Below are 55474 nucleotides of genomic sequence, written 5' to 3'. Positions count from 1 at the left end.
GGAACAGCTCACAGAGATAACAGGGCTGAACCTAAGCTACATATATTCTTTGAACAAGATGCTTTATATCCGGGCGCACTATCCGGAGATACACAGAAAAGTATGGAAATATATGTGCTTTACTGACTATATAGGCTTTGTCCTGACAGGGGAGGCCGTCATAGACTATTCCATGGCGTCAAGGACGATGGCTTTTGACATTAGAAAAAAACGGTGGTCAGATGAAATCCTTAATGCGGTACAGATGAGTAAGGATCTTCTGTCCCATCCGGTTCCGGGCGGTACGGTGGCTGGATCTCTCAGGAAGGAGATAAAAGAGGAGCTTGGCATCTTTTATGATATACCGGTTCTGGTGGGAAGCCACGACCACATATTTAATGCTATCGGTGCAGGTGCGATAAAGCCGGGAATCTGCTCGAATACAGTCGGAACGACAGAAGGGATAACAACGGTGCTCGGCGGCAGAATAGACAGCAGAAGTATCCGTGAGAATCTCATCTCCTGTGAACCTTTTGTCCGGCCGCATCTATATAATACCGTCGCGTGGCATAATGCAGCCGGGGCAGGTGTAAACTGGTTTCTTGACAATTTTTTCGGAGGGTCTGAGGAACCAAAGGAGCAAACCCTTGCCGGCCTGAACGGGCAGCAGGGCCATCATCCGTCTAATCTGCTTGTAGTGCCACATTTTGCCGGAGCAACGGCGGGGCACATGGATGAAAAGGCAAAGGCGGCAGTAATCGGGATTACGATGGCCACAGGCAGGGAAGAAATCTACAAGGCGATACTTGAAGGGACCGCATTCGAGTGCAGGGTCATTCTTGACAGCATCCGTCATGCCGGGATTCCCGTCAATAAGGTTGTTGTAAGCGGCGGCGGAAGCAGATCATCTCTTTGGATGCAAATCAGATCCAGTATCCTGGGAAGAGAGCTGTATTGTTCGGCGTGTGCAGATACCGGCGCTTTAGGTGGCGCTGTTCTTGGAGCGGTGGTGCTCGGCCTTTATCGTTCTCTTAAGGATGCGGCAGGCCAGATGGTACGGCCAGGAACTGTGGTGGAGCCGGAAGCAGAGGCAGTAAGAATATATGAGGAGCGTTATGAGCTGTACCGGCAGATGTATGGAAGGTTAAGAGATATTAATGAACGACTGTCTTAGAACGGGGGTATTCATAATGAAAAAGCAGAGGAAAATTCATAACTAGGACTAGCCGAAGCGCCGTCAGCTTGGTACAATAGTATAAACTGGCTGACGCAGTAAGATGAGAAGAAGATAGATTTCATTGGGTGCGCCTAATCTTGAATTGAGGGGAGAATGAGATGAACACACCGGTATTAGAGACTGACAGACTGCTGCTAAGGCCGTTTTGTAAAGAGGATGCCCGCGACGTCTATGAATGTTGGGAAAGTGATCCCGATGTTGCGCGTTATATGTTCTGGAGCAGCCATAATGATATCGAAAAGACAAAGGAATGGAGGGTCAGATGAGTGATAGACCTGCTTTGAATCAAAGCTTAGACAGTAAAACATTTAAGAGCTATTATTATCTAAAAGAAGAACTCGTTGACTTCTGCAGAAGGAACGGCCTGCCGGTATCGGGCGGGAAGATGGAGATAGCAGAAAGAATCTCTTGTTTTCTTGATACGGGTAAAGTGCAGGCGGCGAGGACGACGAGAAAGGCTGCGGCGAATACGAAAGTTATGACCGAAGATTCGATAATAGAACCTGATTTTGTATGTACGGAGAGGCACCGGGCATTTTTTAAAGAAAGAATCGGCAAAGGGTTCTCGTTCAATGTTGCATTTCAGAAATGGCTGAAGAGCAATGCGGGCAAATCGTATGGAGATGCCATAGATGCCTATCATAGGATTGTAAAAGAGAAGAAGCAGGGGAAGACGGTCATTGACAGACAGTTCGAGTACAATACCTATATACGGGATTTTTTTGAAGACAATAAAGGAAAATCGCTGGAGGAAGCCATCGCATGCTGGAATTATAAGAAAGGGATAAAGGGGCATAACCGATATGAAAAGTCGGATCTTACGGCACTGAACTGATTTTATGTAACATCCTTGAATAGACAAGGCAGTATGAATGAAAATCACGTCATACTGCCTTGTCTATTGTTAAATACCAGAGGTTCCCAACTGCCTTGTCCCTGCATATCCTATTATAGAATGTTGTGAAAGGGGATTTTTTATGCCATATTCAGTCATGGTGGATGCGGGCCACGGCGGCCGTGATCCAGGCGCTGTCTACAACGGCAGACAGGAAAAGGACGATACGTTACGTCTTGCCCTGGCAGTGGGTGAGATATTGCAGGACAATGGAATAGATGTGTCCTACACGAGGACGACAGATGTATATGAGACACCATTTGAGAAAGCGACGAAAGCAAATAATGCGGGGGTAGATTTCTTCTTGTCCATCCACAGGAATTCTTTCCCGACGGATAATCAGGTATCAGGGGTGGAAAGTCTTGTATATGACTTGTCAGGGCTCAAATACCAGGTGGCCCAGGACATCAATGACCAGCTGGAGGCGGTGGGATTTGTAAATCTAGGCGTGAAGGCAAGGCCGAACTTGGTCGTGCTGAGAAGAACAAAGATGCCGGCGGTACTGGTGGAGGCCGGATTTATCAATTCCGATACAGATAATATGCTCTTTGACAATAATTTTGATGCCATCGCACAGGCGATCGCCTCAGGCTTTCTTGACGCCCTCAACTCAGCGGGGGTCATCCAGGAGAACTATTACAGAGTACAAGTCGGCCTGTTCAGGAACTGGAACTATGCGGAACGACTGCGCAATGAGCTGCTGGAGCAGGATTACCCCGCATTTATCGATGATTCGGGTCCGTACTTAAGCGTCCAGGTAGGAGGATATGACAATTTAAGCGATGCGGTCGATATGGAAAGAAGACTGAAGATGGACGGCTATCAGACCTTGATCATCAGCTGACATTTAACGTAGATTTATCACCAGTCCACGGGTTCCCTTAACAATACTAAATTATAATAAAGACAGCAAAGAGATGAGAACGAATTTAGTGAGGAGGTATTGTGATGAAAAGATTGTGGGAACTGATAAATAGAGTATTTCAAAACGACTCCGCGACAGGTGTATTTCTTGCGGTCAATATTATATGCTGGTCCGCCGCGGCCCTTATAACAGGCATGGTCTTCTGTATAGCGTCAGGCGCATCAGTGTGGGTGTATGCGACAAGCATCATGTGCGCCGCCATTTATGTCGGAATAATCTTCGGGCTGTTCGGCGGCATAATATTTCTGATGAGAAACCGGGTATAGGGACAGGGTAAAATGAATTGGGGACGGAGGTTTTTTAAAAAACCTCCGTCCCCAATTCATTTTACCCTGTCCCTATTCGTCAGAACATTCTTAAGTCCAGATTTTTAGGGAGCTTGCTGGAATCGATGTGATGTGCTCTGGCGTATGCGAACCAGATATCGGTTATCTTCGTCTCTCCTTCCCGGATGGAAGCGTATTCTTTTTGGAAAGCTTCTTCGAGGAAGGCCCAATTTTCCAAATGGAGGGCGGCTTCGCATTCGAGCAGGTATATACGCTCCTCCTCCTTCAGATGTACGGGCAGCCTGCGGTACAGGCTGTCTATCGTGTCCCACTGTCTGTCTTTGGAGAGGAGCTGGAAGTATTCCTGAAGGTAGGCGTGGTCCGCATCCAGATATGTATCGAAGGGAATCTGCTCCATGTGCCGGACCGCCTTCCTGAGGTTCCCTTCCTGATTCGCCGCGTAGGCAAGATTGCGGTGCAGGATCGGGAGAGGCTTCTGGAGCAGGCATTCTTCCCATAAGGAGACGGCATCATCGTAGCTGCCATTCTCATACAGGCATACGCCGAGGAGGAGCCGCCCGGTAATGCTGTCCGGGTGGCTGGCCAGGTAACGTTCGAGATACGGTATATAATTGACGTCTGTCATCCACGAAGCAGGAAGATGAACCTCGTCTGTTTCAGGCAGCGTGCGGCCTTCCATCAGTCTGAGCCATAGCTCCTGCTCTGCACCCAGGCTTTCTTCCGGGAAGGACAGGCAGGACGGCAGAGGAGACTTATGCTCCAGGCGCCGCCGTCTGTCCTCCAGCGCGCCCCACCCGTGTCCGCAGTGCAGCACCGTCTTGCAGGGAAGGGCAGCAAGGCTTCGGCAGCGGGCGTCCATCCGGGCGACTTCCGAAGCGGGGATAGACCGCTCCACAGCCTGATGCACGAGTGAACGCGCTTGGCTGTAGGAGTCCAGGTTCCCCTCTCCCGGCTGTACGGCCGCGGTACCGAATATCTGGGTGAACTCCATGCGGCTCCTGGCATCCATATCCATGCCGTGCAGCTGTGTCGGCGCAAGCCCGGCCTGGATCTCGATATAGTCGCCCTGTCCCGGAACAGACAGGTAACCGCACCAGTTGCGTCCGCCGCTATGGCTGCCCCAGCAGAACATCTTGCGGATGCGAAGCGGCTGTGTGGAGCGTTCACAGAATACCGAACCGTCCGTGTAAGAGACAGCCTCCCATGGAGCCGGGTCGGACATGGGATTCTGGAAAAAGTATTCGCTGGAGTAGTCAAAGCACAGGGAATAGGAGGCATCCTTTCCGGGCAGTACGGGAAGATGGGGAAGCCGTCCGCGTCCGAAGCAGTGTTCTGAACCTTCCGCCTGAGACTGGGGTTCTATGTACAGGACGTCTTCCGTGCCGGAAAACACACGGCTGCCCGCCTTCTCAGGAACGGCAATGTTCGTCCACCAGTACATGGGCACGCTGTGATCCTGGTCATTTAGAATGGTGACATGGGCGGTGAGGCTGCGAGCCCCCTGTGGCAGATGGAAATCAATCTGCCAGGCAAGTCCTCTCGTCCTCTCATAGTCGTACATGCGGAGAAATTCTTCCTCTTTGCCGTCACGGATGCTGCCCGTTCCGACACTGGCAAAAAACACGTCGTCACAGGTAGTAAACGTGTGCCCCAGCTGCGCAATATTCCATTCGATCCCTCCAGAAAACCAGGCATCCCGGATGGCGAGATTGGCCGGCTGCATGACGGGATTGCGATAGAGCAGCTCCCGGCCGGACGGTTTCTCCTGCAGGGAATAGAGGCGGCCTCCAAATTCAGGAAGAAACTCAGCGCGCAGATGTTCGTTCTCCAATACGACAGTAGAAAGCGACAGCTCATCCTTCACTCTCGTATACCGGTCCTGCATCTTGTAGGGAAGAACGCGGAACGCTGATTCATACCCGAAATGTGCCAGCTCCTCCGGAAGCATCGTCCCATTGCTTTTAGGGGATTTATGTTTCCGGCGGTCTCTGAAGAGAGGAAGGGGGTTGCAGCCTTCCGGTCTTGCTCCATTTATCTTAAGAATACCTTTCGTTATTGACATGACCATATTCTCCTTCTTAACGGCAGAAGCCGATTCCATTCATTTTATCCACGTAATCGTATCACTTTCCATCATGATTTACAATGGAATTTTTATTCGGAGTGTGATAATATATGTTGTAAAACGGCGCGTCCCCCTGATGCCTCGGGGGGCTTGAGGACATAAGCCGGAAGGTGGAGGACATACTATATGGCAGACAGATTGGAATTCAGGAGCAAACTGAGCAGCATCCAGGAGCTTGCCGCCGGGCAGGGGAACCGGCTTACGATGGAAGAGATAGAGCAGTTCTTTGAAGAGGACAGCCTTTCCCGGGAACAGACAGAGCTCGTCTGTGACTATCTGCTTTCACAGAAAGTATCTGTAATCGGGTATAAGAAGCAGCCGGGCAAAATCATCGAGGCAGAGGAAGAGGCGGCAGACCTGGACAGTGAAGAGCAGGACTATCTTGCGGAATACATGAAGGACATAGAGGGCATGAAGAGCGGGAATGCGGAGGAAGCGCGCATCGCCTATTATCTGCCTCTTGTCGTAGATACGGCGCTTAAGATGCACCAGAAAGAGGTATTTATCGGCGATATGGTCCAGGAAGGGAATATCAGCCTTATGGCGGCGCTTGGCCGCTGTGAAGCGGGAGCCGACGACGAGGATACGGTGTTGGAAGAAGTACGTGCTGGCATACGTGCGTTCATAGAATCCCAGACAGAGACGAAGCGGCAGGACAAAAAGATGGTGGATCAGGTTGCCGAGCTGGATGAGACGATCCGACACATGAGCGAGGATATGGGAAGGAAAGTATCTGTTGACGAAGTGGCGCAGCAGCTTGACATGACAGAGGCACAGATTGAAGCGATACTCCATCTGGCGGGAGAAGAAGTGGAAGAGGCGCAGGAGGACAAATAAATGGACGCTGGAATGCAGATTCCAGCGTCCTTATTATCCTCGTCAATCATCTGTATCATCATCTGCTTCTGCTTCCGGCAGATATAGATGCACGGTCTCGATCCGGTTCTTATCCAGCGTCTCTACTACCATACGTATCCCTTGTTCTGTCGTAATCGTATCACCTGCTTCAGGGAGCCGGTCCAGCCGCTCGATGATGAAGCCGCCGACAGAGTCGTAATCTTCTGATTCAAAGTTCAGGTCGAGGCGGTCGTTCAGATCGTCCAGGTTGGTGGAACCTTCCACGATAAATTCCCGTTCCCCGATTTCCTGGATAAAATCCTCTTCATTTTCATCATATTCGTCATGGATTTCTCCGACAATCTCTTCTAATATATCTTCTAAAGTAATAAGTCCGGCTGTTTCGCCATATTCATCTAATACGATGGCAATGTTGAAAGATGCCTGCCGCATCTCTACCAGCAGCTCCGAGATATTTTTATATTCATAGGTAAAGTACGCTTCGCGCAGTATATCGCGTATATGGAACTCCTTCGTGTTGTCATAGAGAAGAAGGTCTTTCATGTTGATGGTACCGATGACGTTGTCTGTAGTCTCCTCGAAGACCGGCAGTCTGGTGAACTTGTCCTCCCGAAATATCTCAAGCAGCTCCACGTAGGTGCTTTCCACATCAGCAAACGTTACGTGGACGCGAGGGACCATGACGTCCTTGGCTTTGGCATCACCCAGGTCGAATACGTTATATATCATCTCGCGTTCGTCGGATTCAATGACACCGTCCTCGTGGCTGACATCTACGATGGTACGGAGCTCTGTCTCGGTCATGATATCGTTTTTCGCATTGGGGTCTACGCGCAGAAGAAGGAGCACGCCCATAGACAAACCATTGATAAGGAAGATGACAGGTGTCATGATCTTCATGAACAGGCTGATGACAGGCGCATAGATAAGTGCCATTTTCTCAGCGTGTATAGTTGCCATCGTCTTCGGCGTTATCTCCCCGAAGAGAAGTATCAATACGGTCAGGATACCACTGGCAATCGCCACCATAGAGCCCCCGAAGCTGTATGCAAGGCTTGTGGTAAGGGAGGCGGCTGATAAGTTGACGATATTGTTGCCGATAAGTATGGCGCTCAGCATCTTTCCTGAATCATCTGTTATTTTTAATAATGTTTTAGCCCGTTTATTGCCGTCTTCGGCCAGGCTGCGGATTCGAATCTTGTTGGCCGTCGTAAGAGATGTCTCCGCGGATGAGAAAAATGCAGACAATCCCAGTAGAACAACCAGTATGATAAGCTGTATGACGTCACTCGAGTCCAATGATAAGTTCACTCCTTTTTCAAAATAGATTATATGGGACTAATATAACGCATTTTCCCTGTTTTTGCAAGTCTGCGTTGAATTTGGCAGGTAGATAGTGTATGATGTACTGAGAAAATTAATGTGATGCTGTCAGGGCCCGATACCTTTTGCCCCGGCATCTGATCGAATGAAATATAATAAGATGGAGATAGATATGAATCAAGATTTTTATAACGCATTGACAGATATTCTGGCAGAGGAAAGAGTGCTCACGGATGAGCCGATGAAGAACCACACGACCTTCCGTGTTGGCGGGACGGCAGACTATTATACCATCCCCAGGACAAAGGAAGAGATAAAGGAAACTGTCCGGATATGCAGGGAATGGGCCGTTCCTTTTTATATTATCGGCAATGGGAGCAACCTTCTGGTGTCTGATAAAGGATACCGGGGAGTCATGATACAGATATGTAAGGGCATGAATGAGATAAGGATTGAGGGGCACACGCTTACGGTGCAGGCCGGTGCACTTCTGTCTGCGATTGCAGGCCGGGCGCTGGAGGCCGCTCTTGCTGGATTTGAGTTCGCGGCTGGTATCCCGGGCACGCTCGGCGGTGCCTGTGTGATGAACGCTGGCGCATACGGAGGAGAGATGAAGGATGTGCTGAGATACGTCACTGTCCTTACAGAAGATGGGGAGTTCCTTACGCTTGGCAAAGACGAGCTGGAATTAGGGTACCGGACGAGCATTATAGCCAGGGAAGGCTACATTGCTCTGGAAGCCGTGATTGAGCTGGAAGAAGGCTGTAAAGATGAGATTAGGGCCAGGATGGATGAGCTGAAGGAGAGGAGAGTCTCCAAACAGCCATTGGAATATCCAAGTGCCGGAAGTACATTCAAGAGGCCGGAAGGATATTTTGCCGGCAAGCTGATTGAAGAAGCAGGGCTTCGCGGGTACAGCGTAGGAGGTGCCCAGGTGTCAGAAAAGCATTGTGGGTTTGTCATCAACAAGGGCGGCGCTACGGCATCGGACATCATGGCACTGATTACAGAAGTGGCCGACCGGGTAGAAAGCCGGTTTGGAGTGCGGTTGGAACCGGAAGTGAAGAGATTAGGAGAGTTCTAAGATGAGATTCGTTATAGTTACAGGAATGTCGGGTGCCGGAAAGAGTACGGCGCTTAAGATGCTGGAAGATGTGGGCTATTTCTGCGTAGATAACCTGCCGGTGCCGCTGATTCCGAAGATGGCAGATCTGCTCCGTGTACCGGGGACTGAGATAAACAAGGCGGCGCTGGGGGTGGATATCCGGAGCGGGCAGAACTTCAGGGAGCTGGAGAAAGTGCTGGATGAACTGGATATTACAGGATTGAGATATGAAATCCTGTTTCTGGAATCGAGCGATAATGTACTTGTAAAGCGGTATAAGGAGACAAGAAGGTTCCACCCTCTGTCCGGCAGCGACAGCAGAGTGGACCAGGGGATACAGCGGGAGCGGGAACAGCTGAAGTTCCTGAAGAAAAGGGCGGACTATCTTATCGATACGAGCCATATGCTGACAAGAGAACTGAAAGCGGAACTGAATAAAATATTTGTCCAGAACAAAGAATATAAGAACCTGTATATCTCGGTCCTTTCTTTTGGATTCAAATATGGCATCCCCAATGACGCGGACCTTGTCTTTGACGTACGCTTTCTGCCAAATCCATATTATATAGAAGAACTCCGGTCGAAAAGCGGCAATGACAGGGAGGTAAGAGAGTACGTCATGAACAATGACAAGGCAGAGGAATTTCTTAAAAAGCTGGTAGATATGGTTGAATTCCTCATACCGAACTATATCGTGGAAGGCAAGACACAGCTCGTCATAGGCATCGGCTGCACCGGAGGCAAGCACCGGTCCGTGACATTGGCGAATGAACTGTTTGAACAGCTTAAGGATACGGATGTATATGGGATACGGATTGAACACCGCGATATAGAAAAAGACGCTATCACTAAGGCCAGATAGCACCTTGTACTGGAAAAGGTTGAGGAGAGGCAGATGTCATTTTCAGGAAATATAAAGGAAGAATTATCCGCGCATTACGCCAAGGCCAGGCACTGCAGACTGGCAGAACTGTCGGCGGTCGTGCACATGTGCGGCGGATTTTTAAAAAGCGCAGACGGTACGTGCATTCTCGGAGTACACACGGAAAATATTGCTGTTGCAAGAAAGTGCTTTACATTAATTGAAAAAACATTTAATATAAGAACTGATATCGCTGTCCGGAGAAATACGGGCAGAGACAGCAGCAGTTATTTTATCCGTGCGGTAGGAAATGAACTGCTGGCAGTCAAACATGCATCCGTCCAGGCTGTATGCTGCAAACGCTCCTACATACGCGGGGCTTTTCTTGCAGCCGGATCTATGAGCGACCCGAGCAAATCTTATCATTTTGAGATTGTATGCAGCGAAGAGGAAGAGGCCATTCATCTGAGGGATGTCATCAACAGCTTTGACATGGATGCAAAGATTGTGCCGAGAAAGAAGACTTTTGTAGTGTATCTGAAGGAAGGCTCGCAGATTGTCGATATATTGAACGTCATGGAGGCTCATATCGGGCTGATGGAGCTTGAGAATGTCAGGATACTGAAGGAGATGCGCAATTCGGTCAACCGGAAGGTAAACTGTGAGACTGCAAATATTAATAAAACCGTATCTGCTGCCGTGAGGCAGATGGAGGATATTTCTTATATAAAAGAAACCGTCGGTTTTGACAAGCTGCCGGAGGGATTAAAAGACGTTGCCCTTACACGTCTTGAATATCCGGAGGCAACTTTGAAAGAGCTTGGTAGTCTGCTCCGGGAGCCGCTTGGCAAATCAGGAGTGAACCACCGGCTGCGCAAGTTAAGTGAGATAGCTGATAAGTTAAGGGAACAGTAAGGAGGAACATTATGATTAAGAAACCTGTAACTATTCAAACGGACATGAGTACGGAAGACAGATCGGTTGCGCTGCTGGTGCAGGAAGCAAGCCAGTATCAAAGCCAGGTATTCTTCGAGGTGGAAGAAAAGAAGATCAATGCCAAGAGCATCATGGGTATGATGACACTCAGACTATGTCAGGGAGAGGAACTTACAGTAGTTGCAGAGGGCAGGGATGAAGAGGAAGCCGCAAAAGGGCTGGAGCTGTTCCTTTCTGACAAAAAATAAAATATACATACCTGTTAAACGAAGGTGTTTGATAAGGCATACATGAGAAGGGCATGAAAATGCCCTTTTTATACGCCAGGAAAAAGGAGGGGCTTATGAAAAGGCTGTTATTTATCTATAATCCGCATGCAGGAAAGGGATTGCTCAAGCCTAAGCTGTCAGATGTAATCGATATATTTGTAAAGGCCGGCTATGAGGTGGTGGCATACCCTACGCAGGCGTACCGGGACGCATATAAAAAGGTGCTGCGGTATGAGGTGGATGCTTACGATCTGGTCGTGTGCAGCGGGGGAGACGGAACGATTGATGAAGTTGTGACGGGAATGATGCAGCGCGGCGACCGGTCTCCAATCGGGTATATCCCCACCGGAACTACAAATGACTTTGCCAACAGCCTCCATATACCAAAAGGGCTGCTGAGTGCAGCGGACAATGCGGTCAACGGCAGCGTGTTTCCATGTGACGTGGGAAAATTTAATGAAGATATCTTCGTATATATAGCAGCCTTCGGACTCTTTACCGATGTATCTTACCAGACGAAGCAGGAAGTGAAGAATGTGCTCGGACATCTCGCCTATGTGCTGGAGGGAACAAAGAGGCTGTTCAATGTTCCGTCATACAGAATCAAAGTTACACACGACGGAGAGTCGATAGAAGATGAATTCATATTCGGAATGGTTACGAACTCCAGGTCGGTCGGTGGTTTCCGCAATATGGTCGGCAAGCAGGTCGTCTTTGACGACGGCGTGTTCGAAGTGACATTGATCAAGATGCCGAAGAATCCGCTTGAGCTTCAGGAAATCGTGGCGGCACTTCTGATAGAGCAGGTAGATACGAAGCATATGTTTTCATTTAAGACAGGCAATATCGTGTTTGAATCTCTGGAGGAGATACCGTGGACGCTGGATGGGGAATTCGGAGGTGTCCATGACCGGGTGGAAGTGCAGAATCTGAACAGGCAGCTTGAGATTATGGTGCCGGGGGAGCATATCAGGGAACTGATGCAGAATCCGGAGTCATATCTGCTGGAAGAGAAACGATAGAGGATCATAGTGATGGAAAAGAGAGAAAAGTTTTCTTCAAGACTGGGTTTTATACTCATCTCGGCGGGCTGTGCCATAGGTCTTGGCAATGTATGGCGCTTCCCTTATATAACAGGTAAATATGGAGGAGGGGCATTTGTGCTCATGTACCTCTTCTTCCTTGTAATATTAGGCCTTCCAATCGTAGTCATGGAGCTGTCGGTGGGCAGAGGGAGCCAGAAGAGCTCCGCCATGTCTTTCAACGCGCTGGAACCGTCCGGAAGCAAGTGGCATATATTCCGCTACTTTTCTATGGCCGGCAATTATCTGCTCATGATGTTCTATACGACAATCGGAGGGTGGATGCTGGCGTACTTTGTCAAGATGACGAAGGGGGACTTTGCCGGGGCAGATACGGCCGAAGTAGAGGCCGTCTTCAGCGCTCTTACGTCCAATCGGAATGCGATGCTTTTCTGGATGGTGCTTATCTCTGTGGCAGCGCTTCTTATCTGCTCGATGGGGCTTCAGAAAGGAGTAGAGCTCATTACGAAGGTGATGATGTCGAGCCTTCTTGTCATCATGATCGTGCTTGTCATACGTGCCATGACGCTTCCTGACGCGATGGAGGGGCTTAAGTTCTATCTGCTGCCTGATTTTGGGAAGATGGGAGAGGCCGGAATAAAGGAAGCGGTATTTGCGGCGATGGGACAGGCATTCTTCACGCTGAGTGTCGGTGTCGGATCGCTTGCCATATTCGGCAGCTATATCGGCAGAGAGCGAAGTCTTGCGGGCGAAGCGGTGAGCATCACGGCGCTGGACACCTTCGTGGCGGTCGTGGCGGGCCTTATCATCTTTCCGGCCTGCTTTGCATTTGACGTGAATCCGGGGGAAGGCCCTGGATTGGTGTTCGTAACCCTGCCAAACGTATTCAGGGAGATGCCGGGAGGCAGGATATGGGGCAGCCTTTTCTTCCTGTTTATGACCTTTGCTGCCCTGTCTACGATTGTGGCGGTATTCCAGAACATCATCCAGTTCGCAAGAGATCTGTGGGGCTGGCCGCTTAAGAAGTCTGTCATAGTGAACGGCGGCCTTCTCATATTGCTCAGCATCCCGTGCGTACTCGGGATGACAGACTGGTCCTCCTTCACGGTAGGCGGCAAGAATATTATGGATATGGAGGACTTTATCGTGAGCAATAATCTGCTCCCGCTCGGTTCCATGGTATATCTGCTGTTCTGCGTGACGAGATATGGATGGGGATGGGACAACTTCCTCAGGGAGGCCAACGCCGGCGAGGGCATGCGGTTTCCGTCGGGGCGTGGAGCCAGGTTCTATCTGACATTTATCCTGCCGCTCATCGTGTTCGGAATCTTTATCCAGGGCTATATAAGCATGATATTGAAATAAATTTTAAAATTCTAAAAAAAATGCTTGTCTATTACAGCTTTATTTGCTATAATAGGCAAGCAGGAAAAAATTACGGCTCCATGGTCAAGCGGTTAAGACGCTAGCCTCTCACGCTGGAATCAGGGGTTCGATTCCCCTTGGAGTCACTGATTGCTACCGGTATCTTTCTCTAAAGATGCCGGTATTTTTTATTGGCAAACATTATTGTGTTTTCACGGGTAATGATATATAATGTTAAAAGCGAAACAATTACATTATATGTCGGCGGTCTGCCGCCATAGTGTAGGAATTGGAGGAATATTATATGTTAGTATCAGCAAAAGAGATGCTTGAAAAAGCGGTAGAGGGGCATTATGCAGTAGGTCAGTTCAATATCAACAACCTGGAATGGACGAAAGCGATTCTGCTTACGGCTGAGGAGTGTAAATCACCTGTAATCTTAGGTGTGTCTGAGGGCGCGGGAAAATATATGTCAGGCTTTAAGACTGTACAGGCGATGGTATCAGCTATGGTGGATGAACTTGGAATCACGGTACCTGTTGCGACACATCTGGATCACGGAAGCTATGACGGATGTCTGAAATGTATCGATGCAGGATTTACTTCCATCATGTTTGACGGCTCCAAATATCCAATCGAGGAGAATGTTGCCAAGACGAAAGAACTGATTGCCATATGTAAGGAAAAGGGAATGTCCATCGAGGCTGAAGTAGGGGCTATCGGCGGCGAGGAAGACGGAGTGATTGGACAGGGCGAATGCGCGGATCCTCAGGAATGCAAGATGATTGCCGACCTTGGGGTAGACATGCTCGCAGCAGGAATCGGCAATATCCACGGCAAATACCCTGAGAACTGGGCTGGATTAAGCTTTGAGACTCTGGACGCGATTCAGCAGCTGACAGGGAAGATGCCGCTCGTGCTTCACGGTGGGACAGGAATCCCGGATGATATGGTCAAGAAGGCTATCGACCTCGGTGTAGCCAAGATTAATGTAAATACAGACTGCCAGTTATCATTTGCAGATGCGACACGTAAATATATTGAAGCAGGCAAAGACTTGGAAGGCAAGGGATTCGACCCACGTAAGCTGTTGAAGCCAGGTACAGACGCTATTATGCAGACTGTAAAAGAAAAGATGGAATTATTCGGTTCAGTTGGAAAAGCTTAAGTCGCAGAATGAAATTTTTACTTGCCTTTTTCGGCTGATTGAGGTATACTAGCAGACGTAGAAATGAACAAAGGCGTTCCAACCGGTGTTGGGGTGCCTTTTTCTATGTGATACAGGTGGCTGTGCTCAGCTGTGCCACAAAAACTTTCCGGGAGACGGCAGATTAGGCCCTCCCGCTGCTGTTCGATTAAATACAAGAAAGGAAACAGAGAATATGAGCGAAGCAATTAATGTAGCTGAAATATTTGGAGAAGACGTGTTCAATGACACCGTCATGCTGGAACGCCTGCCTAAGAAGGTCTATAAGGATCTGAAAAAGACGATTGAAGAGGGCAAGGAACTGGACCTGGCAACAGCGGATGTCATTGCGCATGAGATGAAAGAATGGGCGATTGAAAAGGGGGCTACCCATTATACGCACTGGTTCCAGCCTCTTACCGGCGTTACGGCCGAGAAGCATGACTCATTTATATCTGCTCCGCTTGACAACGGCAAGGTGCTGATGAGCTTCTCCGGAAAAGAGCTGATCAAGGGTGAGCCGGATGCATCTTCCTTTCCGTCCGGGGGGCTGCGCGCTACATTCGAAGCCCGGGGCTATACGGCCTGGGACTGTACGTCACCTGCGTTCGTAAGGCACGATGCCGCTGGAGCGACTCTCTGTATTCCGACGGCTTTCTGTTCTTATACAGGGGAAGCGCTTGATCAGAAGACGCCGCTGCTTCGCTCGATGGAAGTCATTAGCGAACAGTCGTTAAGGCTCGTACGGCTGTTTGGTAACACGACCTCTAAGAAAGTAACTCCATGCGTTGGGGCGGAACAGGAATATTTTCTCGTTGACGGCGGGAAGTTCCGTCTCAGGAAGGATCTGATATATACCGGGCGTACGCTTTTTGGCGCCATGCCCCCGAAGGGCCAGGAGCTGGACGACCATTACTTCGGCACAATCCGTCAGAGGATTGCGGGATTCATGAAGGATACAAACGAAGAACTGTGGAGAGTCGGCGTTACGGCGAAGACGCAGCATAACGAGGTAGCACCGGCGCAGCATGAGCTTGCACCTATCTATGCGCCGGCGAATATCGCGGTGGATCACAACCACCTTGTGATGCAGACGCTGAAACGTGTGGCCGGAAAGCATGGAATGAAGTGTCTGCTCCATGAAAAGCCGTTTGCAGGGGTCAACGGTTCCGGGAAGCATGACAACTGGTCTATTACGACAGACGATGGCAGGAATCTGCTGGAACCTGGCAAGACGCCGCATGAGAATATCCAGTTCCTTCTTGTCCTCACCTGTATACTGAAGGCGGTGGACGAACATGCGGATCTCCTGCGCGAATCTGCGGCGGACCCTGGCAACGACCACCGGCTTGGAGCGAATGAAGCGCCTCCGGCTATTATATCTGTCTTTTTAGGCGAGCAGCTGGAAGATGTGCTTGATCAGCTTATCAGTACCGGGGAGGCAACCCATAGCCTGAAGGGAGGAACGCTGGAGACCGGCGTCAGGACGCTGCCGGATCTGGCTAAAGACGCGACCGACAGGAACAGGACATCGCCGTTCGCATTTACAGGAAATAAGTTTGAATTCCGTATGGTCGGCTCCCGTGATTCGGTTGCAGGCCCTAACGTAGTCATCAATACGATTGTGGCGGAAGCGTTCAGCGAAGCGTGCGATATACTGGAGAAGGCCGATGACTTTGAGATGGCGGTCCATGATCTGATCAAGCAGTATGCGACAGAGCATTACCGCATCGTGTTCAATGGCAACGGTTATGCGGATGAGTGGGTGGAAGAAGCAGCCAGGAGGGGGCTTCCGAATATCAAATCCATGGTTGAGGCTATACCGGCGCTGACGACAGAAAAGTCGGTCAGGATGTTTGAGAAGTTCAATGTATTTACAAGAGCGGAACTGGAATCCCGTGCGGAGATCAAGTACGAGAATTATTCCAAGGCTATCAATATAGAGGCCCGCACTATGATCGATATGGCGAGCAAGCAGATTATCCCGGCTGTAATCAGGTATACGAAGAGCCTGGCAGATACGGTCGTCGCAGTTAAGGAAGCGGGAGCGGATATGTCCGTTCAGTCTGAACTTCTGAAGGAAGTGTCGGCGCTGCTGGCAGATACGAAAAAGGCGCTGGAAGCTCTTATAATTGCAGCGGATAAGGCGGTCCGTATGGAAGAGGGGAAGGAACAGGCAGAGTATTATCATTCTGACGTCGTGCCTGCGATGGCTGCACTCCGTGCTCCGGTTGACGCGCTGGAGATGATCGTCGATAAAGAAGCATGGCCGATGCCGTCGTATGGAGATTTGATTTTTGAAGTCTGATTCTTTAGAAATTGATTAGAAAAATTTAAGGACCTTGGGCTTGGAATGACAGTTTATATATGTTATTCTAGGTTCAAGGTTCTTGTGTTTAACAGTGGTGACGTTGGGAGGATTAACGGATGACGCAAAATGAATTCTTGGAAAAGCTCCGGAATGCGTTGGAAAATGACCTTGGAGGGTCGGCGGTTCAGGATAATGTAGAATATTATAGGTCTTATATAATGGAAGAAGTGAGGAAGGGCAGGCCGGAGGCAGAGGTTGTTGGCGAGCTCGGCGATCCCTGGGTCATTGCACGAACACTTATCGACGCTGCTGGGAATGTCACGGAAACATACGGCGGATACGAGGCCAAGGAAGCAGCAGGGAGACGAGGAAGCGGACAGAATTATGGAACTGGCGGAAGCGTCCATGTATTTGGAATCGATGCCTGGTGGAAGAAGCTGCTTCTTGTACTTGGCATCATCGGCGTAGTGCTGATTGTCATAGCTGTGATAGGAGGCATCTTCAGCCTTTTGATGCCATTGATTGTGCCAATCATAGTTGTGATGCTTGTGGTCCGCCTGATAGGGCGGCGCAGATGAAAAAAGAGGGGATTTCCCCTCTTTTTTTTGTTCTGATATCGCAGGTTCCGTCAAAAGGGAGAAGATACCTTGGATGCGGGGAATTCCGATGCTTTGCCGGACAGGACAGAACAGGTGCGGGACAGCATTTCGGCATATCCTGGAATCAGCTCGTCTTTCATATTCATGACAGTACCGGAGATGCTGATTGCTGCAACGGCATGTCCGTTGCTGTTCAACACTGGTACGGCTACGCATTTGACGTTGGGAGTTTCTTCTTCTAAATCTACCGCGTATCCCCTGGACTGAATCAGCTCCACCTCTTTAAAAAGTGCTTCTTCGGTGGTGATGGTGTTCGGGGTCTTCGGGGGAAGCCCCCAGCGGCGGAGGATGGCTTGCTGCTCTTCCCTGGGAAGATAAGAAAACATCGCTTTTCCGCAGCCGGTACAGTGCATGGGCAGGATTTTCCCGGAGATAGAGTAATTGGCCATCCGTTGTGTAGGGTACAGGCCTTCGAGATATAAGACCTGGCCATTGATATACGAAACAAGGTAGATGATTTCACCGGTTTTATCCTGCAGGTCTTCCAGAAAAGGAAGTGCATATTGTACTACAGGCAATGAAGAGCGCAGTAAATAACTAAGATTTAATATTTTATATCCCAGAGTATAGTTCTGCGTTGCGGCATCTTTTAATAAATAGCCGGAATGTTCTAAAGTACGCACGAGGTTAAGAGTGGTGCTCTTGGGATAAGATAATAGAGAACTGATTTGAGCAAGGGAAAGCTGAGGCTGCTCAACCGAAAAACAGTTCAATATATTCAATGCCTTTTGGACGGAATTAACCAATCCGGTGTTCTCTTGTCTATGTTCCATATAGTCAAATCTCCCTGAAATTAAGTATTTCTTAAATCATATAACGTTTTTGCAGAGGTGTCAATGAAATATAGAATGATGATAAGAAAAACTGAATAATATACAAAAATAATCATCAGTATTTAGTGAAAAATGACTATAAAAATAATATTGACAGAAAAATAATTGTATATTATGATTTATTTGTGAACAGTAATAACGAATGATATTCAGTATTACTGAACAAATAAACAGAAGAAAGGGGAAGCATGAAAAAGTTATATGGAGTAATCACGGCAATGACGACACCTTTTACATCAACCGGAGAAGTTGACAAAGAGGCGCTGGAGCAGCAAGTAGAATTTTTGATTTCTAAAGGGGTAAATTGCCTCTATCCGACAGGGACTACAGGAGAGATGTACTTGATGAGCGTGGATGAAAGAAAACTTGTAGCGGAAACGGTTGTGAAAAAAGCAGCCGGCAGGGTTACGGTTTATATTCACGTGGGGGCGATGGGCCAGGAGGACACCATCATTCTTGCGAAACATGCAGAAGAAATCGGAGCGGACGGAATCGGAGTAGTCACACCAAGTTACTTTACGGTAGATGAGCGGGCGATGGTGGAATATTACAGAACGGTATCTTCTGCTGTTTCAAAAGAATTTCCGGTATATGTATATGTGATACCGCAACTTGCACATAACGATATTACCCCGGAGACGATGGAGATTATCTGTAACGAGTGCACAAATGTAATCGGCGTGAAGTACAGCTATCCGGACATGACCCGTCTTCTGCAGTACCTGCGGGTAAATGATGGAGATTTTTCCGTGGTGTTTGGTGCGGATCATATGTTTCTGCCGGCCTTGGCGGCAGGGGCAGACGGGACGGTCTCGGGGTGTTCCGGCCCGTTTCCGGAAGCTTTTGTTGAAGTCTACAAGCAGTTTAAGGCGGGTGATATGCAGGCGGCAAAAAAGGCGCAGGACAAAGCGACCTCTCTGGCATGGCTGATGAAGGGTGGAGCTGACATGTCTATTTTCAAACATATCTTAACGTTCCGTGGCATACGCGGCGGGCATATGAAAAAACCTTTGCTGGATCTGACAAAAGAACAAGTGGAACAGTTGAAAAGAGATGTAGAAGTGTATTTGGATTAAGGAGGATGAATATGAAGCTTAAAAAAGTAATTTCATTAACAGCAGTTTGTGCCCTGGTATTGTCCCTGGCAGCATGCGGAACCAAAGGAGGAGATACCAAGGGAGAAAAGAGTGATTTCCCGGACGGGAAGCAGATATCCATTGTTGTTCCATATGCGGCAGGCGGGGCATCTGATACAACGGCAAGGATTTTCGCTACTCAATTTGAAGATGCACTGGATACTTCGGTTACCGTAACGAATGTTGAAGGGGCTTCCGGAGCGATCGGGCTTCAGCAGGTGGCGGACAGCAAACCTGACGGATATACCGTATCCTATATGCCGGTAGAGTCTACGATGCTAAAAGCACTTGGATATACAAAAGTCTCAACAGATGATTTTAAATTTATCGGGCGGGCGATGACTATCCCGGCAGCCATTACGGTGCGTGCGGACAGTGAATGGCAGACATTCGAGGAATTCATAGAATATGCAAAAGCGAATCCAGGGGAGATCCAAATCGGCAACTCCGGAACTGGTTCCATCTGGCACATTGCAGCGGCAACAGTAGAGCAGGAATGCGGCGTTCAATTCACGCATGTACCTTTTGATGGTGCATCTCCGGCGGTAGCAGCGCTGCTTGGAGACAATATCCAGGCAGTGGCAGTAAGCCCGTCAGAAGTAAAGTCCAATGTGGATTCAGGAGAATTCAGAGTCTTGGCGGTTCTTGGAGATGAGCGTTCGGATGTGGTCCCGGATGTGCAGACGGCGTCAGAACTCGGCTATGATATTACGATTCAGGGATGGGGCGGATTCGCAGTGCCCAAAGATACTCCCCAGGATGTTGTTGACATTTTAAGTGATGCAGCAGAAAAAGCGATTAATTCTGATGAGATGACAGAAGTATTGGAGACGAACGGATTCACACCTGCGTATTTAAGCGGATCTGAGATGGATAAAGTGGCCTCCGGGCTCCTGGCAGATTATGCAGAGCTTATTCCGAAGCTTGGAATTACACAATAGCAGGACACCAGATACAGATATGACATCCAGGCTGCAGGAAGTGCAGTCTGGATTGCCATAGAGAGAGGAGAGCTTGTATGCAAAAGAAATTAAAAGGTGATACTGTGCCGGGAATGATAACTATTTTCATCGGCATTTTTTTTCTGGTAAAGACCTTGGCAACAGATACTCTCTCTTTTGTCGCTACCACATCAGACGGTGTACCGGGAGCGGGATTTTTTCCCTGCATATTAAGCGGAGCGCTTATATGTTCCGGCATCATCCTAATGATCCGCGGTCTTAGGCAAAATGGAGAAAAACAATATGTAGCATTAGATGCTGAGATGAGAGGTAACATTAAGATATTGCTGCTGACAGTGGCGGGCTTGGCCGTATTCCTTGCATTCTGGTATCTGACGGATCTGTTTATTGTTGGAGTGCTGCTGTTTGCGGTATTTCTGAATAAACTATACGAGCGGAAATGGAAATATACGATCATGTATGCTGTTGTATTTACAGTGTTTATTTATCTGGTATTTATGGTGGCATTTTCCATTGGATTCACAGTCTAGGGGGGTGACGGTATGACAGCTAGCGTATGGATGGAAGGGCTGGGTCTGGTTTTGCAGCCGTCGGTACTGCTGTTTTTATGTGCGGGGGTATTGATAGGTACTGCGATTGGTGCTTTGCCTGGGCTTTCGGCGACGATGGGGATCGCTATTATGACACCGATTACTTTTTGGTTCGAGCCAGTGGATGGCTTTGCCATGTTAATGGGCTTGTGGAATGCAGCAATATTTGCCGGAGGGATCTCGGCCATCCTGGTCAATACTCCGGGCACGCCGGCCTCCATTACCCAGTCCTTTGACGGATATGCCCTATACCGTCAAGGCAAAGGCGGGCTTGCTTTAGGCGTGAACGTGATATTCTCATTTCTGGGAGGAATCATCAGTACGATCTGCCTTATATTATTTGCAGATCCTATTGCGAAATTTACCGTATCCTTCGGACCTGCAGAATATTTTATGCTGGCGCTGTTCGGAATCAGCATGATGATAGCGGTTGCAGGCAATGACCCGTTAAAAGGGCTGGTGCTCGGATTCGCAGGAATCTTGCTTTCCTGTGTTGGGCTGGACCCTATTCTGAGTATTCCGAGATTTACGTTTGGCTCTACAAATCTCTTGAAGGGGATTTCATTTATTCCGGTTATGGTGGGAATGTTTGGCATCGGAGAAGTGCTGTATCAGATTTTCCGCAGAAAACGCGAGAGCGAAAAAGCTGAGATGGAAGCCCGCAAGGTCAATTTGAAATTAGGGAGAATACTCCCGGATCGTAAAAAGATGTTAAGCCTGACGCCAAGATGTATCATAGTAAGTTTGTTTTCAACGGTTATCGGAGCGATTCCGGCAGCGGGCGGTGATATTGCATCAATAATCTGCTGGGGAAACAGTAAGAAGGTAAGTAAACATGCGGAAGAATATGGAAAAGGTTCGGTAGAAGGCCTTGCAGTCAGTTCCTCGGCTAATAACGGTGTGATTGGCGGTGCCATGACAACGATGATGACACTAGGGATTCCGGGAGATGCTGTTACGGCTATCTTGATTGGTTCGCTTACGATGTACGGAATGCAGCCGGGCATTAAAATGTTTACGGAAAATGCCGTATTCACTTCCCAGATTATGATACTGATGGTCTTGGCAAATATTGCGTTCTTGATATTTGGACTGCTTACGGCAAAAATATCTGCAAAAGTGCTGAATGTGGCACAGCCCACCGTTTGGGTGGCAGTTTCCATTTTGTGTGTGGTTGGCTCTTATGCATTAAATAACAGTTATTATGATGTATTGATTATGTTTGCGGCCGGGTTATTAGGGTTTCTTTTTAAGGTATTTGATTTTCCCACCGGTCCGTTCGTATTGGGGCTGCTGCTTGGCGGCATGCTGGAATCCAATTTAAGAAGGGCGTTGGTAATGTCTAAAGGAAGCTATGATATCTTTGTCACAAGACCGGTATCTTGTGTGCTGTTAATAGTAGTATTGCTTACATTCCTTGTTCCGGTAATAAAGGCAGTTATGAAGAACAAGACATCAAAAAGGAAAGAGGTATAATATGGAAGTGTTTCAGCTTATTGGAGAACTGGGAATCGTGCCTGTGGTGCAAATGCCGGCTAAAGAACTGGCAGGCCCGCTTGCCGGCACATTGATAAAAGCAGGGCTGCCTGTTATGGAAATCATGTTCAGAAATGGACATGCTGCGGAATCGATCCGTGCTGTAAAAAAAGAGTACCCTCAGATGTGCGTGGGAGCGGGTACCATCCTGACGATAGACCAGCTGGACAGCGCGATAGAGGCAGGGGCAGATTTTATCGTGACACCAGGATATAAGGAAGAAATCGTAAAAAGAGCCGGACAAATGGGGATGCCCATCCTTCCTGGATGTGTAACGCCGTCAGAAATCGAGAACGGCATGGGAGACGGCCTGTCTGTATTCAAATATTTTCCGGTGAAGGCTATGGGAGGTAGTGCGGCGCTTAGAGAATTGGAGGGCCCCTATCCAAACAGCAGATTCGTCGTCACGGGAGGACTGAAGATGTCTGAGCTGGAAGAGTATTTTTCGACGAAGAATGTGCTTGCCGCAGGAGGAGATTTTATTGCATCTTTTGATGAAATTGAACATGAAAGATGGGAACAGATTGAGGAAAACTGCGCGCAGGCAATCCAATTGTCCCTGGGATTCCAGCTTGCGCACGTAGGAATCAATTGCGGCGGCAGTGGGGACGGGGAAAAAACGGCTGCCAGAGTTGCTGATATCTTTGGACTGGCGCACCGTAAGGGTGCAAAATCCGATTTTGCAGGGAATGCTGTAGAATGCATGAAAGAAGATTTCCCCGGGAAAGCGGGTCATATTGCTATTGGTACATATTCTGTAGAACGGGCAGTTCGCTACTTGAAAAGCAAAGGGATCCATATAAGGGAACGATACCGGAATATCGCTGAAGACGGAACGATGATAGCGGCCTATCTGGAAGAGGAAGTAGAAAATTTTGCAATCCATGTGGTTCGCAGATAAGGAGCATGACAATGAAGAAAATAATAAATAAACCGGAAAATTATGTCAAAGAAATGCTGGAAGGTATCTATACGGCACATCCGGATCTTGTGAAGTATACGCAAGATGATGTGCATTGCCTGGTAAGCAGATATAAAAAGGAAGGGAAAGTGGGAATTGCGACAGGGGGAGGCTCTGGGCATCTGCCGCTGTTTCTCGGATATGTTGGAAAGGGGATGCTGGATGGCTGTTCGGTGGGAGATGTGTTCCAGTCTCCAAGTCCGGAACAGATGCTTGCCGTAACGAAGGAGATTGATTCTGGAGCGGGAGTCTTATATATCTATGGCAATTATAATGGGGATATATTTAACTTTGATATGGCTGCAGAGCAGGCGGATTTTGAAGAGGATATAAGGGTGGAAAGTGTCGTTGCCGGAGAAGATGTGGCATCGCCTGCACCTGAACCGGGCAGGAAGAACACACGGCGGGGAGTTGCCGGAATCGTATTTGTGTTCAAATGTGCAGGCGCAGCAGCAGAGGCTATGAAGAGCCTTGATGAAGTGAAAAGAATTGCAGAAAAGGCTGCTGCAAATGTACGGACGATGGGAGTGGCATTAACCCCTTGTGTCGTGCCGCGGGTGGGGAAGCCAGGTTTTGATATTGCGGAGGAAGAGATGGAAATCGGCATGGGCATCCATGGTGAGACGGGAATCCGACGTGGGAAGATAGAGACTGCAGATGAAATCACGGAAGAGATACTGGAAAAGATCTTGGAGGATCTACCTTATCAGCCGGGAGAGGAAGCAGCAGTGCTTGTAAATGGCCTGGGAGCCACTACGTTAGATGAACAGTACATTGTAACTGGTAAAATTCATGAAATATTAAAAGGACGCGGGATAAAAGTACACAGATACTATGTGGGGGAATATGCGACTTCCTTAGAAATGGCGGGCTTGTCTATTTCCCTTCTGAAGCTGGATGATGAACTGAAAGCGTATCTGGACGCGCCGGCCCACACTCCATTTTTTGTACAGGTATAGGTGGATGATATGGATATAGGAATCATAAAGAAATTTTTAGAGCAGGCAGATAGAATCATGACGGAAAACAAAGAGTATCTGATTGGACTGGACAGCATGGTAGGGGATGGAGACCTTGGGCTTACCATGAGCGACGGATTCAAGGCAGCATATGCGGCTGCAAAAAGCAGTGAGGAAAAGGATGTGGGAAAAGTGCTGTATCAGGCAGGAAAGGCCATGTCAACAGCGGTACCCTCAACGATGGGGACATTGATGGCTTCTGGGCTGATGCAGGCCGGGAAAGAGCTGAGGGGCAAAGAAATCATAGAGGATATGGATATCGCAGCGCTCTTTTGGGCATATGCGGATGGCGTCATGAAAAGAGGAGGGGCATGTGAGGGAGATAAGACGTTCCTTGATGGACTCCTTCCGGCAGCCAGATGCTTAGAGGAGGCGTTGAACCGGGGAGATGGCCTGAAGCAGGCGGCACAAAAAGCAGCGCTTATGGCAGAACAAGGATTTCAGAACACGACAACAATGGTTGCCGTACACGGGCGGGCCGCAACCAGAGGTGAAGCGTCAAGGACGCTGGAAGATCCTGGAGCAGCAGTCGCCATGTTGTTGATGAAAGCCTTTTCCATGTCTTTATAACCATAGAAGAGTGCCGGATGCTTTGATGAAAGGAAAAGCATTTGCCATATAATTCTAAGCATATATACATATGCCGGCACGGATATGGTGCTGGTGTGCAGGGAATTGCTGGTAAAAGTAAAAGACCGATGGGGGAGCCATCGGTCTTTTGAGGGGAGTATAAATAATTAATAAGGGGTTGTAGAAAGTATCCTTTCTACAAGAATAAGTATAATATAGGGGACATTAAAAAGCAAGTTAAAAATTAAAAAATTCTTAAAATAAAAGCTTTTTGTGAAAATTGCCAAAAATTGGCATTATAAATTTTATGAAGGAGCCCGCTTGGCGGGCTAACCTTCTTCGATTAAATAATTGTAGAGAATATCGATAAATTCTCCATTTGCCGGTTTCTGCCTAAGCTCATATCCTGAGATGGTTATCAGGAGCTTTCTATTTCCTTTGTACCAGCAGTTAGAAATGGCAGTACGGATACAGTGCTCTACATTATCCCTGGAGGTGCTGAAATGCTTGGCCATATCAACATAGAGAGTTTTGTAGACAGAGAGCAGATACTCATCATTTGATAAGCACAGCTGCAGCGCATACAGCAGGAAATGAAATCCTTTCAATGTAGACCGTATCCCGAGCCTTAACAAAAGAGCTCTCAATTTATCCATAATGCCTCCTACCGACCTTACAGCCTAATTGTATACAATAACTTGTCGATTGAAAAATAACAGAAACGAAAAGAATAAAAAAGATGAAATTCGACGATATTAGACAGTTTTGCTTTTTTAATAAAAAAAGATTGACAGAATTATGGAAATAGTTTCTATGTACATCTTACATAAAAGAATGGAATCAGGACATAATAATCTCGTAATCAAAAAAATTGATTAGAGTGATTAGGAGGAATTAACATGGCAAAGAACTATAATTCATCTAACAGCAATTCAAATGCATCAAACCAGAACGCTTCTAACCAGAATGTATCAAACCAGAATGCATCTAACCAGAATGCATCTAACCAGAACGCTTCTAACAGAAATGCATCAAACAAGAATGCATCAAACAAGAATGCATCAAATCAGAATTCTTCAAACAGAAACAGCAGCAACGAGAGCAACAACTACTAGATTGTAAGCGAAAGAAGAGCAGAAAAGGGACGTATCCACAGGGTACGTCCTTTTCTGTGGATAAGTGCTATGGGGACAGGGGAAAACGAATTGGGGACGGGGGTTTTTTAAAAAACCCCCGTCCCCAATTGACAAAACGTGCACACAGCAAGTAAGATAAGAGGATAAGATTAACAATATTGGAGAATTTTTATGGATAGAATTGAATTGATTGCCCCATGTCATTTTGGACTGGAGGCTGTGTTGAAGAGAGAGATACAGGATTTGGGTTATGAGATTGCGAGTGTGGAAGACGGAAGGGTGACTTTCTATGGAGACGCGCAGGCGGTGTGCCGTGGGAATGTCTTCCTGAGGACTGCGGAGCGAATCTTATGGAAGGTTGGCTCTTTTAAAGCATTTACTTTTGATGAACTGTTTGAAAAGACGAGGGCGCTGCCATGGGAGGAATTCATCCCTAAGGACGGCAAATTCTGGGTGGCGAAGGCAGCTTCTGTAAAGAGTAAGCTTTTCAGCCCTTCCGATATACAGTCTATCATGAAGAAGGCAATGGTAAAGCGGCTGCAGGAACATTATCATATGGAATGGTTCAAGGAGGACGGAGCATCTTATCCGGTACGTGTTTTTCTAATGAAGGATACTGTTACGATTGGAATAGACACCTCCGGCGTATCGCTGCACAAAAGGGGATACCGGGAAGTGTCCGGCAAGGCGCCAATCACGGAGACGCTGGCGGCGGCCCTTATCATGCTGACACCATGGAATAGAGAACGAATTCTTGTAGACCCGTTCTGCGGCAGTGGTACATTTCTCATAGAAGCGGCGATGATGGCAGCAGACATGGCACCGGGGATGAACCGTTCTTTTACAGCAGAGGGCTGGACAAACCTTATAACAAAAAAGCAGTGGTACGATGCGGCAGATGAGGCAGAAGGCCTTATACGGCGCGATATTGAGGTGGATATACAAGGGTACGATGCCGATGACAGCGTGATTAAGATCGCAAGGCAGAATGCGGCGGAAGCAGGAGTCGGGCAACTAATCCATTTTCAGCAAAGAGATGTGAAGGAATTGAGGCATCCGAAGAAATATGGTTTTATCATTACAAATCCTCCCTACGGGGAACGACTGGAAGAGAAAGAGAACCTGCCACAGCTCTACAGGACTTTCGGAGAGAGCTTCAAGGAACTTGATTCCTGGTCTGCGTACATGATAACTTCCTATGAAGAAGCAGAGCGGTACTTTGGAAGAAAAGCGGACAAGAACAGGAAGATATACAACGGGATGCTCAAGACATATTTTTATCAGTTCCTGGGCCCAAGGCCGCCCAAACGTCCCGGCAGTCGTGAAGAAAGGAAAGCAAGATAATGAAGAAAGTAATATTTGCAACCGGCAATGAACATAAGATGGTGGAAATCCGTATGATTCTGGAAGACCTCGGCATGGAAGTCCTGTCTCAGAGAGAGGCCGGTATTACCGCGGATATCGTGGAGGACGGAAGCACATTTGAAGAAAATGCTTTGATTAAGGCCACGAAGATAGCGGAGCTTGCCCATGGGATGGATATATACAAAGAGGCTGTGGTTCTTGCGGATGATTCAGGCCTTGAGATTGATTGCCTGAACAAAGAGCCCGGGATATATTCCGCCAGATATATGGGGGAAAATACATCCTATGATATCAAAAACCAGACGCTCCTCAACCGGCTTGACGGCGTGCCGGATGACGAACGTACCGCTAGATTCGTCTGTGCCATAGCGGCAGTATTTCCGGACGGGACGGCTGAAGTCGTGCGTGGTACGATGGAAGGAATGATTGGGCATGAGATTGTCGGTGAAAATGGGTTTGGCTATGACCCTATCTTCTTCCTGCCCCAGTTTGGCATGACAAGCGCGCAGCTGTCTCCGGAAAAAAAGAACGAGCTGAGCCACAGGGGAGAAGGCCTGCGCAAAATGCGTTCCGTCATTGAAAGTAAGATGTTAGGATAAGAGGAATTAGTATGAAAATATTAATTGTAAGCGATACACATAAATCTCATAAGAATCTGGAGACTGTGCTGGAACGGGAGGGCCGGATCGACATGCTTGTGCATCTGGGCGACGCAGAAGGAAAAGAGGATTATATAAAAGCGCTCGTAAGCTGCCCGTTCCATGTCATAAGTGGTAATAATGACTTCTTCTCCGATCTTCCAAGGGAAGAGGAATTCTTTATCGGTGGATACCACGTGTTCATCACGCACGGGCACTACTATTATGTCGGCATGTCGGAAGAGCGCCTGAAGGCAGAAGCGAGGGGGCGCGGTGCCGATATCGTGATGTATGGGCATACACACAGGCCGGCGCTTACCGTTGAGGATGATCTGGTGGTACTGAACCCCGGAAGTATCGCTTATCCAAGACAGGAGGGTAGAAAGCCAAGCTATGTCATCATGTGTACCGATGCCAGAGGAGATGCCGGTTTTGAGATAAAATTTGTCTAAAAATAGCTTTATAAAAAAATGGAAAAAATATGTTGACAAGCTGGTAGCCATCATATATAATAACTCTTGTGTCACGGCGATACAGCGGTATATAAGACTTCATGTGACAGAAAAAGAATATTTCGGGGTGTGGCTCAGCTTGGCTAGAGCGCCTGGTTTGGGACCAGGAGGTCGCAGGTTCAAATCCTGTCACCCCGATACTTATGCGGGTGTAGTTCAATGGTAGAACACTAGCCTTCCAAGCTAGATACGTGGGTTCGATTCCCATCACCCGCTTTCTTAAAGCCTTGATATCGCATACAGGGATTTAAGAGAAAGCAGTTCCAAAGAGCTGGTTTGTGAGTCTGTAGCTCAGCTGGATAGAGCAACGGCCTTCTAAGCCGTAGGTCGAGGGTTCGAATCCCCCCAGGCTCGTTAGAGCCACACAATTGAATAAGGTGGTACTTAGTTGGACACTATAGTTCAATAGGTAATATATATGGTGGGTATGGTGCAGTTGGTTAGCGCGCCAGATTGTGGTTCTGGATATCATGGGTTCGAGTCCCATTACCCACCTTTTTTTATTGGGCTATCGCCAAGCGGTAAGGCACAGGACTTTGACTCCTGCATTCGCTGGTTCGAATCCAGCTAGCCCAGGTTACGTATGGGCGTGTAGCTCAGGTGGTAGAGCACTTGACTTTTAATCAAGTTGTCCGGGGTTCGAATCCCCGCACGCTCACTGTAAAACGGTCCCATTTCCTGATAAGTATTCAGGAAATACGGTCCGTTTTCTATTTGAAATATAATATGCGGATGTGGCGGAACTGGCAGACGCGCTAGACTTAGGATCTAGTGGGAGACCGTGCAGGTTCGATTCCTGTCATCCGCATCAAATCAAAGGACAAACTTTGACAGAAAGATAGCTTCCCATTTCGGGAGGCTATTTTTCGTTTGTGCTCGGAAAACCCGCTATCTGTGGGCTTTCCGGGCTTTTTCTGTTTCCGGCGCTTTGCCGTGGCGGGCCGGATTTCCCGTCCGGCCTCCGGGTGGTGGCGCATGGCGGCCTTTTGCCTTGATTTCCGAACCCCCTTTTATATCGCAAAAAGCGCCGAGTTAGTCCCCGCCAAAAAGTGTGCCCGGTACTCTCGATTTCATTAAACAATCACGCGGGAACCTTCGTCACCGCGTAAAAGTATGACGCTCACTCCCGCTCGAAGGGTACGTCGCAATCCCCGCATACCACGTTGACCTCTTTCGTCGCCCGGATGATGGCCCCGCACTCCGGGCATACATATTTAATGCTGCGGTTCTTGGATTTCTTATCCTTCTCCTTGCCCGCGCCTCCTTCCGGGAGGCGGCTTGCGTCGATTGCCTCGCCGCCGAGGGTTTCCTTGACCCATGCCTCCGCCTCCGGTGCCAGCGTCGTGATCGTCCAGCCATATTTCTGGTGCTTTTCAATATGCAGGCCATGCGCTTCGGCGGTGGCCTTGAACTTCATATTGTGATAGTACCCATTGTTGCTGGTATCCTCCACCTCGTGGAGCAGGTTGTGAAGGTGGGCCATTTCGTGGAGCATGGTCGCGCAAACCTCCGTCATGGGCCGGTCAAGATACTCTGCGCATATGTTGATCTCGCGGTACATTTCCCGCTCGGTTTTCCATACCTCCTGCACGTTGCACCAGCCATAGGCTCCGCGCCCGCCGTCCGGGGATACGGTGATGGCCGGGCGGGCCAGCTCCCCGTCGTAAAAGTGCTGGTTGAATAGGTCGAACAGCTCCTCGGTTTTCTTTACGATTGCGGATATTTGCAGCATAATCGCGTCCTCCTTAAAGATATGTTTTATTTCTGTGAGTGACAGCTTACGCACCACGGGTGAAAAAGCAAGCTCTAAATTGCTTAAAACATATCTTTTTTTCGGAGTATCCGGGCAGCGAAAAGCCCCGCCGAAGCGGGGCTGGCTGCCTCATTCCGCGTCCCGGTTCGCTTGGTAGTAGTAGTCATAGCCCCGGCGCTCGTTGTCAAAGGTAAACTCGCAGATTTCGTTGTAGCAGTAACCGTCAAAGTTGAGGATGTATGTCTGGTAGTCGCAGGCAAATTGCTTGAAGGTTTCAGCCTTGCAGGGCGCGTCCGCCGCGCTTTCTTCGCTGTCCCAGCGGTGCAGCTCGGTTTTCTTATATTCCTCCAGCTCGTCGGTGTGGTGGTATCTGGTGAAGCATTCCGAGGTCTGATAGCTGGCGATTTTGCGGCGATAGCGCGTGACCGTCCGATACTAAGCAAAGTGGCATTTCTTTTTCCCGTCTATTACGGAATAGCTTGTGGAATACTCGGTGTGCGGCTTTTCAAAGTCCTCTCGCTCGATATAAAAGTCAATGCCCTTCTTCTCGCATTGCTGCCGGACATATCGGAGGAACTGCGCGAGGGTTACGTTGCTCCGCTGGATTTCAATGTGATAATTCGCCATGGTGTGGGCCTCCTTAAAGATTATGTTTGATTTCTGTGAGTCACAGCTTACGCACCACGGGTGGAAAAGCAAGCCTGTTTTCAAAAAAAGTTTATAAAATGAAGCTTCATTTTTTGACGACACATACACAAAAAAACGTTCACTTGACATATTTTCTTTTATGTGTAACAATAGTTATGTAACGAATGAAACATAACGATGGGGAGTGAACTTTTATGCCGCCAAAAGCGAAAATAACAAAGGACATGATTTTGAATACTGTTTTAGAGCTTACAAGGGAGACAGGTTTTGAGACTGTAAACGCAAGGAGTATTGCAGGTAAACTACAATGCTCTACTCGACCAATTTTCACATGCTATGAAAATATGGAAGAATTAAAAAATGAATTTCTTGCTTTTGCGTATGAATACTACGAGCAGTATGTTTCTCATTATCAAAAAATAGAAAATATAAGCCCCTATTTAATTCTTCCTCTTTCGTACATTGAATTTGCGGGGGAAGAACCGCACTTATTTAAGCTGTTGTTTATAAACGATATGGATTTGGAAATGACGGAGGCAAAAGATTTTTATAAAGAACCGGATAATGAACAAAAAGCGAAAATTTTTTCAGAAGCTGTTGGAATAGGATCAGAAAAGGCAAAAGTAATATTTTTAGATTTATTTCTTTATACTCACGGCATAGCGGTTTTGACAGCAACAAAGAAGTTAGCGCTGGACAGAAATCGTGCTGAAAAAATGTTGATGAATATACTGTCTGCTTTTATAAGGCAGGAAAACCCCGAATGGGATTTATCTATCTAAAACTAAGACAAATATAGGGAGTACAATATGAAAACAAACCAATACTTAATTGACTTTTACAATCATTATAACGAGGATAATCGGCTGGCGTTAAAGCATGGAACGGTTGAGTTCCTTACCACTATGCGTTACATTGAAAAGTACATAAGCCCCAGTGACCGCGTGCTGGAAATAGGCGCAGGAACCGGGCGTTATTCCCATGCGTTAGCTCGTCAAGGGTATGTTGTTGACGCTGTGGAGTTGGTAGAGCATAACATAGAAATTTTCAATCAAAATACGCAACCGGGTGAAAATGTTACGATTACCCAAGGCAACGCTATGGAGCTATCTTCTTTCCGGGAGAATACATATAACATTACGCTGTTATTAGGCCCACTGTACCACCTTTACAGCATAGAGGATAAACGACAAGCCCTGCGCGAAGCAATTCGCGTGACAAAACCGGGCGGCGTGATTTTTGCGGCCTATGTCATTTCTGATGGCTGTCTCCTTGATGAAGGTTTTAAGCGCGGTAATATTAGTGTCACTGAATACATAGAAAAAGGCTTAATTGATGCCCTAACATTTGCCGCAAAATCCGATCCAAAGGATTTATTTGAACTTGTTCGTAAAGAAAACATAGATGATTTAATGTCTGTATTTCCCGTCACTCGATTACATTATGTTGCGGCGGATGGTTGCGCCCTGTTTATGCGTGAAGCAGTAGACGCGATGGACAATGACACGTTTGAATTATATTTAAAATATCACTTTTCCACTTGTGAGCGTGAAGATTTATTGGGTGTTACAAGTCACGCGATTGACATATTCAAAAAATAATTTTAACGATACTGAAAGAGAGCGCCCACCAGATGGGGAAATGTGTGGTGGTAGTAACCCATTCAAATGAATTGGCGAAACAGGCGGACATGGTATTTCGGCTGAAAAAAGGCGAATTGAGTATGGAACAGAACAGAAGAAATTCGTAAATTTAACAAGGCAAGCCGTTAACTTACCGATGCGGGCCAGTTCACCTTGTGTGGATTGGCCCGTCGTAGTCTTTGGGGGAAGGTAGTCATATTATGCATATGTGGAAGTTTTTCCGCCCGAATGTATGGTATCTGTGACACAGTTTGCGGCGGCCTGCTCCGAAAGGATAGCAAGAAATATTGAAAGCCCGCTTCTGTATTCGTTTCGTTGGAAACAAGTGGAGATTGACAATTAGAATCTACTATGGTAGACTGTAATAAAATCTACACCGGTAGTCTAAGGAGGCTGTCTTATGGAAATTAAGCTACACGACGCGGAACTGAAAGTGATGGATGTGATCTGGAGTGAGGGAACGGTCAGCGCCAAACATATTTATGAGACTCTCAAAGAAAGATTCGGTTACAGCCGCAGCGCTACCTATACCCTAATTAAGCGGTGCATCGACAAGGGGGCCATTGAGCGCATTGAGCCGGGGTTCCTATGCGAGGCGCTGGTGAAAAAGGAACAAGCGCAGGAATTGGAGACCAGGGAGCTGATCAACAAGCTCTACGACGGCTCGGCCGACAAGCTGGTGGCCTCCATTTTGGGAAAGCGGGATTTGTCTCATGAGGAGATTGAACGCCTGCGAAAAATAGTAAAGGATTGGGAGGATTAGCATGACGGTATTTTCCATACAGCTGCGGGCCACCCTCCTGATCCTGCTCATTGTGGTGCTCCGTTCGCTGTTTCTCTACAAGCTGCCGAAAAAGGTTTTCCTGGGCCTGTGGGCGCTGGCGCTGCTCCGGCTGTTTATTCCCTATACCGGCAATCTGTCGCTGGGGTTTTCCATTCCGAGTATCGAGCAGATATGGTTGGCTTTGTTCCCAATCACCAACAGAACGCCCGGTGCTCAGACCATCGAGACGAAAAATGTCAGTGCGGTGTTCACAACCTATTCGGTGCCAACCTTTCTGATTTGGATTTGGTTTGCGGGCTGCCTGGCCCTGGCCGTCTGGTTCATCATCAGCCATCTTCGCGGCAAAAGGATTTTCCGCTTCGCCTATCCCGCTGAATCTGAGACTGTGACGCGTTGGATGAACGCGAACCGAATCCGGAGGAAGGTACGGGTTTTGGTCTGTCCGGAGCTGTCCTCCGCCTTGACCTACGGCGTGTTCCGACCCGTGATCCTGCTGCCTACAACGATGGATTGGAACGATACCGACAATCTTTCTTATGTCTTATCCCACGAGCTGGAGCACATCCGGCACTTCGATGTTTTGTGGAAATGGATTTCCGCCATCGCGCTCAGTCTCTCTTGGTATAATCCCATGGTCTGGGCCATGCACATCCTGCTGGGCCGGGACTTGGAGCTGCATTGCGACGAGTGCGTGTTGAAAAAACAGGGAATCACCAAAAAAAGCAAGACCGAATACGCGTTGGCGCTTCTCTCGCTGGCGGAGGAAAAAGGCACGACCTTTTCCATGCTCAGCCATTTCGGCAAGAGCGCCACTGAGGAACGTATTTTGTCCATCATGCACAGCCGGTACGCACCAGCCATGCTTATCGGGCTTGCGCTGCTGGGGATTGCTCTTCTGACCCTGCTTAGTTTTCTATCGTTCGTCATGGTAGACGTCGTGGCGTTTACACTTCCACTACGATAAAGGAGCTGAATGTATGTATCTACTGAAAAACGCCTTCAAGAACCTGGGCCGGAATAAGGGGCGCAATATCCTTGTAGGCCTGATTACCTTGGCGATTATTCTTGCCGTATCTGTTTCCATCGTCATCAATACCACGGTGGATTCGGTCACCAAGGACTACAAGTCGCGGTTCGGCGTGGAGGTGACCCTGTTTCTCGATACGGAGATCGCCGAACAGCACTCGGACATCCAGTATTCTACGGCACAGCAGCAGATGGAAATCGCCAAATCCGACCTGCTGCAAAAGACGGACTATGAAAGCACCCTCTCCGTGGCGCTTCAAGATTTGAAGGCGCTGGGAGACACAATGGACGGTGGCGCGGGTCTTTCCGGCGCGGACGACATATCGCCCAACGCGAGTGTGAAAGCGACCTCCACCCGAACATCGGCGAGGGCTTCGCAAACGGCAGCCGCTCGATTGTAGAGGGGCGGGCTTTCCAATAGCCAAACGAATGCATGATCAGCGAGGCGCTTGCAAATCTCAACGGCTTGTCCGTCGGTGACCAGATTACCGTCACAAACACAATGAAAGACGCGCTCATGCCTCATACCTTTATCGTCTGTGGGATTTATCGGGATAACCTTCCGGAGACAAGCACCGGTTTCAATATCCCACAGCTCAACCGGGGCGACGAGATTCTCACCGATCTGGACACCGCCTTGGGAATGGAAATGTACGAGGCTCGGGGTGTGCTGAACGCCACCTATTTTCTGAAAGACCCCGGTATGCTGGAGGCATTCCAGAAAGAAGCGGCGGAGAAGGGATTAGCCCCCTACTACCGCGCCACCACCGACGAGGCCGCCTATAACAAGATTGTCGGCCCTGTGGAGGGTATCTCCAAAATTGTAACCATTTTTCTGGTCGTGGTCTTGGTTTTCGGAGGGGTCATCCTGCTGTTTCTTTCGGTGATGGCCGTCCGGGAGCGCAAGTATGAAATCGGCGTGCTGCGAGCCATGGGGATGAAGCGCGGCAAGGTGATCGTGGGTATGGTCTGCGAATCCCTGATGATCGCCTTTCTTTGACTGACCATCGGCCTGGCGCTCTCCACCACGCTCTCCCAGCCCATTGCGGATACGCTGCTTCAGGATCAAATCCGCATTGCTGAGGAGCAGCAGCAGAACACCGGAACGATAGAGCTACTCCCCGGCGCGGAGGAAGAAAGCACGATTTCTAAGATTTCGGTGCGGCTTACCCCGCAGGCCATCGGGCAAATCGGCGGTTTGGCGCTGGTGTTGGTTTTGATTTCTTCCATGGCGGGGATTTTCTACATCACGAGATTCGAGCCAATGAAGATACTTTCGGAAAGGGGCTAACCATGAATATCTTATCGTTGCAAAACGTGACCTATCAATATGATGGCACGAAAAAATCCGTTTTGAAGGACATCCACACGGATTTTGAGACCGGCGGGCTCTACGGAATTATGGGCAAATCCGGAGCGGGCAAGAGCACGCTGCTCTCCCTGATTTCCGGTTTAGACCTGACAACCAGCGGCCTCGTATCCTATGGTGGCAAGGATATGCGGCAGCTTGACCGCGACCGGTACCGTGCCCGTGACATCGGCGTGATTTTTCAGGGGTACAACCTGCTCACGAACCCACCGGCAATCTGGACGGCGACACCGAGGAGAATATGATGGGTATTTTTCGGGATATTGCCCACGAGCAGGGCAAGTGCGTCATTATCGTCACCCATTCCGACAAGGTGGCCGCGCACTGTGATTTCGTACATTATCTGGAAAAAGGCAGGTTGAAGTCTGCCGATAGCCATTGAAAAAGCACCATTAGCGCCGTTACGATGAAGATAGGAGAATCCCATGAAAGCAGTCTTAACAGAACACCTTTCAAAAACATACAGCTCGGGTAAAAAAGCGGTGGATGATATAGGCATTGCCCTTGAACCGGGCGAGGTCTTCGGTTTTTTAGGCCCGAATGGCGCGGGAAAAACAACCACCGTCAAATTGCTCTGCGGTATGCTTGCGCCCACGCGGGGAAGCTGCCGGGTATTTGACATCGACTCTTCCCAAAATCCAGAGAAACTGCATCAGGTATCCGGGGTGGTCACGGAACACGCGCAGATGTACGACTATATGACAGGGCTTGAAAACCTGATTTTCTATGGAACTTTATTTGGTATGGACGCTGCTGAAAGCCAAAAGCGCGGGGCCGAGCTTTTGGAGCGGCTCGACCTTCTGGACGCTGGGAACCGAAAGCTGGCTGCCTACTCCACCGGTATGCGCCAGAGGCTCTCCCTTGCCCGCGCAATGATTCACCATCCCAAGATATTGTTCCTGGATGAGCCAACTTCCGGGCTTGATCCGGAAAGCGCGCAAAATGTGAACCGCTTAATTAGAGAACTTGCGGACGAGGGCGCGACCATTTTTCTATGCACGCACCAGCTGCGGTATGCGCAGGAGATCTGCACCACCTACGGGCTGATTGATGAAGGCGCCTTATTGGCGGCAGGCACCATTGAGGAACTCCGGGAGCTAATTTTCTCCGGTGTTCGGGTCATCGTGAAAGCGGATCGTTTTCCCAAAGGGCTGAACAGTCGGGCCGTCGGCAATGGGGTCTACGAAATCACGGTGGATTCAGAGGGAGAAATCCCGCTGCTCGTCAAACAAATTGTGGACTCCGGCGGTGATGTGTATCATGTTTCGGCTGAAAAGATGTCTTTAGAGGAGATTTACTTTTCTCTAATCGACCGGCGCAAAGTGGGAAAGGAGGATGAAAGGCATGAATAAAATGCAGCTTGTCCTTATGAAAAAGGATATTCGCGGCGTTACCTCCAATAAGCAGGTGTTCTCCGTGATGTTGATTGTTCCGCTGGCGCTGACCATCGTGCTGCCATCCATCTTTGTATTTGTCTTGACGCTGGTTCCGGATGCGGCCTCTGACCTTGATAAGCTGCTGGATATGCTGCCCCTCCAGCAATCGTCAGGGAGCGTGGAGCAAAGTGTCCTGTGGCTTCTGCTCAATAAAATCATGCCGGTCTTTTTTCTGATGATTCCCGTCATGTCGTCCTCTGTCATGGCGGCGAGCTCCTTTGTGGGAGAAAAGGAAAAGCGCACGCTGGAAACTTTGCTTTATTCGCCGCTCACCTTAAAACAAGTATTTGAGGCAAAAATACTGGCCGGCTTTTCAATTAGCATGATCGTCTCTTTCATTTCCTTCGCGGCGATGGTCGTCGTCATGGAAGCCGAGGCGCTGCTGCTCACCGGAAGCGCGCTTCCGCCCGACCCCAGCTGGCTGATTGTGATGCTGCTGATTGGGCCAGCCATCTCTTTGGTTGCGATTAGTATCACGGTTCGCGGCTCCGCAAAAGCGCAGACGATAGAAGAAGCGCAACAACGCGCCGTATTCCTGGTTTTTCCGATTATCGCCCTCATCATCGGGCAGTTTACAGGGTTAATCATGGTAAGCGCGTGGATTCTTTTGGCGCTGGGTTTCGTCTTGGCACTGTTGGCCGCGATTCTCATGAAAGGGTCTGTCAGAAAATTCACCTATGAATCGCTTTTGAAATGAGGATAGGGAAAAAACAAAAAAGGAGAAAATTAACATGGAAAACAAACAACCATCTGTAATGGATTTACTGATCGAAACACACGCGGGGCTGGAACGACAGGGGCCTGGCAGCCCTGAGATGACGCGCAAGGCATTGGGGTTTCTTGATCACTTGGATCAAATCTCACATGCGGCGGATTTAGGCTGTGGAAGCGGCGGGCAAACTATGGTGCTCGCACAGCATCTGACCGGAGCCATCATCGGCTTAGACCTGTTCCCCGACTTTATCCATGCACTGAATGAAAACGCGCAAAAGCAGAATATGGAGAAGCAGGTAAAGGGCGTTGTCGGTTCAATGGACGAGCTGCCCTTTGAGAAAGAGACGTTCGGTCTGATATGGTCGGAGGGCGCGATAGATAACATTGGCTTTGAAAAAGGGCTTACGCATTGGCATGGCTTTCTCCAAAAAAATGGCTATGTCGTCGTGTCATGTCCCTCGTGGCTAACAAAGGAACGGCCTGCCGTCATTGAAAAATTCTGGTCGGATGCCGGGAGCGGATTGGATTCGATTGAGCACAATGTGGAAGTCCTGCAAAAATGCGGCTATCAATTTATCGCTTCCTTTACGTTGCCGGAAACCTGCTGGACGGACAATTACTTTATTCCACGCGAAGCGGCGCTCAAAGGGCTTTTGAAAAAATATCCCGGAAATAAAACCGTAGAAGCGTTTGTCGCGGAAAACCGGGATGAGGTGGAGCAGTATGTAAAGTATAAGCAGTATTATGGATACGTCTTCTATATCGGTAAGAAAATATAGCGAAAGAGGGTTCTCATAGAAGGACAACGAGAGCGAAGTGCCCAATACTATGTCACCAACAGCAACCTAGTTATTATTTTGACAGAGATATCCGACCTCGTGCAGTACGAATTCAAGCGGCGCAAGGCGCAGAATCAGAAGGAATACCAGCGCAAATACACGGGATACTGTGAGCGGTTCGAGGCCGCCTGTAACCGGCTGGCGGACGGCTTCGATGAGAAGCTTTGGTATTCCACGGTGGACTCCGTGACGGTTTACGACGAGGGCTGTGGCTTGGAGGCGCAAAAGAAAAGCTCCGTCAGTACGCGGAGCAGCAGGGCTATACGGTAGTGGCGGAGGTTGCCGAGATTGGCGGCTGCCTTTCCCTCGACCGTCCCGGCATCCGGGAGCTGTCCGGCTTGGTCCACCGCCACGCCGTGGTAGAGATAGCATCTCAGCGAAAAATTGTAAAAGCGTTATTTCTATTAAACATATTTGAAATGGTAGGATGAGAAAGATTAGCTTCTTTAGCCAGTTGGTAGTCCGTCCATCCCCACTCCTCCATTAACTGTTTTATCCGCTTCTGTACGCCCATTCTATCACATACCATTCCTGTATCTATTTTACTTCCCCAAAGGGTGATATAATAGACTTGTCTAGTAGCCATCATATTTCCCAGGGTCTGCGTGATTCCGAGCCCAACAAACGGGCCATATGGAAGCAGATACCCCATGCCGGAGGATATAAAGGTAATCTCTTGATTATCAAAGGGGTACGGCTTTGTTGTGTGACGGGTAAGGCACTGATTTTTATAACATCTAACAGAACAAGCCATTGAAATACTATGCTAATAAAGAAAGTAGGCCGGAAACCAGAATAAGGCTATTTGATGTATTTGGATATAGTGATATAATTGATTCCATAGAAATGATCAATCAGCTGAAATCTAAGGAAAAACTGCTGCATGATTATGATGGAAGGGTATGGGTAATGAATAATATAATTAAGAAAGAAAAGTTTTTTGAGCTACTGGATGTACCTAACTACGAGACATTGAAGAACTTATCTAAGGAGACCGGGATTACGATAAGCAGGCTGCAATATTATAATGATAATATGATACTTCCTATGGGCGAAGATATGGACAAGCTCTGTGCATATACAGGGTATAGTAAGGAATTGATAGAAATAAAATTAGGATATATTTCACCGGAAGTACAATCCTGGATTATCAAACATGGAGAGGATATTTTAAAGGAAATAGCGGTACCTGATTTGAAGATACCTGAAGTCTCACCTGTTTTTAATACTTCGTTCGGTAAGCTGTTTCATGATGATTGTGTAAAAGTATTGGCCGGTTTACCGGATGAATCCGTGGATATGGTTTTTGCAGATCCACCTTTTAATCTGAATAAAGATTATGGGGACAGCATTGATGATGATATGACCAAATCCAAATATATCAATTGGTGTGAGGTCTGGATTAAAGAATGTGCCAGAGTGCTGAAGCCGGGCGGGGCATTTTACATATATAACCTGCCGTATTGGAATACATTTCTTTCTAACATCTTAAATAAATATATGAACTTTAGACATTGGATAGCAGTATCTATGAAAGGTCTCATTCCGGTACAAGGCAAATTGCAGCCGGAACACTATGGTCTGCTCTATTATATAAAGGGGGAAAGGCCTAAGGTCTTTAATAAGCAGAGGATTCCTCTGGTCACCTGCAGACATTGTGGAGGGGAGATAAGAGATTATGGTGGGAAAAAGAGCAGTTTGAACCCGGAAGGAATATCTATCTCAGATATATTTATGGATATCAATCCTGTCAGACATAAAAAATATAAAAACAGATCCGCAAATGAGCTGCCATTACGGCTGCTACATCGATTGATTTCTTTATCTACAGATGCCGGTGATATAGTACTGGATCCTTTTGGGGGTGCAGGCACAACCTATGTGGCGGCAGAGTTTCTGGAAAGAAATTGGATTGGTATGGAGATTGGAGATACAGATATCATTATGGAACGGTTAGAAAAGAGTGAGAGGGACAGGGAGCTTCTATTAAAGATAGAAAAGGAGTCGAATATATTATTTACTGAGGAACAGGTGAGATTAAGACAGAAGAATAGTTTCTGGACCTATGAAAAGTTAAGAGATTAGGAGTCTTATAAGGGCCGCAATTGCCTGATTATCAGGTGGTTGCGGCTCATTGTCTGTCCATGCAGAAGAAGATGATTACATCCGCTGAATTATTAATTTAGTACTTGCATATGTTGGAAAAATATGCTATATTAATAACAGTTACTAATATTGATATAGAGAGGTGAAGAGATGAAGCACAATTTTGCAGACATCAGGATTCCTATCGAACCTGATAATCCTGCAGTGAGAAGAGAGGAAAGCCTGTGTATCAAATGCGGGCAGTGCAGGCAGGTGTGCGAACGGGATATTGCCGTGGGCCGGCTGTATGATCTGAAAAGTACAAATGATATGGCTATATGCGTACATTGCGGGCAGTGCGCGAATGTCTGTCCGGTGGATTCCATAAAGGAAGTGTACGAATACAAAGAAGTCAGGCAGGCAATAGAAGATCCTGATAAAATAGTCATTTTCAGTACATCTCCTTCGGTACGTGTCGGTCTTGGGGAAGAATTTGAATATCCGGCAGGCAGTTTCGTGGAAGGCAAGATGGTGGCAGCACTTAGAAGCCTGGGCGCGGACTACGTGCTGGACACCAATTTCGCTGCAGATTTGACGATTATGGAGGAAGCATCAGAACTTGTAGAAAGGGTGACAAAGAAGACAAAGCCGCTGCCTCAGTTTACGAGCTGTTGTCCGGCCTGGGTAAAATTTGCGGAGACATTTTATCCTGAGATCCTTCCGCATATATCCAGCGCCAAAAGCCCGATTGGAATGCAGGGACCTACCATCAAGACATATTTTGCTCGGAAGAATAACCTGGACCCTTCTAAGATTGTCAATGTGGCAGTGACGCCTTGTACCGCCAAGAAGTTCGAGATACGAAGAGGTGAGATGAACATATCATCTGTCAGCAATGGGGCGGAAGAGATGCGTGACATGGATTATGTCATCACTACGAGAGAGCTTGCAAGATGGCTGCGAGAAGAAGGCAGGGACTTGAGAGACATGCCGGAATCTCCATACGATTCACTTATGGGTGCCGCATCAGGAGCCGGAGTTATATTCGGCAATACGGGCGGAGTTATGGAAGCTGCGGCAAGAACTGCCTATTATCTTATTACCGGTGTGAATCCACCAAAGGATTATCTGAATCTGATACCTGTACGCGGCATGGACGGAATCCGGGAGGCGGAAGTCGTCATCGGAGATGTCCCGCTCCGGCTGGCAGTTATCCATGGCTTGGAGTATGCAAGGCAATTCATAACAAGGATGGCTGACGGTGGGAAGAATTATGACTTTGTCGAGGTCATGACGTGTCCCGGCGGCTGTATCGGCGGCGGAGGGCAGCCAAAGACGGAAGTGCCCATGACGGATGACATCAGGCAGGCACGGATCCGTGCGTTGTATGACAAAGACGCATCCATGGCAGTGAGGTACAGCCATGAGAATCCAGATATCAAGAGAGTGTATGAAGAGCATTACATAAAACCGTTGAGCGATGTGGCGGAGGAACTTCTGCATACCCGCTATAACGACAGAAGCAAAGATCTTGGGGCGGCAGGCATGCAGGAGAAGCCGCTGACGCCTTCTCCCTGGGAAAGCGCAGGAGAAGAACGTAATAAGCAAGAACAGCATAATGATAGAAACAAGATGAAGAATAGTGAAATGAATGAAAAGGAGATAAAGATCATGGCAAAATTCAAATGTACAGTATGTGGTTATATTCACGAGGGAGACAATCCACCAGAAGCATGTCCAATCTGCAAGGTAGGTCCAGACAAATTTATAAAGCTGGAAGAAGAAAAGACAGGCGGGAGTAAATATGCGGGAACTAAGACAGAGAAGAACCTGATGGAGGCATTTGCCGGAGAGTCACAGGCTAGAAATAAATATTCCTTCTTTGCAGAGATAGCAAGGCAGGAAGGGATGGAGCAGACGGCGGCTATCTTCACTGAGACAGCCGAACAGGAAAGGCAGCATGCCAAGATGTGGTTCAGCGAGTTCCATGGATTAGGGGACACGGCAGAAAACCTTCAGACTGCCGCGGACGGCGAGAACGAAGAGTGGTCCGACATGTACAAACGCATGGCAAGAGAAGCGAGAGAAGAAGGCTTTGAAGAACTTGCCGTGAAATTTGACAACGTAGCAAAAGTAGAGGCATCCCATGAGAAGCGCTATCTGAAGATTCTGGACACATTGAAGGCGGAGAAGACATTCAAAGGCGATGCGCCGCTTGGCTGGAAATGCCGCCAGTGCGGTTTCATCTACGAAGGAGAAGAAGCACCGGAGAGATGTCCGGCATGTGGATATTCCAGGGCATATTTTGAGAGAAAAGTGGAAAATTATTAAAACATCGAACGAAATGGGGACGGAGGTTTTTTAAAAAACCTCCGTCCCCATTTCGTTTTGCCGTGTCCCTTTTTGTATTCCTTTATGTTGATAATGTGGATAAAAGAGATTATAATGGACTCGTACTGTTAAAAATCAATATAGGACCTTGTGGTTTCTGGAATTTATAAGAGATAAAGGAGCGATGCAGAAGATGCTTGAGGTAAAGAACCTGACATTCAAAGTGGATGAAAATGGTGTGGAAAGAAGTATTGTAAAGGATATCAGTTTTCAGGTTAAAGACGGTGAGATGCTTGTGATTACCGGACCTAACGGGGGCGGTAAGTCGAGCCTTGCCAAAGTGCTGATGGGGATAGAGGATGCCGACGAAGGCAGGATTGTCCTGGATGGGGAGGATATCACGGACTATGACATCAACCACAGGGCAGAGGCGGGTATTGGTTTTGCGTTCCAGCAGCCGCCCAGATTCAAAGGCATGACAGTTGATAAATTATTATCTCTGGCCGCCGGCCGGCCGTTGACGGAGCCAGAATGCTGCAAGATGCTGAGCGGTGTTGGATTATGCGCCAGAGAATATATCACAAGAGAAGTAGATGCCACCTTGTCGGGCGGGGAGATGAAGCGGCTGGAGATTGCGACGGTTCTCGCAAAGCCCCATAAGCTCTGCATCTTTGATGAGCCGGAAGCCGGGATCGACTTGTGGAGCTTCTCTATGCTTGTGCAGCAGTTTGAACGGATTCACGAGAAGAAGGAAGAAAGCCTTATCCTCATCTCCCACCAGGAGAGGATTATCCAGATGGCAGACAGGATAATGGTAATAGAGGATGGGAAGATAGGAGCCATAGGCACGCGCGATGAGATCCTTCCGAATCTGCTGAGCGAAGGACAGTGTGCATGTATGGACAGGCAGCAGGAAGGAGGAAACTAAGTTGGGAAAGCAATTGGACAAGATTATAGAAAAGGTGCTCGAGCAGATAGACGGAGCCGGATTCAGGCAAAAAGGAGCTTTTAACCTGAGATACAACGGAACTGCACTCTGCCATGGTGACAGCCAACACATCAAGATAAAGAAGAAAACAGATAAGCAGGGCATAGATATCTATATCGATGGAGACACGAAGGGCGAGCAGGTGCATATCCCTGTTGTCGTCAATGCCACCGGCATGAAGGACGAAGTATATAATGACTTCTTCGTGGCGGACGGAGCGGAAGTAACCATCATAGCAGGCTGCGGCATCCACAACAGCGGGTGCGATGAGAGCCGGCACGACGGGATCCATACGTTCCATGTAGGCAGAGGAGCCAATGTCCGCTATGAGGAGAAGCATTACGGAGAAGGTGAAGGGACCGGCGCAAGGGTCCTGAATCCGGTGACAAAGATCATACTTGACGAAGGGGCGGTATTTACACTGGATACGGCACAGATCAAAGGGGTAGATTCCACAGTCCGCACGACAGATGTGATAATGGGCGCCGACGCGAAGCTCTACGTGGTAGAGAAGCTGATGACCCACGACAGCCAGACGGCGGAGTCCGATATGGAAGTACAGATGAACGGAGAGGGCAGCTCCGCACAGATCGTATCCAGATCCGTGGCAAAGGGAGCGTCGGTTCAGACGTTCCATCCTAAGGCTGTCGGCAATGCAAGATGCCATGCGCATATCCAGTGTGATTCGATCATCATGGACAAGGCAGAGGTATGCTCCATACCGGAAATCAATGCGAGGCATCTGGATGCTGCCATCATCCATGAGGCGGCTATCGGACGTATCAACGATGAACAGCTCATTAAGCTGCGGACGCTGGGCATGACGGAAGAGGAAGCGGAAGGAGTTATAATAGAAAACTTTCTGGAATAGACTTCTGTGGGATAAGACGAGAAGGATGTAGAACATATGAAGAAAATGATAAGCAAGATAAGGATAATGGGCAAAGCGCTCAAAATGGAGCTGCGGGAGCACAAGAGCTCCTTCATGGTATATGTGACACTGCGGGCGCTGGTCGTTCTGATGATGATACTGCAGATTTTAAACGGCAATTACGAGAATGTATTTTTGTGTATATTGACGTTGCTGCTTCTGATAATTCCAAGCTTAGTGCAGGTAAATCTAAAGATAGAGCTGCCCACGGCCCTTGAGATTATCATTCTGCTGTTTATATTTGCGGCGGAGATATTAGGGGAAATACAGTCTTACTATATTATATTTCCCGGATGGGACACGCTGCTGCACACGCTGAACGGTTTCCTGATGGCAGCAATCGGGTTTGCGCTCGTAGACATACTGAACCGCAACGAACGCTTTTCCTTCAAGCTGTCGCCGGTGTTTGTGGCAATCGTGGCCTTCTGCTTTTCCATGACCATCGGTGTCATCTGGGAATTCTTTGAATTTGGCATGGACCAGATCTTCCGCTTTGATATGCAGAAAGACACGATTGTGCATACCATATCGTCCGTAATGCTGGATCCGGCAGGAAGGAACCACCCTGAAGTCATCAGTAATATCACGGACATTTCCATAAATGGCGAGAGCCTGGGACTTGGCGGCTATCTGGATATCGGGCTCATCGATACGATGAAGGATCTGCTCGTGAACTTTGTGGGAGCAGTCCTGTTCTCGATTATCGGATATTTCTATGTAAAGAACCGGGGAAAAGGAAAGTTTGCCAAAAGATTCATCCCCAGGCTTAAGACCAAAGATGCAGATTTTCTGCAACAGGCGGAAGCTGAGGATGAAAAAGCTAATGAAAAATAAATTTACGTATGAGACAGCTGATAACGCCCATCACACATAGAGGTAACAGCGTCTGATTCAAGGAGCCGTAGACAGATACGGCTCCTTTTAGTCCGCCAAGCGCCTGAGGCACCTCTGGAATCAGGCTGCCGAGATGTAGAGACAGATAAGAGCCTATATATATGACTAGGAAGGAACCTATCCCTCTTCCGGTATCGAGCTTTCTGATACGGCGGCCGTCCTTTATCTTCTGGCCGGATAGCGTCCAGAAAAATGAAATAAGTTCAAATATCAGCAGCAAGGCCGCAAAGGCAAAGTACGCGGCAAGCGCATAATTCTTCTGTTCGACAGCAGCCGCAGGATTCCCATAAGCCGCGTGGCCATGAAAGAAGCTGACTCCAAGCAGGACGGTAATTACAGCGATAAGCAGCAGAGAAGCCCCTTTTAAAATAGTACGGATAACGCTGCCGGCTGCCTTGCCTCCTGCTTTGACTGTCTTTGCCGCAGGAGATAGCAGATTCGGCAGTTTCAGCCTGCCTTTTTTCCGACCGTCTTTATCGTCTTCTTTATCTCTGCAGCGGGAGGCATCCGCCGCTCTCCGCTCTTTGTCCTTGCTCCGGTCCGGCCTCTTCCTTTTGGGCGGGACCTCTTCTTCATATTCATCGCGAAAGCGCATATCATCCCCGTCGTCCGGTTCATCAAATCCGCCGTCATAATCGATATATTCATCCAGCTCATCCAGGGCGTCATATATTACTTCAAAATCATCGTCAAAATGGTTAGCATAGTCCTTATCCATATATTTGTTCATGCAATCCCTCCTTACAATGTGTTATATTCTATATCGTTTGAAGCAAATTCTCAAGAGGGAAAACAGAAGCTTCACAAACTTATAAGGTTTTCTTAAAGATTCACGATAAAGCACAGCTTACTTATTGTTATCGGTATCCTCTTTCTGCTGAAGCTCCTCAGGAAATGGGATTGTGATATCACTCGTATTCTCCTGCCTGCTGTGGGATTCTCTTCCGGCGGCGTTCCGAAGGGCTTCCGGTAAAAGGTCTAATTTTAAATCTGATAAATCTTTCATGTAAACACTCCTTTTTTATATAGGATGTACTCCTGCGAAGTAAGGTATACAGTATAATAAATGTATTGGGGAGAAATACTGTTTATGAGGTGATATTATGGACAAAAAACGACAAGAAAAGCAGAATCAGAAGAAGAATCTGGAGAAGTTCAACAGCATTACGGAAAAAGTTAAGCCTGAGAACCAGAACCAGGAGCATAACGCTAGAAAAGAAGCAGTAGATGTAGACATGAGGCAGGTATAGGCTTGACAGGATGACAGTTAATTGTAAAAAGCAACGCGCAGCTCCCGGTATGGGAACTGCGCGCTGCGATATAAATGAGGGATGTACCTAGTTTAGATAATCTACATGTGAATAGCCGGTCGTGCTCTTATACTTTACCTTGAGCCAGTCGCCTTCCTGCCCGATAACTTTAACGGTCTCGCCTTTCTTGAAGGAACCGATAATCTTCCCCTTCATGCCTGGCCTGTCTCTGACATTCAGCGGTGCCGTTGTAACCATGTCGTTCATGGTGCTCTCGTCCACGGTAACCGAAGCGTCACCTTTTCCGAAGTCCAGATAACCGCCGTGGCAGTATCCGTGCTTTCCGTTAAAATCGACTTTGAACCAGCCGTCGTGCTTACTGATGACCTGTACGGCATCTCCCTTCTTGAAGCTTCCGAGGATGGCGCTGCCCGTATTCGGATTGGAGCGGACATTTAATGGTGCAGTAGCATACATATGAGTTACCTTGCCATCGTTGACCGTACCTTTGTCGGTTCCTTCAAAATTCAGGTATACGTAGTAGGCATAGCCTGTCTGATCCTTGTACTTTACCTTGTACCATCCGGCTGATGTCATACTGAAGACTTCCACCGATGTCCCTTTTGGCATGACCGTGATAACTTTGCCGTGGAGCCCCGCATCGGTCCGCAGGTTCAGATTGGCGGTCGTGGCCATGGTAGTCACCTGCTCTTTGGTGCTGTCTTCTTTTGCAAAGGAAGTGATGAAAGTCCCAAGTGACAGAATCAAGGCACTACTCAGCGCCGCCAGTGTCAAGATACACATTTTCTTTCGTTTCATAAGATTCCCCCTTGATATTGGTATATTCCTTTAGATTATAAGACAAGACAGACCAGAATTCTGTATATTTACGGCTATTGAAGTATTATTACAGAAGTAAAGCATAGGAAATCAAGAGTAATGTGACGTAATCACAGAAGGCCTGCAAACAATCTGGTATCATAAATCCATAATAAAAAGGAGGTAACAGTCATGAATGTTATAATGGACAATAGCTTGAAGGAATATATGGAAGAAAAACAGTACACGGATATCGTCGTAGAGCCGACGGTGTGCAATACATGAGGAGGCTCCTATGTGGAGATATCAGCAAGGTTTGCTGATCAGGAAGAAGTCAGGAGCCTGGAGGAAACCGGGTATAAGAGCATTCAGAGCGAGACCGGTAAGATCGTTCTGCCGGGGAAAGGAGTCGGTATCGCGGATACGGTTAAGCTGAAACTTGCCAGAATCCTCTGGAGCAAGAGAATCGTGGTAGAGGGCCTGACATATGAGGGCTAAACTATTAATTGCCGTAATGTTGGCGGCGCTGTTGCTGACGGCCTGCCAGAGCCCTGCCGGGAACCAGGAAAAGACAGAGGAAAAGGAAGCCGCCACTGCCCGGACAGAAGAGAAGAAGGAAGTGTTCGGGAATTACGCCGCAGACGCATTAAACGGTATAAAGACGAATACCAATACGATATTTGACCAGGCAGAGCTTACGGTCGTATATATCTGGGATGTATCGTGCGCATCCTGTAAAGAAGAGATGGAAACGCTCGGTGATATCGGGAGAGAGTATGCGGGTAAAGGAGTACAGATACTTGGCATTGCAAGAGGAATCAATGCGGACAACGAAGAGGAAGCAGCCGCAGTGTCCGCCGCGGCAAGTGCTGATTATGTACAGTTGATTGCAACAGAAGAAATGGAAGATAATGTGCTCCATAAATATAGCGAAGCGCCGGTTGCGATGATGGTCGGCAGGGATGGCGAGATACTCGGGGATGTTGTTGCAGGTACAAAGGACAGTGCGTACTGGAACAGCAAAGTCGAGAAATATCACAGCAAAGTGTGTGTCAATGACCATCCTGCAGACTGCGGCGTGGGATGAGGATCCTGGTAGCAGCGGGTAGCTGCGGGAAACAAGGCGTACGAAAGAAACTCTGCAGTGGGCCACATGGCAAGTGGCAGAAACAGGACTGCCTGTCGCTCCAAGTGTGGCGCACATCTATATGCATGAAAATCAGAAATAAAGCCTTAGCCGGTATAATTATCTGCATTGTCCCTCCATGTCCCTTTCATATTTGATAGGATACAACTATCAAATAACAAGGAGGACATATTTATGGAAGAGACAACAAGCTTCATACCGGAGATTTACATCGGTGAGAATGGCAACTGGTATATCAACGGTTACGACACAGGGATTAAGGCGAGAGGGGACGACGGAATCACACCGCATATCGGAGCGAACGGTAACTGGTACATTGGGGAATCTGACACGCTGGTTCCGGCCACAGGCCCGAAAGGCGATAAGGGTGATAAAGGAGAGACCGGACCAATGGGTCCCCAGGGCGCAACCGGTGCAACCGGTCCGCAGGGGTTGACCGGCCCCCAGGGATTGACAGGGCCACAAGGCCCGACAGGAGCTACCGGCCCACAGGGAGCCACAGGCCCGAAAGGCGATACCGGATCTGCAGGCCCCCAGGGGCCGACAGGTGCGACAGGTCCCAAAGGCGACCCAGGCGTGGCCGGACCGCAGGGTCCAAAAGGCGATAGAGGTGATGCTGGTATTGTTGGACCACAAGGCCCTCAGGGTATCCAGGGCGTGAAAGGTGATAAAGGAGACCCGGGGCCGGCCGGTCCGGTGAATATCGCGAACAACCTAGAAACGGCGGAGGAGGGGTATGCGCTGGATGCTCGTCAGGGAAAGATTTTAAATAGCCATATTACTGATATTGGCAAGGCCGTCACTACTGGAAAGTATGGGAAAGAGTGGACAATTTCCACAACGCAATATTGGGATATAGGGAATACCATCTCAGTTAATAACGAATGTTATCAAGCGTCATCTGGTGCGTCTACAGTAACTATTAAAAAGCCAGGTTCGTATCTCGTGATATTTGACTGTACAGCGATAGTTAACGGTGATGCTTCGGTTTGGGGCAAATTACAAAAGAACAATGCAGATATACATACATCTATTAATTATGCGCATTCGGGGTATTGCAGTCTAAACTATAGTAAATACGTTACCTGTGCCGCAGGTGACAAGATAAAAGTAGTGCTATCTGCTGTTGGAACTGTAAAAAGTACGGGGAATGATACGATGCAAATTATTAAAATAAGCTAACCATGAGTATTGTTCGATGGATATCATATAGGCTAGGTATAAAAGGGACTGTAAAATAAGTCCTTATTAAGAATCGTCATATTTATGCCCCATTTTTAAAAACATAAAACTAAAAAACACCAAAGACCGTTAAATTTACGGTGTTTGGTGTTTATGCTTCAATGCGGAGAAAGGGACTTGAACCCTCACAGGATAACTCCCACTAGAACCTGAATCTAGCGCGTCTGCCATTCCGCCATCTCCGCTCGCAAAAAATATTCTAGCACATATTTGGACATAAGGCAAATGTTTTTTGCGTTTTTTTAAAATTATTTTACTATCTCGATTCCGTTAACTTGCAGGTGGTCATCTATCGCTATGACAAGACACTTTCTGCCGTCAATCAGCTTTGTCTCTACAAGGTCGGACCGCTCCGGATTCACCTTTACGATTACGTCCGGCGTCTCAATCTGGAACGTCTTCGTATTCACGATGTTGGAGGCAAGGAGTGAATTCTTCTCTCCGACAATCTCCTCATATTCCTTGTCAAAGGATTCCATACGTTCATCCGGGACGCCGCTCTTTTCCAGGAGGCGCTTGACATCCGGCCTCGAAAGCTCAAGCGGCTCAGGCGCTTCCTTATGCTCCTCAATCAGCTCGGTCAGATTATCGTGTATGCTGCGGACGACATCATAATCGCATTCTTCCCCGAGCGTATCGCTAATAATGGCGTGAAACGTCTCCTGCTGGTCTTTGGCTGTGAGTGGTATCGTACTGCCAAGGACATTTTCGATAAAATCGGGCTGCAGTTCTTCCGGCTTCTTAGAGTAATATAGGATATTATGTATATCTGCAGAACGGTCCTGAAATGCAGGGAACAGAAAGCCCTTCGCAGGAGCGTCTACAATCCAGTCCCGGATCCGGTCCTCGATACTGTTCGTTGCGGCGTTGTAGCTGAGGCCTGCTTTAGACAGGTTGACCGGGCAGATGCTGCACATGATATGTTCATACACTTCATCCGAGGCGTCAAACATCTCCATATTGTCAGAGGCTTTTCCGGGTATGTCATAGGCGGCATGGATAAGGATGATATAATAGTTTTCTGCGTAGATGTAATTCTCGATTACTTTATCGTAGAATTCTTCAACAAGCATCTCATCTTCGAGACGGCTATCCCGGAGCTTGAGCAGAAAGTCCTGTGTTCCTCCCGGCTTTTCCTGGTCAAGAGGAAATTCCATATTAATGAGATTCTTTCCAATGGTGCCGGAGAGCGTCTTTTTGAATATATCAAAATATTTAAAAGCTTCATCCTCCGGCATGGAAAGAAATGCCTTCTTAAGTTCCAGTATCTTTTGCTTTTCGTGGTCTACATAACAGCCGCAGATTCTTGTAATCGTACAGTTCTCAGGCGAAAACTGCTTGCGTATTTCCAGTACTTCTTTTTTATTCATTGTATGACACTTCCTTCTAAAAAACTGTACACAATCTTATCATATCCGGAGCAATTTGACAACCGGGAGATGGACCGGAAAATAGTACCGTGCGGATGGATAGTTATTCCAGTCCATTAATATTCATCGATGCAGACGGGACCTGCAAGCTCCTCCCTTCCGACATAGAGCGTCATGTCGTCGCGCGTCCGGAGCGTCCACTTTACGAGTGTCATACAGCGGTCTGTCACTTCGATGCAGGTGATGCATCTTGGATGTACGCAGCTTCCGGTGTTAAAGTACGGAGATTCTTTTGTACCGACCATCGGCCGGTGCGTGTGGCCCGATATGAGGATCCTGTCATTATCGACGGCCCATCCGGTGAGCTGCCTTTCTGTCTTGCGCTTTTTCGTATTATTTTTTGCAGCGCTTGTCGGGTCAAGAACGCCGATATGCTCCATTGGTTTCCAGATATAGCGCACGAGAAAGCGGCTGAACTTCCAGAGGACGGAATTCAGACAGTCCGCCTGATGTCCGTGGGTGAGGTACAGATCTCTTTTGCCGAGGCAGTCTTTTAATATCAGTCCTTCGTAGAAAGTAATACCGGGAAAGAGAGGCTGTGACTTGTTCGCGCTGCATATATAGGAAGAAAAATGTTGAACACTGTACCTGGGATTCCGCTTTATAAGGTCATGATTGCCGTACAGAAGCCAGAGCCGCTTCTGTTTGTAGTAGTGGGACAGGAGCCAGAACGTATTGTCATGGATAGACTTTATCTGTTCCATAGACCGGTTCTCCCACAATTCATCACCGTCTCCAAGCTCTATATACGTGAACTGCCGGTCATAATAATATCGGAGTGCCGCAAAGTAGAGAGTTTGATTCTTCAGAAAATTATCATTAGACGTTCCTGTACCCCGGTGGCAGTCGCTGAACAATACATACCTGGAATCGGAGCCAAGGGGCAGGACAGGGGCATCCGCAAATGCGGCATTCAGCCGGTCTGTCGTACTCATGACTGCTTCCTCCGTCTCGGTTTCCTTCGGGAATAGCAGTGAATCTGCATCATGTGGCGGAAGACGAACGGCAGATATTCATACAAGTACAGCAGTTTATCGAGCGTATGGCAGAATACTTTCGTTATCCTGCAGTAGAAGAAGAGAAAGAGCCGGTCTTTCCAGAGTGCCCAGGCCGAGATGAAAAGATGCGATGTACGCGGCTGAGAAGTCTTGGGCCTGTCGAATATAAAAGAGACGGAATTACCGCATATATTGATATCACCCGAACGGTATCCGATTTCATACATGCTGTCCACAAAGGCATACATCATCTGCCTGTTGCCAAAAGCGATGGTGATATCCATTTTCAGCAGCTCCGGTACAGAATAGCAGCCCATGCTGAAGCCGGCCAGCCACCAGTGCTTTCTGCATGACAGGTTGTAAAGAAGCGAAGTGCCGTTATACATGCGGACAGAAAAAGAGAGCATATCCTTTTCCGGTACCGCATGAAACAGTACATGTTTTCTTTCAGAGGGGGGAATAATACGTTCAGCCTGGTATATGCCGATTTCACCGCCGATATTGATACCGTACTGCCCCTTCCAGAATTCAAGCATCCAAGTGCGTCCGTCGTAATCAAAATAGACAGGTTCACAGTCAAATACCATATTAAAATGGGCCGCATTTTTATCGTAAAGCCATCGGTAGCCAAATTCCCGCTGCCACGCATCTGTCCGGGAAGTGAAGACGTCATGGCATAATTCGTAGCAGAACCCGAAAGGAGCGGTTAATTCGTTAAGAAGCTCCAGCTTTTCTTCCGTACACATACATTTTATTTTACATATGATTCTTTTTTTTCGGAAATGAAATATAACTGCCAGCACCATCATGAAGAGGAGCAGCAGGGGAAACAAGAGATACATACCAATATACCTTCTCTCATAAATTTAGTAGTTAATGCATATTATGTGAATTTAATGAAAAGGGTGCCATGTGAAACGGGGAGGCAAAGCGGAAATAGTCGTTGTAAACCGTTCAAAACCAAAGTATAATAAAAAGAAAGCTAAACTTAAGAAAAGAGAGGTTATAACATGGGCAGTATATTTGATATTCTGGGACCTGTGATGGTGGGGCCATCCAGTTCCCACACAGCGGGAGCGGTACGCATCGGATTGATCAGCACCCAGTTATTTGGCAGGAGGCCCGGGAAGGCCACGATCTACCTCCACGGTTCCTTCGCGGCTACGGGGAAAGGCCACGGGACAGACCGCGCGATTGTCGCCGGACTTCTGGGGATGAAGCCGGATGACATGCGGATTCCTGACAGCTTTGAGATAGCGGCAGCGGAAGGCATGGAATTTACCCTTGCGGAGAAGGAGATCAAAGGGGCGCATCCGAACACGGCTCAGATTATCCTGGAAGCAGAAGGCGCGGAGACAATGAAGATAGAGGCTTATTCTATCGGGGGCGGCAGGATACGCGTCAGCAAGCTGGACGGTATTGATGTAAGCTTCAGCGGAGAGAGCAACACCCTGATCGTACGTAACATCGACCAGCCGGGATGCATCACGGAGGTTGCGGCATCCTTAAGCGAGGAGGACATCAACATAGCGACCATGCAGGTGTTCCGGGACAAGCGTGGCGGGTGTGCAGTAATGGTCGTTGAGACGGACCAGGTCGTGTCAAGAGAGGCGCTTGACCGTCTGGAAGGCAAAGAAGGAATCGTCAATGTCACGTTCCTGAATGTAAACGGAAGTATTGAAGAGAAATAATCGGCAGGAGGAAGAAAAACGTATGTCATTTCAATCAATGGAAGAGGTAAGGGCAAGATGTGAAAAAGAAAAGGTACCATTCTGGAAAGCAGTCCAGTCAGAGGATGCGGAAGAGCGTGATGTCCCGGCAGAGGACTCATGGAAAGAGATGAAGCATATGTGGCAGGCTATGCTCGACGGCGTGGATGCATATGAACCGGGCCTTGTGTCCAGAAGCGGCCTTGTGGGGAAAGAGGGCGGCCTCATGGAAGAATACGCCATGACGGGAGAGCCGCTGTGCGGCAGATACATGGCCAAGGTCATGACAACGGCACTGAAGATGGGGTGCAACAATGCCTGCATGAAGCGAATCGTGGCGGCTCCTACGGCAGGGGCCTGCGGAGTGCTGCCGGCAGTGCTCGTGACCTATTTCCGGGAGTATGATGTTCCTGAGGACAGGATGATAGAAGCCATGTACGTGGCTGCAGGAATCGGGCAGATTATTGCAAACCGTGCGTTTCTGGCTGGGGCATCCGGCGGATGCCAGGCGGAGATCGGGTCTGGTTCTGGTATGGCGGCGGCAGCTATCACGTACGTGCGCGGAGGTAGCTTTGAACAGATTGGACATGCATGTGCCATGGCTCTGAAGAACCTGATGGGCCTCGTGTGCGATCCGGTAGGAGGCCTCGTGGAGGTGCCATGTGTGAAAAGAAATGTAGGCGGAGCCGTCAACGCAATGGCGGCGGCAGACATGGCGCTGGCGGGCATCGTGAGTCAGATTCCGGTGGACCAGGTGATAGATGCCATGCGCGAAGTGGGCGAGAAGATGGATGTCAGCCTAAGGGAGACAGGCA

The 55474-nt window shown here is 48.2% G+C and carries 62 protein-coding genes and 9 tRNA genes (1 of these 71 cut by a window edge); 59 read left to right on the top strand and 12 right to left on the bottom strand.

Annotation, left to right across the window (positions count from 1 at the left end; all coding sequences use genetic code 11):
* From HJV72_RS12690 to HJV72_RS12670, 5 genes are all read left to right on the top strand, one after another.
* Nucleotides 1-1153, top strand: partial view of an FGGY-family carbohydrate kinase gene (locus HJV72_RS12690; RefSeq protein ID WP_208071433.1) — the 3' portion only. Its footprint begins 341 nt before the window's first position; the window shows 1153 of its 1494 coding nt (coding positions 342-1494); its start codon lies off the left edge, out of view; it ends in the stop codon at nucleotides 1151-1153.
* A 161-nt stretch (nucleotides 1154-1314) separates the two neighbouring features.
* The gene (locus tag HJV72_RS20515) at nucleotides 1315-1482 is read left to right on the top strand and encodes a GNAT family N-acetyltransferase (RefSeq protein ID WP_208071432.1); all 168 of its coding nucleotides are present in this window, start codon (nucleotides 1315-1317) and stop codon (nucleotides 1480-1482) included.
* Nucleotides 1479-2051: a DUF6434 domain-containing protein gene (locus HJV72_RS12680; protein WP_208071431.1), complete on the top strand. Its 573-nt coding sequence runs from the start codon at nucleotides 1479-1481 to the stop codon at nucleotides 2049-2051. The genes HJV72_RS20515 and HJV72_RS12680 overlap by 4 nt, the downstream gene beginning before the upstream one ends.
* A gap of 142 nt (nucleotides 2052-2193) precedes the next feature.
* Complete coding sequence (locus tag HJV72_RS12675) at nucleotides 2194-2955, top strand: N-acetylmuramoyl-L-alanine amidase (protein WP_208071430.1); 762 nt, start codon at nucleotides 2194-2196, stop codon at nucleotides 2953-2955.
* A gap of 104 nt (nucleotides 2956-3059) precedes the next feature.
* Nucleotides 3060-3302: a hypothetical protein gene (locus HJV72_RS12670; protein WP_066580028.1), complete on the top strand. Its 243-nt coding sequence runs from the start codon at nucleotides 3060-3062 to the stop codon at nucleotides 3300-3302.
* Nucleotides 3303-3381: 79 nt separating this feature from the next.
* Here the strand turns inward: HJV72_RS12670 and HJV72_RS12665 are convergent, their stop codons facing one another.
* Nucleotides 3382-5385, bottom strand: coding sequence for a DUF5107 domain-containing protein (locus tag HJV72_RS12665; protein ID WP_208071429.1), 2004 nt, complete (start codon nucleotides 5383-5385; stop codon nucleotides 3382-3384).
* A gap of 189 nt (nucleotides 5386-5574) precedes the next feature.
* Between HJV72_RS12665 and HJV72_RS12660 the strand changes: the two genes are divergently transcribed.
* Nucleotides 5575-6285, top strand: coding sequence for an RNA polymerase sigma factor region1.1 domain-containing protein (locus tag HJV72_RS12660; RefSeq protein WP_208071428.1), 711 nt, complete (start codon nucleotides 5575-5577; stop codon nucleotides 6283-6285).
* 42 nt (nucleotides 6286-6327) lie between these two features.
* Here the strand turns inward: HJV72_RS12660 and HJV72_RS12655 are convergent, their stop codons facing one another.
* Nucleotides 6328-7605: an HlyC/CorC family transporter gene (locus tag HJV72_RS12655; protein ID WP_066580023.1), complete on the bottom strand. Its 1278-nt coding sequence runs from the start codon at nucleotides 7603-7605 to the stop codon at nucleotides 6328-6330.
* Nucleotides 7606-7801: 196 nt separating this feature from the next.
* Between HJV72_RS12655 and murB the strand changes: the two genes are divergently transcribed.
* The 10 genes from murB (at nucleotide 7802) to HJV72_RS12605 (ending at nucleotide 17284) form a co-directional block, all read left to right on the top strand.
* Entirely contained in the window at nucleotides 7802-8713 is a 912-nt protein-coding gene (gene murB / locus HJV72_RS12650) for a UDP-N-acetylmuramate dehydrogenase (RefSeq protein WP_066580021.1), read from the top strand.
* Between the two features lies 1 nt (nucleotide 8714).
* Nucleotides 8715-9596: an RNase adapter RapZ gene (gene rapZ / locus HJV72_RS12645; RefSeq protein WP_208071427.1), complete on the top strand. Its 882-nt coding sequence runs from the start codon at nucleotides 8715-8717 to the stop codon at nucleotides 9594-9596.
* A 33-nt stretch (nucleotides 9597-9629) separates the two neighbouring features.
* Entirely contained in the window at nucleotides 9630-10511 is an 882-nt protein-coding gene (whiA, locus tag HJV72_RS12640) for a DNA-binding protein WhiA (RefSeq protein ID WP_208071425.1), read from the top strand.
* 11 nt (nucleotides 10512-10522) lie between these two features.
* Nucleotides 10523-10780: an HPr family phosphocarrier protein gene (locus HJV72_RS12635; RefSeq protein WP_049728922.1), complete on the top strand. Its 258-nt coding sequence runs from the start codon at nucleotides 10523-10525 to the stop codon at nucleotides 10778-10780.
* 95 nt (nucleotides 10781-10875) lie between these two features.
* Nucleotides 10876-11823 (top strand): diacylglycerol/lipid kinase family protein, encoded by a 948-nt coding sequence (locus HJV72_RS12630; protein ID WP_208071423.1) that lies wholly within the window; start codon nucleotides 10876-10878, stop codon nucleotides 11821-11823.
* 12 nt (nucleotides 11824-11835) lie between these two features.
* Nucleotides 11836-13209, top strand: coding sequence for a sodium-dependent transporter (locus tag HJV72_RS12625; protein WP_208071421.1), 1374 nt, complete (start codon nucleotides 11836-11838; stop codon nucleotides 13207-13209).
* Between the two features lie 74 nt (nucleotides 13210-13283).
* Nucleotides 13284-13355: transfer RNA gene (locus HJV72_RS12620), tRNA-Glu, on the top strand.
* Nucleotides 13356-13513: 158 nt separating this feature from the next.
* Nucleotides 13514-14377: a class II fructose-1,6-bisphosphate aldolase gene (gene fba / locus HJV72_RS12615; protein ID WP_066579994.1), complete on the top strand. Its 864-nt coding sequence runs from the start codon at nucleotides 13514-13516 to the stop codon at nucleotides 14375-14377.
* Nucleotides 14378-14591: 214 nt separating this feature from the next.
* Nucleotides 14592-16703: a glutamine synthetase III family protein gene (locus HJV72_RS12610; RefSeq protein WP_208071419.1), complete on the top strand. Its 2112-nt coding sequence runs from the start codon at nucleotides 14592-14594 to the stop codon at nucleotides 16701-16703.
* Between the two features lie 119 nt (nucleotides 16704-16822).
* The gene (locus HJV72_RS12605; RefSeq protein ID WP_208071417.1) at nucleotides 16823-17284 is read left to right on the top strand and encodes a DUF1700 domain-containing protein; all 462 of its coding nucleotides are present in this window, start codon (nucleotides 16823-16825) and stop codon (nucleotides 17282-17284) included.
* Between the two features lie 50 nt (nucleotides 17285-17334).
* Here the strand turns inward: HJV72_RS12605 and HJV72_RS12600 are convergent, their stop codons facing one another.
* Nucleotides 17335-18138 carry an IclR family transcriptional regulator gene (locus tag HJV72_RS12600; RefSeq protein ID WP_208071415.1) on the bottom strand — a complete coding sequence of 268 codons (804 nt, stop codon included), beginning with the start codon at nucleotides 18136-18138 and terminating at the stop codon, nucleotides 17335-17337.
* Nucleotides 18139-18386: 248 nt separating this feature from the next.
* Between HJV72_RS12600 and HJV72_RS12595 the strand changes: the two genes are divergently transcribed.
* The 7 genes from HJV72_RS12595 to HJV72_RS12565 all read left to right on the top strand — a co-directional run bounded on the left by HJV72_RS12595 (nucleotide 18387) and on the right by HJV72_RS12565 (nucleotide 24972).
* Nucleotides 18387-19274, top strand: a complete 888-nt coding sequence (locus tag HJV72_RS12595; RefSeq protein ID WP_208071413.1) for a dihydrodipicolinate synthase family protein — start codon at nucleotides 18387-18389, stop codon at nucleotides 19272-19274.
* Between the two features lie 11 nt (nucleotides 19275-19285).
* A complete protein-coding gene (locus tag HJV72_RS12590; RefSeq protein ID WP_208071411.1) occupies nucleotides 19286-20275 on the top strand; it encodes a Bug family tripartite tricarboxylate transporter substrate binding protein in 990 nt (329 codons plus the stop codon).
* A gap of 77 nt (nucleotides 20276-20352) precedes the next feature.
* Nucleotides 20353-20826 (top strand): tripartite tricarboxylate transporter TctB family protein, encoded by a 474-nt coding sequence (locus HJV72_RS12585; RefSeq protein WP_208071410.1) that lies wholly within the window; start codon nucleotides 20353-20355, stop codon nucleotides 20824-20826.
* A 12-nt stretch (nucleotides 20827-20838) separates the two neighbouring features.
* Nucleotides 20839-22362: a tripartite tricarboxylate transporter permease gene (locus tag HJV72_RS12580; protein ID WP_208071409.1), complete on the top strand. Its 1524-nt coding sequence runs from the start codon at nucleotides 20839-20841 to the stop codon at nucleotides 22360-22362.
* A gap of 1 nt (nucleotide 22363) precedes the next feature.
* Nucleotides 22364-23323, top strand: coding sequence for a bifunctional 4-hydroxy-2-oxoglutarate aldolase/2-dehydro-3-deoxy-phosphogluconate aldolase (eda, locus tag HJV72_RS12575; RefSeq protein WP_208071408.1), 960 nt, complete (start codon nucleotides 22364-22366; stop codon nucleotides 23321-23323).
* 11 nt (nucleotides 23324-23334) lie between these two features.
* Entirely contained in the window at nucleotides 23335-24342 is a 1008-nt protein-coding gene (locus HJV72_RS12570; RefSeq protein ID WP_208071407.1) for a dihydroxyacetone kinase subunit DhaK, read from the top strand.
* Between the two features lie 9 nt (nucleotides 24343-24351).
* Nucleotides 24352-24972 carry a dihydroxyacetone kinase family protein gene (locus tag HJV72_RS12565; RefSeq protein WP_208071406.1) on the top strand — a complete coding sequence of 207 codons (621 nt, stop codon included), beginning with the start codon at nucleotides 24352-24354 and terminating at the stop codon, nucleotides 24970-24972.
* A 329-nt stretch (nucleotides 24973-25301) separates the two neighbouring features.
* Here the strand turns inward: HJV72_RS12565 and HJV72_RS12560 are convergent, their stop codons facing one another.
* Nucleotides 25302-25628, bottom strand: coding sequence for a sporulation initiation factor Spo0A C-terminal domain-containing protein (locus tag HJV72_RS12560; protein WP_208071405.1), 327 nt, complete (start codon nucleotides 25626-25628; stop codon nucleotides 25302-25304).
* Nucleotides 25629-25871: 243 nt separating this feature from the next.
* On the opposite strand from HJV72_RS12560, the gene HJV72_RS12555 reads away from it, so the two are divergent.
* The 11 genes from HJV72_RS12555 (at nucleotide 25872) to HJV72_RS12505 (ending at nucleotide 29431) form a co-directional block, all read left to right on the top strand.
* The gene (locus tag HJV72_RS12555; RefSeq protein ID WP_208071404.1) at nucleotides 25872-26087 is read left to right on the top strand and encodes a hypothetical protein; all 216 of its coding nucleotides are present in this window, start codon (nucleotides 25872-25874) and stop codon (nucleotides 26085-26087) included.
* Between the two features lie 192 nt (nucleotides 26088-26279).
* Complete coding sequence (locus tag HJV72_RS12550; protein ID WP_208071403.1) at nucleotides 26280-27452, top strand: THUMP domain-containing class I SAM-dependent RNA methyltransferase; 1173 nt, start codon at nucleotides 26280-26282, stop codon at nucleotides 27450-27452.
* A complete protein-coding gene (gene rdgB, locus HJV72_RS12545; RefSeq protein WP_208071402.1) occupies nucleotides 27452-28072 on the top strand; it encodes an RdgB/HAM1 family non-canonical purine NTP pyrophosphatase in 621 nt (206 codons plus the stop codon). The genes HJV72_RS12550 and rdgB overlap by 1 nt, the downstream gene beginning before the upstream one ends.
* A gap of 11 nt (nucleotides 28073-28083) precedes the next feature.
* Nucleotides 28084-28563 carry a metallophosphoesterase family protein gene (locus tag HJV72_RS12540; RefSeq protein WP_208071401.1) on the top strand — a complete coding sequence of 160 codons (480 nt, stop codon included), beginning with the start codon at nucleotides 28084-28086 and terminating at the stop codon, nucleotides 28561-28563.
* Nucleotides 28564-28686: 123 nt separating this feature from the next.
* A tRNA-Pro gene (locus tag HJV72_RS12535) sits at nucleotides 28687-28761 on the top strand.
* A gap of 7 nt (nucleotides 28762-28768) precedes the next feature.
* Nucleotides 28769-28839: transfer RNA gene (locus tag HJV72_RS12530), tRNA-Gly, on the top strand.
* A gap of 64 nt (nucleotides 28840-28903) precedes the next feature.
* Nucleotides 28904-28977 (top strand) — tRNA-Arg (locus HJV72_RS12525).
* 67 nt (nucleotides 28978-29044) lie between these two features.
* A tRNA-His gene (locus tag HJV72_RS12520) sits at nucleotides 29045-29118 on the top strand.
* 9 nt (nucleotides 29119-29127) lie between these two features.
* A tRNA-Gln gene (locus HJV72_RS12515) sits at nucleotides 29128-29199 on the top strand.
* 9 nt (nucleotides 29200-29208) lie between these two features.
* Nucleotides 29209-29281: transfer RNA gene (locus HJV72_RS12510), tRNA-Lys, on the top strand.
* Between the two features lie 70 nt (nucleotides 29282-29351).
* A tRNA-Leu gene (locus HJV72_RS12505) sits at nucleotides 29352-29431 on the top strand.
* Nucleotides 29432-29743: 312 nt separating this feature from the next.
* Here HJV72_RS12505 and HJV72_RS12500 read toward each other — a convergent pair.
* The gene (locus tag HJV72_RS12500; RefSeq protein ID WP_208071400.1) at nucleotides 29744-30355 is read right to left on the bottom strand and encodes a SprT-like domain-containing protein; all 612 of its coding nucleotides are present in this window, start codon (nucleotides 30353-30355) and stop codon (nucleotides 29744-29746) included.
* A gap of 171 nt (nucleotides 30356-30526) precedes the next feature.
* Between HJV72_RS12500 and HJV72_RS12495 the strand changes: the two genes are divergently transcribed.
* The 19 genes from HJV72_RS12495 to HJV72_RS12410 all read left to right on the top strand — a co-directional run bounded on the left by HJV72_RS12495 (nucleotide 30527) and on the right by HJV72_RS12410 (nucleotide 46004).
* Nucleotides 30527-31033 carry a hypothetical protein gene (locus tag HJV72_RS12495; protein WP_208071399.1) on the top strand — a complete coding sequence of 169 codons (507 nt, stop codon included), beginning with the start codon at nucleotides 30527-30529 and terminating at the stop codon, nucleotides 31031-31033.
* 185 nt (nucleotides 31034-31218) lie between these two features.
* Nucleotides 31219-31806 carry a TetR/AcrR family transcriptional regulator gene (locus HJV72_RS12490; RefSeq protein WP_208071398.1) on the top strand — a complete coding sequence of 196 codons (588 nt, stop codon included), beginning with the start codon at nucleotides 31219-31221 and terminating at the stop codon, nucleotides 31804-31806.
* A 27-nt stretch (nucleotides 31807-31833) separates the two neighbouring features.
* Nucleotides 31834-32625, top strand: coding sequence for a class I SAM-dependent methyltransferase (locus tag HJV72_RS12485; protein WP_208071396.1), 792 nt, complete (start codon nucleotides 31834-31836; stop codon nucleotides 32623-32625).
* A gap of 442 nt (nucleotides 32626-33067) precedes the next feature.
* Nucleotides 33068-33430: a BlaI/MecI/CopY family transcriptional regulator gene (locus tag HJV72_RS12480; protein ID WP_208071395.1), complete on the top strand. Its 363-nt coding sequence runs from the start codon at nucleotides 33068-33070 to the stop codon at nucleotides 33428-33430.
* 1 nt (nucleotide 33431) lies between these two features.
* Nucleotides 33432-34415: a M56 family metallopeptidase gene (locus tag HJV72_RS12475; RefSeq protein ID WP_208071394.1), complete on the top strand. Its 984-nt coding sequence runs from the start codon at nucleotides 33432-33434 to the stop codon at nucleotides 34413-34415.
* Between the two features lie 13 nt (nucleotides 34416-34428).
* Nucleotides 34429-34878 (top strand): hypothetical protein, encoded by a 450-nt coding sequence (locus HJV72_RS12470; protein ID WP_208071393.1) that lies wholly within the window; start codon nucleotides 34429-34431, stop codon nucleotides 34876-34878.
* A 32-nt stretch (nucleotides 34879-34910) separates the two neighbouring features.
* The gene (locus HJV72_RS12465) at nucleotides 34911-35477 is read left to right on the top strand and encodes an ABC transporter permease (RefSeq protein WP_208071392.1); all 567 of its coding nucleotides are present in this window, start codon (nucleotides 34911-34913) and stop codon (nucleotides 35475-35477) included.
* A gap of 293 nt (nucleotides 35478-35770) precedes the next feature.
* The gene (locus HJV72_RS12460; protein WP_330618982.1) at nucleotides 35771-36091 is read left to right on the top strand and encodes an ATP-binding cassette domain-containing protein; all 321 of its coding nucleotides are present in this window, start codon (nucleotides 35771-35773) and stop codon (nucleotides 36089-36091) included.
* Entirely contained in the window at nucleotides 36088-36228 is a 141-nt protein-coding gene (locus HJV72_RS20175) for a hypothetical protein (protein WP_330618980.1), read from the top strand. The genes HJV72_RS12460 and HJV72_RS20175 overlap by 4 nt, the downstream gene beginning before the upstream one ends.
* Nucleotides 36229-36271: 43 nt before the next feature.
* Nucleotides 36272-37198, top strand: a complete 927-nt coding sequence (locus HJV72_RS12455; protein ID WP_208071391.1) for an ABC transporter ATP-binding protein — start codon at nucleotides 36272-36274, stop codon at nucleotides 37196-37198.
* Nucleotides 37191-37979 (top strand): ABC transporter permease, encoded by a 789-nt coding sequence (locus HJV72_RS12450; protein WP_208071390.1) that lies wholly within the window; start codon nucleotides 37191-37193, stop codon nucleotides 37977-37979. Before HJV72_RS12455 ends, HJV72_RS12450 begins: the two co-directional genes overlap by 8 nt.
* Nucleotides 37980-38013: 34 nt before the next feature.
* Nucleotides 38014-38775, top strand: coding sequence for a class I SAM-dependent methyltransferase (locus HJV72_RS12445; RefSeq protein ID WP_208071388.1), 762 nt, complete (start codon nucleotides 38014-38016; stop codon nucleotides 38773-38775).
* A gap of 78 nt (nucleotides 38776-38853) precedes the next feature.
* A complete protein-coding gene (locus HJV72_RS12440) occupies nucleotides 38854-39105 on the top strand; it encodes a hypothetical protein (protein WP_208071386.1) in 252 nt (83 codons plus the stop codon).
* Complete coding sequence (locus tag HJV72_RS12435; RefSeq protein WP_208071385.1) at nucleotides 39105-39266, top strand: hypothetical protein; 162 nt, start codon at nucleotides 39105-39107, stop codon at nucleotides 39264-39266. Before HJV72_RS12440 ends, HJV72_RS12435 begins: the two co-directional genes overlap by 1 nt.
* 322 nt (nucleotides 39267-39588) lie before the next feature.
* Nucleotides 39589-40920, top strand: coding sequence for a DNA-methyltransferase (locus HJV72_RS12430; RefSeq protein ID WP_208071384.1), 1332 nt, complete (start codon nucleotides 39589-39591; stop codon nucleotides 40918-40920).
* Nucleotides 40921-41091: 171 nt separating this feature from the next.
* The gene (rbr, locus tag HJV72_RS12425; RefSeq protein WP_208071383.1) at nucleotides 41092-43251 is read left to right on the top strand and encodes a rubrerythrin; all 2160 of its coding nucleotides are present in this window, start codon (nucleotides 41092-41094) and stop codon (nucleotides 43249-43251) included.
* Between the two features lie 193 nt (nucleotides 43252-43444).
* Nucleotides 43445-44179: an ABC transporter ATP-binding protein gene (locus HJV72_RS12420; RefSeq protein ID WP_208071382.1), complete on the top strand. Its 735-nt coding sequence runs from the start codon at nucleotides 43445-43447 to the stop codon at nucleotides 44177-44179.
* A 1-nt stretch (nucleotide 44180) separates the two neighbouring features.
* Complete coding sequence (locus tag HJV72_RS12415; protein ID WP_243765626.1) at nucleotides 44181-45110, top strand: SufB/SufD family protein; 930 nt, start codon at nucleotides 44181-44183, stop codon at nucleotides 45108-45110.
* Between the two features lie 36 nt (nucleotides 45111-45146).
* Nucleotides 45147-46004: a hypothetical protein gene (locus HJV72_RS12410; RefSeq protein ID WP_208071380.1), complete on the top strand. Its 858-nt coding sequence runs from the start codon at nucleotides 45147-45149 to the stop codon at nucleotides 46002-46004.
* Here the strand turns inward: HJV72_RS12410 and HJV72_RS12405 are convergent.
* Together HJV72_RS12405 and HJV72_RS12400 are read right to left on the bottom strand one after the other, a co-directional pair.
* The gene (locus HJV72_RS12405) at nucleotides 45991-46794 is read right to left on the bottom strand and encodes a hypothetical protein (RefSeq protein WP_243765625.1); all 804 of its coding nucleotides are present in this window, start codon (nucleotides 46792-46794) and stop codon (nucleotides 45991-45993) included. The genes HJV72_RS12410 and HJV72_RS12405 overlap by 14 nt on opposite strands.
* Before the next feature lie 117 nt (nucleotides 46795-46911).
* Entirely contained in the window at nucleotides 46912-47070 is a 159-nt protein-coding gene (locus HJV72_RS12400; RefSeq protein WP_208071378.1) for a hypothetical protein, read from the bottom strand.
* 97 nt (nucleotides 47071-47167) lie between these two features.
* On the opposite strand from HJV72_RS12400, the gene HJV72_RS12395 reads away from it, so the two are divergent.
* Entirely contained in the window at nucleotides 47168-47314 is a 147-nt protein-coding gene (locus tag HJV72_RS12395; RefSeq protein WP_198146229.1) for a hypothetical protein, read from the top strand.
* 87 nt (nucleotides 47315-47401) lie between these two features.
* Here HJV72_RS12395 and HJV72_RS12390 read toward each other — a convergent pair whose 3' ends face one another.
* Nucleotides 47402-48133 (bottom strand): SH3 domain-containing protein, encoded by a 732-nt coding sequence (locus HJV72_RS12390; protein WP_208071377.1) that lies wholly within the window; start codon nucleotides 48131-48133, stop codon nucleotides 47402-47404.
* A gap of 297 nt (nucleotides 48134-48430) precedes the next feature.
* On the opposite strand from HJV72_RS12390, the gene HJV72_RS12385 reads away from it, so the two are divergent.
* From HJV72_RS12385 to HJV72_RS19830, 3 genes are all read left to right on the top strand, one after another.
* Nucleotides 48431-48631: a hypothetical protein gene (locus tag HJV72_RS12385; protein WP_208071376.1), complete on the top strand. Its 201-nt coding sequence runs from the start codon at nucleotides 48431-48433 to the stop codon at nucleotides 48629-48631.
* Nucleotides 48621-49220, top strand: a complete 600-nt coding sequence (locus HJV72_RS12380) for a hypothetical protein (RefSeq protein ID WP_208071375.1) — start codon at nucleotides 48621-48623, stop codon at nucleotides 49218-49220. The genes HJV72_RS12385 and HJV72_RS12380 overlap by 11 nt, the downstream gene beginning before the upstream one ends.
* Nucleotides 49221-49454: 234 nt before the next feature.
* On the top strand, nucleotides 49455-50462 hold the full coding sequence (locus HJV72_RS19830; protein ID WP_243765624.1) for a collagen-like protein: 1008 nt from the start codon (nucleotides 49455-49457) through the stop codon (nucleotides 50460-50462).
* A gap of 162 nt (nucleotides 50463-50624) precedes the next feature.
* Here the strand turns inward: HJV72_RS19830 and HJV72_RS12370 are convergent.
* From HJV72_RS12370 to HJV72_RS12355, 4 genes are all read right to left on the bottom strand, one after another.
* Nucleotides 50625-50707 (bottom strand) — tRNA-Leu (locus HJV72_RS12370).
* A gap of 63 nt (nucleotides 50708-50770) precedes the next feature.
* A complete protein-coding gene (locus HJV72_RS12365; RefSeq protein ID WP_208071374.1) occupies nucleotides 50771-51892 on the bottom strand; it encodes a DUF4317 domain-containing protein in 1122 nt (373 codons plus the stop codon).
* A gap of 116 nt (nucleotides 51893-52008) precedes the next feature.
* Complete coding sequence (locus tag HJV72_RS12360) at nucleotides 52009-52887, bottom strand: metallophosphoesterase (RefSeq protein WP_208071373.1); 879 nt, start codon at nucleotides 52885-52887, stop codon at nucleotides 52009-52011.
* A complete protein-coding gene (locus HJV72_RS12355; protein ID WP_208071372.1) occupies nucleotides 52884-53792 on the bottom strand; it encodes a DUF4474 domain-containing protein in 909 nt (302 codons plus the stop codon). Before HJV72_RS12355 ends, HJV72_RS12360 begins: the two co-directional genes overlap by 4 nt.
* Nucleotides 53793-53960: 168 nt before the next feature.
* Here HJV72_RS12355 and sdaAB point away from each other — a divergent pair, with 168 nt between their 5' ends.
* Complete coding sequence (gene sdaAB, locus HJV72_RS12350) at nucleotides 53961-54641, top strand: L-serine ammonia-lyase, iron-sulfur-dependent subunit beta (protein ID WP_208071370.1); 681 nt, start codon at nucleotides 53961-53963, stop codon at nucleotides 54639-54641.
* A 22-nt stretch (nucleotides 54642-54663) separates the two neighbouring features.
* The coding region (gene sdaAA, locus HJV72_RS12345; protein ID WP_208071369.1) for an L-serine ammonia-lyase, iron-sulfur-dependent, subunit alpha at nucleotides 54664-55474 on the top strand (811 nt) is incomplete at its 3' end.

It is taken from the genome of Extibacter sp. GGCC_0201 (genome assembly GCF_017566055.1).
Taxonomy (GTDB): domain Bacteria; phylum Bacillota; class Clostridia; order Lachnospirales; family Lachnospiraceae; genus Extibacter.
This window is presented reverse-complemented; position numbering and strand designations above follow the sequence as displayed.

What these genes read in the sequence shown, in the direction of transcription:
- HJV72_RS20515 (WP_208071432.1), top strand. Translation starts at nt 1,315, where the DNA reads ATGAACACACCGGTATTAGAGACTGACAGACTGCTGCTAAGGCCGTTT.
- HJV72_RS12680 (WP_208071431.1), top strand. Translation starts at nt 1,479, where the DNA reads ATGAGTGATAGACCTGCTTTGAATCAAAGCTTAGACAGTAAAACATTT.
- HJV72_RS12675 (WP_208071430.1), top strand. Translation starts at nt 2,194, where the DNA reads ATGCCATATTCAGTCATGGTGGATGCGGGCCACGGCGGCCGTGATCCA.
- HJV72_RS12670 (WP_066580028.1), top strand. Translation starts at nt 3,060, where the DNA reads ATGAAAAGATTGTGGGAACTGATAAATAGAGTATTTCAAAACGACTCC.
- HJV72_RS12665 (WP_208071429.1), bottom strand. Translation starts at nt 5,385, where the DNA reads ATGTCAATAACGAAAGGTATTCTTAAGATAAATGGAGCAAGACCGGAA.
- HJV72_RS12660 (WP_208071428.1), top strand. Translation starts at nt 5,575, where the DNA reads ATGGCAGACAGATTGGAATTCAGGAGCAAACTGAGCAGCATCCAGGAG.
- murB (WP_066580021.1), top strand. Translation starts at nt 7,802, where the DNA reads ATGAATCAAGATTTTTATAACGCATTGACAGATATTCTGGCAGAGGAA.
- rapZ (WP_208071427.1), top strand. Translation starts at nt 8,715, where the DNA reads ATGAGATTCGTTATAGTTACAGGAATGTCGGGTGCCGGAAAGAGTACG.
- whiA (WP_208071425.1), top strand. Translation starts at nt 9,630, where the DNA reads ATGTCATTTTCAGGAAATATAAAGGAAGAATTATCCGCGCATTACGCC.
- HJV72_RS12635 (WP_049728922.1), top strand. Translation starts at nt 10,523, where the DNA reads ATGATTAAGAAACCTGTAACTATTCAAACGGACATGAGTACGGAAGAC.
- HJV72_RS12630 (WP_208071423.1), top strand. Translation starts at nt 10,876, where the DNA reads ATGAAAAGGCTGTTATTTATCTATAATCCGCATGCAGGAAAGGGATTG.
- HJV72_RS12625 (WP_208071421.1), top strand. Translation starts at nt 11,836, where the DNA reads ATGGAAAAGAGAGAAAAGTTTTCTTCAAGACTGGGTTTTATACTCATC.
- fba (WP_066579994.1), top strand. Translation starts at nt 13,514, where the DNA reads ATGTTAGTATCAGCAAAAGAGATGCTTGAAAAAGCGGTAGAGGGGCAT.
- HJV72_RS12610 (WP_208071419.1), top strand. Translation starts at nt 14,592, where the DNA reads ATGAGCGAAGCAATTAATGTAGCTGAAATATTTGGAGAAGACGTGTTC.
- HJV72_RS12605 (WP_208071417.1), top strand. Translation starts at nt 16,823, where the DNA reads ATGACGCAAAATGAATTCTTGGAAAAGCTCCGGAATGCGTTGGAAAAT.
- HJV72_RS12600 (WP_208071415.1), bottom strand. Translation starts at nt 18,138, where the DNA reads ATGGAACATAGACAAGAGAACACCGGATTGGTTAATTCCGTCCAAAAG.
- HJV72_RS12595 (WP_208071413.1), top strand. Translation starts at nt 18,387, where the DNA reads ATGAAAAAGTTATATGGAGTAATCACGGCAATGACGACACCTTTTACA.
- HJV72_RS12590 (WP_208071411.1), top strand. Translation starts at nt 19,286, where the DNA reads ATGAAGCTTAAAAAAGTAATTTCATTAACAGCAGTTTGTGCCCTGGTA.
- HJV72_RS12585 (WP_208071410.1), top strand. Translation starts at nt 20,353, where the DNA reads ATGCAAAAGAAATTAAAAGGTGATACTGTGCCGGGAATGATAACTATT.
- HJV72_RS12580 (WP_208071409.1), top strand. Translation starts at nt 20,839, where the DNA reads ATGACAGCTAGCGTATGGATGGAAGGGCTGGGTCTGGTTTTGCAGCCG.
- eda (WP_208071408.1), top strand. Translation starts at nt 22,364, where the DNA reads ATGGAAGTGTTTCAGCTTATTGGAGAACTGGGAATCGTGCCTGTGGTG.
- HJV72_RS12570 (WP_208071407.1), top strand. Translation starts at nt 23,335, where the DNA reads ATGAAGAAAATAATAAATAAACCGGAAAATTATGTCAAAGAAATGCTG.
- HJV72_RS12565 (WP_208071406.1), top strand. Translation starts at nt 24,352, where the DNA reads ATGGATATAGGAATCATAAAGAAATTTTTAGAGCAGGCAGATAGAATC.
- HJV72_RS12560 (WP_208071405.1), bottom strand. Translation starts at nt 25,628, where the DNA reads ATGGATAAATTGAGAGCTCTTTTGTTAAGGCTCGGGATACGGTCTACA.
- HJV72_RS12555 (WP_208071404.1), top strand. Translation starts at nt 25,872, where the DNA reads ATGGCAAAGAACTATAATTCATCTAACAGCAATTCAAATGCATCAAAC.
- HJV72_RS12550 (WP_208071403.1), top strand. Translation starts at nt 26,280, where the DNA reads ATGGATAGAATTGAATTGATTGCCCCATGTCATTTTGGACTGGAGGCT.
- rdgB (WP_208071402.1), top strand. Translation starts at nt 27,452, where the DNA reads ATGAAGAAAGTAATATTTGCAACCGGCAATGAACATAAGATGGTGGAA.
- HJV72_RS12540 (WP_208071401.1), top strand. Translation starts at nt 28,084, where the DNA reads ATGAAAATATTAATTGTAAGCGATACACATAAATCTCATAAGAATCTG.
- HJV72_RS12500 (WP_208071400.1), bottom strand. Translation starts at nt 30,355, where the DNA reads ATGCTGCAAATATCCGCAATCGTAAAGAAAACCGAGGAGCTGTTCGAC.
- HJV72_RS12490 (WP_208071398.1), top strand. Translation starts at nt 31,219, where the DNA reads ATGCCGCCAAAAGCGAAAATAACAAAGGACATGATTTTGAATACTGTT.
- HJV72_RS12485 (WP_208071396.1), top strand. Translation starts at nt 31,834, where the DNA reads ATGAAAACAAACCAATACTTAATTGACTTTTACAATCATTATAACGAG.
- HJV72_RS12480 (WP_208071395.1), top strand. Translation starts at nt 33,068, where the DNA reads ATGGAAATTAAGCTACACGACGCGGAACTGAAAGTGATGGATGTGATC.
- HJV72_RS12475 (WP_208071394.1), top strand. Translation starts at nt 33,432, where the DNA reads ATGACGGTATTTTCCATACAGCTGCGGGCCACCCTCCTGATCCTGCTC.
- HJV72_RS12470 (WP_208071393.1), top strand. Translation starts at nt 34,429, where the DNA reads ATGTATCTACTGAAAAACGCCTTCAAGAACCTGGGCCGGAATAAGGGG.
- HJV72_RS12465 (WP_208071392.1), top strand. Translation starts at nt 34,911, where the DNA reads ATGATCAGCGAGGCGCTTGCAAATCTCAACGGCTTGTCCGTCGGTGAC.
- HJV72_RS12460 (WP_330618982.1), top strand. Translation starts at nt 35,771, where the DNA reads ATGAATATCTTATCGTTGCAAAACGTGACCTATCAATATGATGGCACG.
- HJV72_RS20175 (WP_330618980.1), top strand. Translation starts at nt 36,088, where the DNA reads ATGATGGGTATTTTTCGGGATATTGCCCACGAGCAGGGCAAGTGCGTC.
- HJV72_RS12455 (WP_208071391.1), top strand. Translation starts at nt 36,272, where the DNA reads ATGAAAGCAGTCTTAACAGAACACCTTTCAAAAACATACAGCTCGGGT.
- HJV72_RS12450 (WP_208071390.1), top strand. Translation starts at nt 37,191, where the DNA reads ATGAATAAAATGCAGCTTGTCCTTATGAAAAAGGATATTCGCGGCGTT.
- HJV72_RS12445 (WP_208071388.1), top strand. Translation starts at nt 38,014, where the DNA reads ATGGAAAACAAACAACCATCTGTAATGGATTTACTGATCGAAACACAC.
- rbr (WP_208071383.1), top strand. Translation starts at nt 41,092, where the DNA reads ATGAAGCACAATTTTGCAGACATCAGGATTCCTATCGAACCTGATAAT.
- HJV72_RS12420 (WP_208071382.1), top strand. Translation starts at nt 43,445, where the DNA reads ATGCTTGAGGTAAAGAACCTGACATTCAAAGTGGATGAAAATGGTGTG.
- HJV72_RS12410 (WP_208071380.1), top strand. Translation starts at nt 45,147, where the DNA reads ATGAAGAAAATGATAAGCAAGATAAGGATAATGGGCAAAGCGCTCAAA.
- HJV72_RS12405 (WP_243765625.1), bottom strand. Translation starts at nt 46,794, where the DNA reads ATGAACAAATATATGGATAAGGACTATGCTAACCATTTTGACGATGAT.
- HJV72_RS12400 (WP_208071378.1), bottom strand. Translation starts at nt 47,070, where the DNA reads ATGAAAGATTTATCAGATTTAAAATTAGACCTTTTACCGGAAGCCCTT.
- HJV72_RS12395 (WP_198146229.1), top strand. Translation starts at nt 47,168, where the DNA reads ATGGACAAAAAACGACAAGAAAAGCAGAATCAGAAGAAGAATCTGGAG.
- HJV72_RS12390 (WP_208071377.1), bottom strand. Translation starts at nt 48,133, where the DNA reads ATGAAACGAAAGAAAATGTGTATCTTGACACTGGCGGCGCTGAGTAGT.
- HJV72_RS12380 (WP_208071375.1), top strand. Translation starts at nt 48,621, where the DNA reads ATGAGGGCTAAACTATTAATTGCCGTAATGTTGGCGGCGCTGTTGCTG.
- HJV72_RS19830 (WP_243765624.1), top strand. Translation starts at nt 49,455, where the DNA reads ATGGAAGAGACAACAAGCTTCATACCGGAGATTTACATCGGTGAGAAT.
- HJV72_RS12365 (WP_208071374.1), bottom strand. Translation starts at nt 51,892, where the DNA reads ATGAATAAAAAAGAAGTACTGGAAATACGCAAGCAGTTTTCGCCTGAG.
- HJV72_RS12360 (WP_208071373.1), bottom strand. Translation starts at nt 52,887, where the DNA reads ATGAGTACGACAGACCGGCTGAATGCCGCATTTGCGGATGCCCCTGTC.
- HJV72_RS12355 (WP_208071372.1), bottom strand. Translation starts at nt 53,792, where the DNA reads ATGTATCTCTTGTTTCCCCTGCTGCTCCTCTTCATGATGGTGCTGGCA.
- sdaAB (WP_208071370.1), top strand. Translation starts at nt 53,961, where the DNA reads ATGGGCAGTATATTTGATATTCTGGGACCTGTGATGGTGGGGCCATCC.